Annotated in this window: 34 protein-coding genes (1 of these 34 running past the window's edge); 18 read left to right on the top strand and 16 right to left on the bottom strand. The window is 42.4% G+C overall.

From position 1 onward, the window contains the following. Both FEM55_RS17295 and FEM55_RS17290 read right to left on the bottom strand, forming a co-directional pair. Positions 1-32, bottom strand: the start of a protein-coding gene (locus FEM55_RS17295; protein WP_138282656.1) for a response regulator. Its footprint begins 394 nt before the window's first position; only the first 32 of its 426 coding nucleotides appear in the window; the start codon lies at positions 30-32; the stop codon falls past the left edge of the window. Positions 33-484: 452 nt separating this feature from the next. Continuing rightward, positions 485-1,348 (bottom strand): SDR family oxidoreductase, encoded by an 864-nt coding sequence (locus FEM55_RS17290; protein ID WP_138282655.1) that lies wholly within the window; start codon positions 1,346-1,348, stop codon positions 485-487. A gap of 94 nt (positions 1,349-1,442) precedes the next feature. On the opposite strand from FEM55_RS17290, the gene FEM55_RS17285 reads away from it, so the two are divergent. Then, a complete protein-coding gene (locus tag FEM55_RS17285) occupies positions 1,443-1,859 on the top strand; it encodes a winged helix-turn-helix transcriptional regulator (RefSeq protein ID WP_138282654.1) in 417 nt (138 codons plus the stop codon). 288 nt (positions 1,860-2,147) lie between these two features. Then, the gene (locus FEM55_RS17280; protein ID WP_138282653.1) at positions 2,148-3,731 is read left to right on the top strand and encodes a Na+/H+ antiporter; all 1,584 of its coding nucleotides are present in this window, start codon (positions 2,148-2,150) and stop codon (positions 3,729-3,731) included. 339 nt (positions 3,732-4,070) lie between these two features. Here the strand turns inward: FEM55_RS17280 and FEM55_RS17275 are convergent, their stop codons facing one another. Further along, complete coding sequence (locus FEM55_RS17275; RefSeq protein ID WP_138282652.1) at positions 4,071-4,886, bottom strand: 3-keto-disaccharide hydrolase; 816 nt, start codon at positions 4,884-4,886, stop codon at positions 4,071-4,073. An 818-nt stretch (positions 4,887-5,704) separates the two neighbouring features. On the opposite strand from FEM55_RS17275, the gene FEM55_RS17270 reads away from it, so the two are divergent. Next, positions 5,705-7,792, top strand: a complete 2,088-nt coding sequence (locus FEM55_RS17270) for an ATP-binding protein (protein ID WP_138282651.1) — start codon at positions 5,705-5,707, stop codon at positions 7,790-7,792. Between the two features lie 141 nt (positions 7,793-7,933). On the opposite strand, the gene FEM55_RS25220 is transcribed toward FEM55_RS17270, so the two are convergent. The 3 genes from FEM55_RS25220 to FEM55_RS17255 all read right to left on the bottom strand — a co-directional run bounded on the left by FEM55_RS25220 (position 7,934) and on the right by FEM55_RS17255 (position 11,033). Next, positions 7,934-8,302: a hypothetical protein gene (locus FEM55_RS25220; RefSeq protein WP_374756481.1), complete on the bottom strand. Its 369-nt coding sequence runs from the start codon at positions 8,300-8,302 to the stop codon at positions 7,934-7,936. A gap of 463 nt (positions 8,303-8,765) precedes the next feature. After that, entirely contained in the window at positions 8,766-9,938 is a 1,173-nt protein-coding gene (locus FEM55_RS17260; protein WP_138282650.1) for a PDDEXK family nuclease, read from the bottom strand. 69 nt (positions 9,939-10,007) lie between these two features. Beyond that, positions 10,008-11,033, bottom strand: a complete 1,026-nt coding sequence (locus FEM55_RS17255; RefSeq protein WP_138282649.1) for a PD-(D/E)XK nuclease family protein — start codon at positions 11,031-11,033, stop codon at positions 10,008-10,010. 111 nt (positions 11,034-11,144) lie between these two features. Here FEM55_RS17255 and FEM55_RS17250 point away from each other — a divergent pair, with 111 nt between their 5' ends. After that, on the top strand, positions 11,145-14,288 hold the full coding sequence (locus tag FEM55_RS17250; RefSeq protein WP_138282648.1) for a DUF3427 domain-containing protein: 3,144 nt from the start codon (positions 11,145-11,147) through the stop codon (positions 14,286-14,288). 655 nt (positions 14,289-14,943) lie between these two features. Here the strand turns inward: FEM55_RS17250 and FEM55_RS17245 are convergent. The 3 genes from FEM55_RS17245 to FEM55_RS17235 are packed head-to-tail and all read right to left on the bottom strand — an operon-like array spanning position 14,944 to position 16,564. Further along, a complete protein-coding gene (locus FEM55_RS17245; RefSeq protein ID WP_138282647.1) occupies positions 14,944-15,321 on the bottom strand; it encodes a hypothetical protein in 378 nt (125 codons plus the stop codon). Between the two features lie 26 nt (positions 15,322-15,347). After that, positions 15,348-16,187: a relaxase/mobilization nuclease domain-containing protein gene (locus tag FEM55_RS17240; protein WP_229209313.1), complete on the bottom strand. Its 840-nt coding sequence runs from the start codon at positions 16,185-16,187 to the stop codon at positions 15,348-15,350. Further along, the gene (locus FEM55_RS17235) at positions 16,175-16,564 is read right to left on the bottom strand and encodes a plasmid mobilization protein (RefSeq protein WP_138282646.1); all 390 of its coding nucleotides are present in this window, start codon (positions 16,562-16,564) and stop codon (positions 16,175-16,177) included. The genes FEM55_RS17240 and FEM55_RS17235 overlap by 13 nt, the downstream gene beginning before the upstream one ends. 756 nt (positions 16,565-17,320) lie before the next feature. Here FEM55_RS17235 and FEM55_RS17230 point away from each other — a divergent pair. Then, positions 17,321-17,737, top strand: coding sequence for a hypothetical protein (locus FEM55_RS17230; protein ID WP_138282645.1), 417 nt, complete (start codon positions 17,321-17,323; stop codon positions 17,735-17,737). Between the two features lie 218 nt (positions 17,738-17,955). Continuing rightward, on the top strand, positions 17,956-21,336 hold the full coding sequence (locus FEM55_RS17225) for a T9SS type A sorting domain-containing protein (protein WP_138282644.1): 3,381 nt from the start codon (positions 17,956-17,958) through the stop codon (positions 21,334-21,336). Positions 21,337-21,628: 292 nt separating this feature from the next. Here the strand turns inward: FEM55_RS17225 and FEM55_RS17220 are convergent, their stop codons facing one another. Then, positions 21,629-23,935: a CBM96 family carbohydrate-binding protein gene (locus tag FEM55_RS17220; RefSeq protein WP_171036597.1), complete on the bottom strand. Its 2,307-nt coding sequence runs from the start codon at positions 23,933-23,935 to the stop codon at positions 21,629-21,631. A gap of 741 nt (positions 23,936-24,676) precedes the next feature. Beyond that, positions 24,677-28,162 carry a T9SS type A sorting domain-containing protein gene (locus tag FEM55_RS17215; protein ID WP_138282642.1) on the bottom strand — a complete coding sequence of 1,162 codons (3,486 nt, stop codon included), beginning with the start codon at positions 28,160-28,162 and terminating at the stop codon, positions 24,677-24,679. Positions 28,163-28,856: 694 nt separating this feature from the next. On the opposite strand from FEM55_RS17215, the gene FEM55_RS17210 reads away from it, so the two are divergent. Next, complete coding sequence (locus tag FEM55_RS17210) at positions 28,857-31,871, top strand: CBM96 family carbohydrate-binding protein (protein ID WP_138282641.1); 3,015 nt, start codon at positions 28,857-28,859, stop codon at positions 31,869-31,871. A 497-nt stretch (positions 31,872-32,368) separates the two neighbouring features. Further along, complete coding sequence (locus FEM55_RS17205; protein ID WP_229209312.1) at positions 32,369-32,971, top strand: recombinase family protein; 603 nt, start codon at positions 32,369-32,371, stop codon at positions 32,969-32,971. 285 nt (positions 32,972-33,256) lie between these two features. Here the strand turns inward: FEM55_RS17205 and FEM55_RS17200 are convergent, their stop codons facing one another. Continuing rightward, a complete protein-coding gene (locus FEM55_RS17200) occupies positions 33,257-33,856 on the bottom strand; it encodes a hypothetical protein (RefSeq protein ID WP_138282640.1) in 600 nt (199 codons plus the stop codon). A 753-nt stretch (positions 33,857-34,609) separates the two neighbouring features. Between FEM55_RS17200 and FEM55_RS17195 the strand changes: the two genes are divergently transcribed. The 4 genes from FEM55_RS17195 to FEM55_RS17180 all read left to right on the top strand — a co-directional run bounded on the left by FEM55_RS17195 (position 34,610) and on the right by FEM55_RS17180 (position 48,188). Continuing rightward, positions 34,610-35,653 (top strand): right-handed parallel beta-helix repeat-containing protein, encoded by a 1,044-nt coding sequence (locus FEM55_RS17195; protein ID WP_138282639.1) that lies wholly within the window; start codon positions 34,610-34,612, stop codon positions 35,651-35,653. A gap of 189 nt (positions 35,654-35,842) precedes the next feature. After that, entirely contained in the window at positions 35,843-41,815 is a 5,973-nt protein-coding gene (locus FEM55_RS17190) for a CARDB domain-containing protein (protein WP_171036596.1), read from the top strand. A 23-nt stretch (positions 41,816-41,838) separates the two neighbouring features. After that, entirely contained in the window at positions 41,839-46,518 is a 4,680-nt protein-coding gene (locus FEM55_RS17185) for an RHS repeat-associated core domain-containing protein (protein WP_138282637.1), read from the top strand. A 65-nt stretch (positions 46,519-46,583) separates the two neighbouring features. Next, positions 46,584-48,188 (top strand): DUF7619 domain-containing protein, encoded by a 1,605-nt coding sequence (locus FEM55_RS17180; RefSeq protein ID WP_138282636.1) that lies wholly within the window; start codon positions 46,584-46,586, stop codon positions 48,186-48,188. 454 nt (positions 48,189-48,642) lie between these two features. On the opposite strand, the gene FEM55_RS17175 is transcribed toward FEM55_RS17180, so the two are convergent. Further along, on the bottom strand, positions 48,643-49,098 hold the full coding sequence (locus FEM55_RS17175; protein WP_138282635.1) for a hypothetical protein: 456 nt from the start codon (positions 49,096-49,098) through the stop codon (positions 48,643-48,645). Positions 49,099-49,151: 53 nt separating this feature from the next. Then, positions 49,152-49,721 (bottom strand): Riean_0653 family protein, encoded by a 570-nt coding sequence (locus FEM55_RS17170; protein WP_510185826.1) that lies wholly within the window; start codon positions 49,719-49,721, stop codon positions 49,152-49,154. 197 nt (positions 49,722-49,918) lie between these two features. Here FEM55_RS17170 and FEM55_RS17165 point away from each other — a divergent pair, with 197 nt between their 5' ends. Next, positions 49,919-50,512 (top strand): Crp/Fnr family transcriptional regulator, encoded by a 594-nt coding sequence (locus FEM55_RS17165; RefSeq protein WP_138282633.1) that lies wholly within the window; start codon positions 49,919-49,921, stop codon positions 50,510-50,512. A gap of 344 nt (positions 50,513-50,856) precedes the next feature. Continuing rightward, positions 50,857-51,693, top strand: coding sequence for an alpha/beta fold hydrolase (locus tag FEM55_RS17160; protein WP_138282632.1), 837 nt, complete (start codon positions 50,857-50,859; stop codon positions 51,691-51,693). A gap of 234 nt (positions 51,694-51,927) precedes the next feature. Here the strand turns inward: FEM55_RS17160 and FEM55_RS17155 are convergent, their stop codons facing one another. Both FEM55_RS17155 and FEM55_RS17150 read right to left on the bottom strand, forming a co-directional pair. After that, positions 51,928-52,527 carry a recombinase family protein gene (locus tag FEM55_RS17155; protein WP_138282631.1) on the bottom strand — a complete coding sequence of 200 codons (600 nt, stop codon included), beginning with the start codon at positions 52,525-52,527 and terminating at the stop codon, positions 51,928-51,930. Between the two features lie 556 nt (positions 52,528-53,083). Continuing rightward, positions 53,084-54,619 carry a hypothetical protein gene (locus tag FEM55_RS17150; RefSeq protein ID WP_138282630.1) on the bottom strand — a complete coding sequence of 512 codons (1,536 nt, stop codon included), beginning with the start codon at positions 54,617-54,619 and terminating at the stop codon, positions 53,084-53,086. A gap of 183 nt (positions 54,620-54,802) precedes the next feature. Between FEM55_RS17150 and FEM55_RS17145 the strand changes: the two genes are divergently transcribed. The 4 genes from FEM55_RS17145 (at position 54,803) to FEM55_RS17130 (ending at position 57,099) form a co-directional block, all read left to right on the top strand. Beyond that, the gene (locus tag FEM55_RS17145; RefSeq protein WP_138282629.1) at positions 54,803-55,576 is read left to right on the top strand and encodes a response regulator transcription factor; all 774 of its coding nucleotides are present in this window, start codon (positions 54,803-54,805) and stop codon (positions 55,574-55,576) included. 394 nt (positions 55,577-55,970) lie between these two features. After that, positions 55,971-56,159 carry a hypothetical protein gene (locus tag FEM55_RS17140; RefSeq protein ID WP_138282628.1) on the top strand — a complete coding sequence of 63 codons (189 nt, stop codon included), beginning with the start codon at positions 55,971-55,973 and terminating at the stop codon, positions 56,157-56,159. A gap of 5 nt (positions 56,160-56,164) precedes the next feature. Beyond that, positions 56,165-56,743, top strand: a complete 579-nt coding sequence (locus FEM55_RS17135) for a DDE-type integrase/transposase/recombinase (protein WP_138282627.1) — start codon at positions 56,165-56,167, stop codon at positions 56,741-56,743. A 53-nt stretch (positions 56,744-56,796) separates the two neighbouring features. Continuing rightward, the gene (locus FEM55_RS17130) at positions 56,797-57,099 is read left to right on the top strand and encodes an integrase core domain-containing protein (protein WP_171036595.1); all 303 of its coding nucleotides are present in this window, start codon (positions 56,797-56,799) and stop codon (positions 57,097-57,099) included. Positions 57,100-57,671 lie beyond the last annotated feature (572 nt).

Genomic DNA, 57,671 nt, shown 5'->3' with positions numbered 1-57,671 from the left:
TCTACTATTAATATGGGTCCTGAAACTGACATAAGTTAAGATTAAATTTTGCACGGACTCTTTACTCCTTTGAGACTTCGGTGTTTCAAGCTGCAAAGGATTGCTAGAGACAGCCAATATAAAATAATACTTACAGTTCATAACTATTATTTTGAAACTTATTTATCGGTAGATATCAGACACCGTATACATATGCAAAATGAGCAGCGAGCATGTTCCGGCAGGTAGTTCAGCGATTTCCCTATTGATCGGGAATTTTACATTTCTGACCTGATCCGATAGACAAAAATTCCGGTGTCTTTTGGCAGTGGCAACTGCGATGTTGCCGGGGTGAAGTTCCAAGTTTATAATAACTAAAAACTAACAGACTTATAGACCAGTCGCAGCAAATCACGAAATATGAAGTCAGATGCCTTGGCAACGGCGTAAGCTAAAAACTAGACTAGCTGTATTGATACACGCAGTGATGGGCCACTACAAGCGGTCAGATACCTGGAAAGTAAGTCGCTTTCAGGTACTCCCGCAGCGAAGTTGGCCTACGGCCCAACAAACGCTCGACAGTATCATGCGTTCCGGCCAGCATGCCGTGTTCGGCGGCCGCACCCCACTGGCCAAGGAAGTTGGCAACGATTTCGGGAAAGCCCGTAGCTACTTTTTGTTCAATGTAAGGTGCCAATTCGCTGTTTTTGTATACGATAGGCCGGCCTGCCAATGCAGTAAATTCCTTGGCAATGTCGTGAAACGAATAGGCTTCACTCCCGGATAGCGTATACTCTTGATTGTCATGCCCTTCACTGGTCAGTAAGGCAGCCGTGACAGCAGCCAGCTCTGCCCGCTTGACAAAAGCGATCCTGCCTTCTCCCGCCGGAAAAAGAATCTCCGCATTCGGCACCTCGCTTCCAATCAGGTATCCAAGGCCTTCAAAGTAAAAACCGTTTTTGAGAATGGTATATACCAGTCCGGACTCTTTGAGGTAGGCTTCAGTTGTCAGGTCGCTTTCCGTAACTTCCTGCATCACAAAATCGGTACTGCGCTGGATGCTGGTATAGAAAAGGTGCTTTACTCCGGCTTCCCTCGCAGCATCAATAACATTTTGGTGCTGGTGCACCCGGTCGGTAAATGCCACGGCGGAAACCAGCAGCACTTTCTCGATGCCCCGAAAAGCTTGTACCAGCGAAGGATAGTCCAAGTAGTCCGCTTGCCGGACGTCTACACCCTGACTTACAAGATCCGTGGCTTTGCTGACGTCGCGCACCAGGACGGCAATTTCGGCAGCCGGGACGGTAGTGAGCAAAGATTCAATGGTTTGGTGGCCTAATCCACCGGTGGCTCCAGTTACTAAGATCATGATAAAAGAAATAAAATCAGTATATTTACTTGCAATTTGCAAGTGTAAAGATAAATAATAATACTTGCGAAATGCAAGTAAAAATAAATTTTCCATGAAAGAGCTAAAACAGCGTTCTACCTGCCCGATCAGCACATCACTTGACGTGCTGGGAGATAAGTGGACCCTGCTCATTCTGCGGGATATGGTGTTCGCAGGGAAGTGTACTTACGGGCAATTTCTGCAGTCAGCAGAAAAAATGGCGACCAACATTCTGGCCGACCGGCTAGTGATTCTGGAATCGCAAGGCATCTTAACCAAGGCCGTGGCTGCAGATAAGAAATCGAAATTCACCTATCGCCTGACGGAAAAAGGAGTTGACACTGTCCCGATTATCATAGAGCTCATTCTGTGGGGAGCCAAGCATTGCCCGACCGTCATCGACCCGGGATTGCTGGAGGAACTCCAAAATGGCAAAGACGTGGCCGTTGAGAAGTACCAACGGCTTGCCCGCGAAAAGTCCCTTGCATAAGCAAGGGATCTCTCATAGTATTGCGGAAGTCACACTTTTTCAGACCTGCAATATATTTGATTGCTTTATGCAACACTCTATGCTTGATTGATCGTAGATTTTCGCTGGTGGTAACAATGCTGCCTTGATATTATGCATAGGGTTGATCACTGAGTATTCTGACAATAAGCTATTTTCGTAAAAAACATATCTTCACATTAAAAAGACTTCGGCTGCAAGGCAAAAAAATCTAAATTCCCGGGCCGTAAAGCTTACTTATGATCAGTATTTAGTTATATCATTCCTGTAATGCATACTTATTTACCCTTTTTGCTTGCAATGGTATTTGCCATTGTACTACTGAACATGCTGGCGAATAAGCTTAAAATTGCTTATCCGATACTGCTCGTCGTTGCAGGTCTGCTCATTGGTTTTCTTCCGGGATTGCCCATGGTAAGGATTGATCCCGACCTTATTTTTTTCATTTTCCTTCCGCCCTTGCTCTTTGAAGCTTCCTGGTCGATCTCTTTTAAGGAAATGAAAAAATGGTGGCGCATCATTGGCAGCTTTGCATTCCTTGTCGTCTTTTTTACAGCGATGTCAGTAGCGGTGGTTGCCTACCATTTTATACCCGGATTCACACTTGCCCTGGGATTTTTACTGGGAGGGATTGTATCGCCGCCAGACGCGGTGAGTACCGGAGCCATTACCAAATTCGTGAAAATACCAAAAACCACGTCAGCGATACTGGAAGGCGAAAGCCTGCTCAACGACGCCTCATCCTTGATTATTTTCCAGTTTGCATTAGTTGCTGTCGGCACCGGACACCTTGTTTGGCAGGATGCAGCCGTGAGTTTTTTATGGATGGTTGTGGGTGGTACAGGAATCGGCTTGCTGCTGGCATGGGGATTCGTTCAGTTGCATAAACGACTGCCGCTTGATGCGCAATCCAACATTTCCCTGACTATCATTGAACCCTATTTCATGTATTGGCTGGCCGAACAATTTCATTGTTCAGGCGTACTGGCCGTCGTAAGCGGAGGATTGTTTATGTCGGCAAGGCGACTTGTTTTCCTGAACAGTACCAGCCGTATCCAGAGTTTCAGTGTCTGGGGAAGTTTTGTCTTTATTTTAAACGGCACTGTATTCCTTCTCATCGGATTGGAACTTCCTGAAATCGTCGAGGGTATGCGGGAAAAAGGCATTCCTTTACATACCGCCATTGGTTCCGGCGTACTCATCACAGGTGTACTCGTTATAGCAAGGATCATCAGTTCTTATGCCGCATTGCTGGCCACTTACCTTTTCCGTCCCGGCGTGATGCCGCGCGCCTCATCCAATCGCAGACGATGGATGATGCCAATGCTGCTCGGCTGGACAGGTATGCGTGGTGTTGTATCGCTTGCTGCGGCCCTGGCTATCCCCATCACCCTTGGCAATGAAACGGATTTCCCGCAACGTAACCTTATTTTGTTTATTACTTTTATCGTCATACTTCTAACGCTTGTTGTGCAAGGGCTTACCCTTCCCTATCTGATCACCCGGTCGGGGCTTTTTGAAGGAATAATAGAAGAAAAATCGGATGAATTAATCAGAAAGGAAATGAAACAAGGCTTGAAACAGCATGTCTACCTCTTTCTAAAAAGCAAATACGACAACGAGCCCAATGAACACGAAGGCATGGAGCAATTTTTGAAACAGTGGGAAGAGCGTGCGAAAGCTACCGACGATAATTGGATGAATCAGAAGACCAAATTGATTTTTCTTCAACTACTTGAAAAACAAAGGGAATATCTCACCGAGTTGAACAAAGATCCAATGATTAACGAAGAAATCATTCGCCAGCAGTTGTTCCAGATTGATCTGGAGGAAGAGCGGCTGAAAATGATCTGAACCCTGCCAGGAATACAAGAAAGAATAGCTGTTCAGAAGAAGATTAATTCACAGAGTAATGGTCAGCATGATTGCATTTTGACGCATATCTTGCTGCAATGAGATTATTAGCTTTGTACCTGGAGAGTGTTCAGAATTCCTAGTTTGCGTATAAGATTACACGGGTATGTTATTTTAAACGCTGACAGAAGAAAATAGAAAGCGTTCATTAAGCAGCCAAGGGTTGAGTTATGGCAGGAGCATAAAAGTTTCTGATCCGGAACATGAAAACTTTATACTCAGGTTGCAGATAGGTGCCGGTTTACAGCCAGACATTTTTAAAAACTCGTGAAGTGCAATTCATTTTAGCAAATCCTTCGGCAATTCAGTGATGGGCTCAACCGTCAGGTCCCGGTAAAACACTTCCGCACCCTCAGACTGAAGTTGTATTTGCCCCTTTGTCAAAGGTTCTTCACGCCCGTCAATGATATGCCGGGTGTTCGTCAGTATCATATTCACCTTGCCATTGATCACGTGAATGGAAGTTCCGCCCAAACAATATAGATCAATGGTGTTCCAATCGCCCAATTTCAGCTCATTGTCAATACTTTTCAGACAGGACCTGCCAACGGGAGTCTTGTCTTTAAAAACCACCTTTGGCGCACCTTTACGGTAGATGTACTTCCCTTTTTCATTTTTCTCGGACTCGATGTCGGCCAATACATCCGATACGCCCCAATAATCTCCGCAATCCCCTTCCTGAACCTGAAATTCAAAAGATTCTTTCCAAAGAAAAGAGGAACCATAGTCACCAACGCTGTGAAAAAGCAAGCCGCTATCGCGTGGCGCACTGAGTTTGGGAGGCCACTTTTTCTTTCCCCACTTAAAATGCAGACGTAAATGATAATTCTGATAAGCATCCAAGGTTGTGATTGCTCCAAAAGTCTCACCCGAAATGCGTATCGCAGGCTTTCCGTCCTCGGTAACCACTGAAAAAACCTGGTTTGGATCTTTATTTAAACCGATTGGCAAACCTTTACCGTCCTGGTCTGCCCGGTCAAGATACGTTTCCCAGCCCGTCAGGTCCTTTCCATTAAAAAGAATCTTTGAAGATTTATTCTGCGCTTTGAGGCCACCGGCGAACAGCAGCATGAAGGAAATTGCGAATAACTTCATGCAAGGGCATTTTTGGATAAAATTGAAGAACAACATTATGGTTTTTATTAAACATGGTTGACAAACAAAGCCAAATAACTATGGATGCAAGAGCAGCAGCAAACGTAGCTGCATGTTGACTTGGCAACTGAATGCTGATAGCGGATTATCATCCCATGTACGGCAAAAAGAAAATTTCATTCAAGTATTTGGGCATGGTCTTAAAACAATATAAACAACCAGTTCTACTAGTGCAATGCAGGTATACTGGAAGACTCTGCTGCTTTTATTTAAGACAATGAGTTTCTTTTAAGAAAAGCGTATGCATGTTGAGAAAAAATGGCTGAAAACCATCTGTATGCTGACAATAATACAAGTGTCCGCTGAGTACAATCTGGCGGAAATCGCCAAGGAATGCAATGCTGACCAGTTTCTACTCAAACCATACATTTTCCTGGCCTGCTCAATGAGGTAAGCAACTATTCAAATTAACAGATCGATGCACAAGCAAGAGTGATTTCAAATTTGAAAGAGAGAAGCCGTAATATTACATTTCTCATTGCGGAATGCCAGGATCTCCGTTTAATGTAATCGTTTCCCTGCATCCTTTGTAGAAACCACGAAATATAATTACTGAAAAACGCCTGGTTATTAGACTGTACACACTCCACTGGCTTTGTCCGGGTCCACCGTAGATTTCGTACATTTAAAAAGATGTTACTAGTCTACAATTTTTTACTCTCACTTTGCGTCGGAACAAAGGCATTGATTAACTAACTTAGTGGAGTAAAATCACATTAGTAACTTAATGGTTTTTGCCAAAGAGCCTTTGCCGAATTATGAACAGCATACCACACGATTTCTGCCATATTACTGCCCAACAGCGTACCCTACTCCAAAACGAAGCCTTTCAGGCGGCCATCAACGGAGAATCTCTGGTCAACGTCTTGAACATCCTCGCTCAACTGGTCAAACTCGAATTGGGCAGCGACGTGCGTACAGCCTTTTACCTGGCCTATCCTGACGGCAAACGCTTGCATGCCATCGAGGGAGCGGGCGACATGGCCCCCTCCTACACAGCCCCCTTAAATGGCTTTCCCGTTAGTGACGACTCGTTTTGCAGCGGCTATGCCATCGCCACCGGCCGGACCGTTCACACGCCGGATGTGTTCAAAGACCCGCACTGGCAACCCTATTTGCCTATGGCTATCGCTCATGGATTTTGCGCTGCGAGCTCTTACCCCATCCTGACCCGGCAGGGCAAAGCCATCGGAAGTTTGGCCCTCTACTTTCCCCACTTTCATCAGGCCACGGCCCAAGAAGAGTCTCTGGCCAAGGCCATTACCCAGGCAGCGGTCATTATCCTTTCCCAAGATACCCAAACACTCGAACATACCCGCGCCCAGGAAGCATTAAGTAAAAGCGAAGCCGAGTTTCGGACCATAACGGAAGCCGCTCCAGCGCTGGTCTGGGTCTGTTCAGCATCAGGGGAAAACATTTATTTCAACCAACGCTGGTATGACTATACGGGCCAGACCTATGAGCAGGCCAGTGGGCATGGATGGATGTTGACGATGCATCCCGATGATGCAGCTCGTATTCTGCCCTACTGGCAACGCTGCCAGCAGACAGGTGAATCCTATGAAGGGGAGGTACGCTATGAACGGTACGATGGCGTGTATCGTTGGCACATCTTCCGCGCCCTGCCTCGCCGCAACTCAGCCGGACAAATTGAAGCTTGGTACGGCCTGAGTATTGATACTGATGATGCCAAACAAGCACAGGAAGGGCTCCTGAAAGCCGACCGGCGCAAGGATGAGTTTCTGGCCATGTTGGCTCACGAGCTACGTAACCCCATGTCCACCATCCGCTCAGGACTTCACATTCTGGATTTAACCATCACCGAAGATATGAACCGGTCGACCTTAGAGATGATGCGTCGCCAAACGGAGCATTTGGTCAGGATGGTAGATGATCTGCTGGATGTAAGCCGCATTGATCGGGGCAAGATTGACCTCAAGACCGGACGGGTCAACTTGGTTGAGATCGTCGGTCAGGCCGCCGAATCGGTGCATTCAGTTTATCAGCAACAGGGAAAGCGCTTGCACATTGACCTACCCCAGGCTGCCATCTATCTGGAAGGCGACGCCACCCGCTTGACCCAGGTGGTAACCAACCTGTTAACCAATGGAGCCCGCTATACGGGTGAGCGAGGACAGGTGTGGGTTAGTGTAAGATACCACAACAACGAAGCAATTCTTCAGGTAAGGGATAACGGTATTGGTTTGGCGACTGATCAACTATCGGCCATCTTTGAGCTGTTTGTACAAGTGGATAATTCACTGGCTCGCTCGAAAGGAGGCTTAGGCTTAGGCCTGACATTAGTCAAGCGGCTGGTGGAGATGCATGGGGGCCGCGTGGAAGCCCAGAGCGAAGGGATAGGCAAAGGTAGCAGCTTTACGGTTCATCTGCCGATGTTGGGAGTTACTGGGATGCAGCTAGTAAAACCTGCCCTGCAAATTGCGGAGTCAGCCATAGCCAAGCGAATTTTAGTAATCGATGATAATGCAGATGCAGGCTTAATGATGGCAATGCTGTTAAACATCAAAGGCTATGAAGCCCATACCCGAACGAGTGGTCGGGCAGGCATCGAAGCGGCCCAGGAGGTTCAACCGGCTGCTATTCTGCTGGACATTGGCATGCCGGGTTTAGATGGGTATGCCACGTGTGGTCTCATCCGTCAGCAAGCTTGGGGTCAGGCTGTGGTTGTGATTGCAGTAACAGGGTATGGTCAGGATGGAGACCGTCAACGAACCAAAGAAGCAGGTTTTGATGGACATCTGGTGAAGCCTGTGGATCTGGAATCAATGACATCATTGCTCACCGGTTTGCTCGACAAGCGTTATAAATCCTTGGAACAGCACTAGTCCTGACGACCTTTTTCAGATTGCTCATGTACTTGATTGCCGAGTTATAATTACAGCCTCTTGCACTCCGAAGCCAGAAATTGAATTCAGTTAATGAATTCATAATTCAAGTCCTAGATCGCCATGTCATCCTTCTTGTACTTACACTTGATAAAGGAGGCAGTATGCTCCTTCGCGGTCTTGTAGCGCTTCAAAGTTAGTGGTGCGAACTCTTGATCGACAAGTGCTTCCTATCTGCTCATTGTGATGCGCAAAAACTTTAAGGATCGTTCGGGTTTCGTTGCTCTTGCCGAGCAGAATGTTCTTCAGTCCTTCCGCAGAAATTTCTTTGTCATCCTCTGTAAAAATTTTCTTGGCCTGGTAAACTTTGGCAGTGAGCATATCCAAGCATGCATTAATCGTCTTGGCATCTTCCTTGTTTCCGGCTGGGCGTCCAACTGAGAAATTCCACCTTTCGGTATTCCATAGCTTTTTGGTAGATAGCTTGGCGACCTTGCCATCGACGGTAATTCGCAGATAAATGTAGCGAACTGTTCCTATTTTGGTTTCTGGCGGGCTTTAAATAGAAAAGCAGACCGAATGTTCTTTGATATAATCTAAAAAACAAAAATGCCAGCAAATCATTGATTTACAGGCATTTTGTTTGACTTTGAACTTATTTCAAGGGAGGGAGACGGGTCTCGAACTTTGCCTTTAATCGACTCGTAATCAAGGTCTTGCCTCCTGTATTTGAGGTAAACTACACGAAAGACTCACTATTTTTTATACATATAGTACAACAGTATATTTGTTATGTATAATTCTTTTAGCGAAAATTGAGTTGTTTGGGGTCGGGTTTCGCTGGTTTTCTAGTGCGTTTTCGGGTGGTTTTTTGTGTTCAAAGTTTGGAAATGCCTGTGGTTTTTGGTCGCGGTAACTGCGATTTTGCTAACGTAAAAATAAGAAAAATACGTTTGCCATTGAAACTATAAATCTAATCCGGCGTTGTTTGCGAATCAGATATTTCATTTAAGTATACTTCTAATCTTTCCATAAAAAGATCATACGAAGGAATTAGCTCTGAGATGGAAATTCTTCGGTTCCAGCTTCCCAGCTTAAGAGGATTAGGTGCAAGTCCGGTAAACATCACCGCCGTTTCTGCACAAAAACTGTAATTGATATTGGATGGAATGTTTAAGGCTTCAATCTGCTTTTCAGCATAGCCTAACATGATTTGACCCTTTTTATCAAAAGTCATAATACTAATTCTAAGCCCGCTTCCGGCCGGATCAGGGAATTGGAGTCCAAAACTGGATGCGTTCCATTCAACAGTTAGGCCAATTTGTTGACTATCTGTTATAACCTTTTTCACAAAATCGACAGTGTAGGAATTTGTGTTTTGCAGCAGCTGCTCAAAATAGTCCTGAGCTGAAAGTGTGGTTCGTCCTGATGATCTCCTGTGTAATGTTTCTGGTTCAGTCCCCAGGTCGCTGTCAATATCTAAGGTTAATCCAGTAGAATAGTCTCCTTCTACACGTACAACAGCCCTTGTAATTTCCCTTGTTCTGGTCACGACTTGCGGAATGATTAACAGGGAATCAATAGAATCGCCAAGCCTGTATACTTGCAGTTCGACCAGTGCCAGAGTAAAGTGTAGCTGGGGAGTTTGTGACAGATACTCGACCATTTCTTCAACGCTTTCACGAATTCCGTCTCCAACAATTAAAAGTAAGATACGTCCTCTTCTTAGGTTTTTGTTGATGTTGTCGATCAGCGTATGTTCCTCTATATCTTCGCAACCCGGATGTCTGCGAACCTTCGCGACAACTCCTTCAGAAGTTTGATCGTAACGTTTCAGGCTAATATCCAAATCAGAGAAAGTCCATTTACTTAATTCTTTGGCATAGTCCAGGATTTGTCCGACCACTTCTCTTCTTGCCTGTGGATTCCGCCAAAGTTTTGTTTCTACAATTGTTATATAGCCATCTGGTGAGATGAGCAGGTTATCAATATACCCAGACTTGGTTTTTATTTCCCTGCCCATAGAAATTGCATTAGCAAATCCGGATTCAATTTCACTGATTGGAAGAAGGGAAGCGTTTTCATGTATGAGTTTTTGCAGCCAGCTTTCAGAGAATTCATTGCTAAAGAGCGATACTCGTTCCATGCTTCGGGTTGCATTATTCAAGATCAACAGGGGCTGCCCAGTCTGTCTTTTCCAATTTGTTGTCATAATTTATAAATTACTGTTCGTCGGAAGGGATATCAAAGCATACTCATCCAGTACTTGTTGGAGGTTTTGAAGATTGGTCAAGATGCGCGACATATCAAGATCCTCATCCGTAGTCGATGGAAGAGCATTCACCGCAATAGCAAGCGTCGACGTATTTCCCAGCCTAAATTTTTTTGGTTTAGCAATCAGGAGTCCATATCTAGACGCCAATTCTCCTAGCTGGGAACATAGCTGGTTTAAATAATCGATGTTAGGTGCCCTGCCTTCAATTTTGATTTTGACCTGTAAATCAACCTTAATCTTATTTTCAATCTGGATATACAATTTAAAGTCATTAATCTGTACCCAGTGATACCAAAATCCCCAAAAACCGCCAGTAGGATTCGATACATAGTTCCAATCAGTCCATTCAGGGAGAAGCTTTTGTAAATTAAGGTAGAACCCTTGGGCGGCACTTTCGTCGGTTTTTACTGCCTCGAAGTTGGAACAAGAATCTGTTAGCTCCTGCAACCTTGCTAGATATGATCGAAAGTCATTAAAAATATCGTTGTTTACGGGTCGGGCATCGAGTATTGCGAGAACCGTCCTTCTATCAATGATCGTATATCCTTCTTGGCGCTTAATCAGATCCAACGATGAAAGACTTTCATTCCCTGTTTTGAGGTATACAAATGTGAGCTTGTGTGGCTTTCCACCGAACTCACTTTCAACGAGTTCTTTATAACGTGCTAGTTGATTCGAATGCCTGCCGGTATTGGTTTTATCTTCTATACTGATGAAATACTCACAATTAATCTCTGCCCAGACATCGATATTTTGCCGTTGCCTACCAACCTCTACTGTCGTTATGGCGTAAGTATCAGTTTGCCCAATGAGCTTCCTCACAAAATCCTGTGCAGTATGATTCAGATTTGTGTTTACGCCTCTATACTTTTGATCGGCCCATTGCAATAGCCAAGCAAAGAACGCATCCTGAGTTAATTCCTTTGTTGCTAGTTTAAAGATGTTCGGGGTTTGGGTTTCTTTCATATGTTTTTTGGAGGACTTTGAATACTTTGTAAAAGATCTATGTCAAACTGTTATTTTAGCAAGTAATAGTTTTTTGCAATTTTATCCGAATACTATTTTAAAACTCACCCCATGCAGCAAGGCCTTTACGAGAATTTGATCACTAAGCTTATCGACTCAAAGATAAGCTCCCTCGATAAACAGCAATTCTATGTAAAGGAAACTCCTGTCGAAAAGAGCGAGGTCGCTCGCGTGCTTAGCCAGCATGTAAGTGGGTGTTTGAACTACGCATTAAGCTTAATCACGGGAGATGACAGCATTGAACATCAAATTGATCTGTCAAACAAGATTATCAGGGTACTTCGAACCGAGTTGGATCACACAGATTTCGAGGATGACTTGGTTTCAATAAATGGAAAAATCCTGCATGCTGTATTCGCGAAAATGGATGCGCCTTTCTCCGATTTTGAAAAACATATCAAGGAAATAACTCCATTTACAGGATTGGGACAAAGCGAGTTATTCACAGGTTCTAATGTCGGTCTTTCGCTTGAAAGTGAGTTGAAAAAGGAAATATTGTCTTCTGATAAGATATACTTCCTGGTTTCCTTCATCAAATGGTCAGGAATCAGAATCTTTCAGAAAGAACTGGAAGAATTCACGCGTAAAGGTAATTCCCTTAGAATTATCACGACCTCCTACATGGGTGCGACTGATCTGAAAGCGGTAGAGTTTTTAGCCAGCCTGCCCAATTGTGAAGTAAAAATCTCATACAATACGGAAAACGAGCGACTACATGCTAAATCTTATCTGTTCTTCCGAAATACTGGCTTCAATACGGGCTACATTGGTTCATCCAATATTTCAAGGAGCGCACTAACCAGCGGATTGGAGTGGAACCTGAAAGTAACAACTCAAGAAGTTGGTCACATCATAGATAAATTCGCGAAGACTTTCGAAACATATTGGCAAGACGGAGAATTCGAATATTTCCGGTCAGGTGAACATTCGGAGAAACTAAAAGCGGCCCTCGGAAGAGAAAAGAACAAAGGCCAGGTCGAAGGGACTTCTTTCTTTGATATAAAGCCTTTACCGTTCCAGGAGGAAATTTCAGAAAAGCTCTTAGCAGAGAGACAAATTCATAATAGGAATAGAAATTTGATTGTCGCTGCAACCGGTACAGGCAAAACGGTAGTCTCGGCATTTGATTTCAAGAACTTTCTTAAAACGCAGCCTCACGCGAGACTGCTTTTCGTCGCACATAGAAAGGAGATATTGATGCAGGCAAGGGCTACTTTTGCGGGCATTCTACGTGACAACAACTTTGGCGATCTCTGGGTTGACGGCATTGAGCCAGACAATTACGATGTCGTGTTTGCGTCCGTGATGACTCTTGCAAATCGCATGGAGGAGCTACCGCTTTCGGAAAGCTATTATGACTTCATTATCATTGATGAAGTACACCACATCGCCGCGAATAGTTACCGCCCGATTCTAAATAAATTTAAGCCGAAGGTGCTTCTTGGCTTAACCGCGACTCCCGAGCGTACCGACGGGGCTGATATTCTGGCAGATTTTTGTGATACAATTGCAGCCGAAATCAGATTGCCTGAGGCCATGAACAGGAAACTGCTTTGTCCATTTCAATATTTTGGAATTAGCGACAGTACAGATTTATCTAACGCAACCTGGCAGAATGGACGCTATCTCCCAAGCGAGCTGACGAAAATTTATACGCACAATGATCTTCGGGTGGGAGAAATAATTAATCATTGCAGAAACTATCTCACAGACTATGAGGATGTCAGGGCATTGGGTTTTTGTGTCACTCGGGAACACGCCATTTACATGGCGGAAAAGTTTTCATTAGCTGGGCTAAAAGCGGATTACCTTATCAGCGGAGGCGACCGTGAAGAATTGAGATCCACCATCAAATCTAAATTGTTGCGAAAGGATATCAACTACCTCTTCGTGGTTGATATCTTCAATGAAGGTGTCGATATCCCAGAGATTGACACAGTGCTGTTTTTACGGCCTACCGAAAGTTTAACGGTGTTTCTTCAACAACTTGGTAGGGGTTTGCGACTTTCAGAAAGTAAGGAGTGCTTGACTGTTCTTGACTTTGTTGGCAATGCCCGGCCGGAATACGATTTTGAAGGCAAATTCAGAGCGCTTATAGGTAAAACCAATACTTCTACGCTGGAAGAACTCGAACGTGATTTTCCACATTTGCCATTGGGATGCTCCATTGTTTTAGAAAAGAAGGCAAAGGAAATCATTCTCAAAAATATCAGGTCGGCAACTCAGCTCAATACAAATCAGCTCGTTGCCAAAATCGCCAATTTCCGGCATCAAACCACAATGCCTTTATCGCTTAAAAACTTTGTCGCTTTCCATAACATTCCGCTGCAAGCGATTTACAAGCGAGCGACTTGGAGCAGACTTTGTCAGTTAGCGAATCGATTGGACGATCTATCGCCCATCAATGAGGAGGAGACGAAGCGCACGATACTGAAAAAGTGGCTCTGCTGTAATTCATTCAGCTATTTGTCATTCATTCTAAGGATGGCGAAGCAGAAGTTTCAGGTAGATGCAAATACGTTGCCGGATCATGAAAAATTAATGCTAACCATGCTTCACTACGACTTTTGGCAAAGCCCAGGCGGAGCAGAGGACCTATCGGCAAGTATTGCAAAAATTGGAAGAAATGAACAGCTAGTGAGTGAAATGGTCGAGCTGCTCGAACTGGTGATTGACAGAATTTCGCACATCGAAATGGACACTGATCTGCCTTTCGTTCAACCACTCAAAGTACATAGTCGATATTCGAGGGAACAGGTCCTGGCCGCTTTCGGAGAAAGCACATTTGAAAGAAAATCAAGCAACCGCGAAGGGGTTGTAAACCTGGAAGCAAAGAATGCCGAGCTGCTGCTCATAACGCTGGAAAAGACAGAAGCAAATTACTCTCCGACGACATTGTATAACGATTACGCAGTCAGTGAAAAGATATTTCACTGGCAATCTCAGAACAACGCCCGGCCTGAAACTGGCAAGGGGCTATCCTATGTAAAGCAAAAGCAAACGGGGAAATCGATTCTTCTTTTTGTGCGGGAGAAGAACAATGATGAATTCAATAATACGATTGCCTATGTCTTCCTGGGCTTGGCGGATTATATCGACCATTACGGAGCGAAGCCGATGAGTATCAATTGGGCATTGCGCGAGTCAGCTCCGCATTATATCTGGAAGGAGATGGCGAAGATGGCGGTTGGGTAAGCACTTATGTAATATTTGTAATTTTAACTACGCAATAGAGGCCTTAAATTGACAAATTCAGAATTGATAAATGTGAAAAAATTGCATTTAGGTTGCTTGCCGCACTCTTTGCTCTTTCCTTAATCGCTAACGTTGTCAATTACTTAATACGACTTAACACGCTAATATTTCAGGATAATTTTATTGAAGGATTCAAAACCGATTCAATGTTATCCGCAAAGTACAGAGCGTACTCAGATCATGAATTATCATACTCAACAAGCGAACTTGACTCAGATAATCTCCGTTTTGAGCTAATTATCTTTGGAGCCAAAGGTTATATTACATACTCCGGATATGCGAAAAGGGCAAGTAAGGGGGAATAGATATCAGTCAGGATCAAAATCGAGTAGAGAAATAAGGGAATGTTCACAGCCGTTTTTTCTTATTAATTATTTTTCGCCTCATCGCAATCGCCTGTTCTCACACAAAGCAAAAAGTGACGGGGTTTACCCTTGGCTGCAAATTCATTGGCGGTTTAAGGAGCGGCAACAGCCGTGGTAAATAGCCTTATGGATTTGCAGTCGTCACTTTTTGCTTTGTACCTTTCGTTGCGCTGTGGTGCAAGCGCATTCAAATCGCCTCTGCTTTTGAGTTTTGTGCCCAGTATACCAAGCTAAAAGCTTTGTTTGTTTTTCGGGTTACGTTTCCTCACAATCTTGATAAACTCCCACGTACTTCCTCCGATCAAAAAAAGGCCAAAGGCTGCCACAAGCAGGTAGAGACCAGTGTAATGTTTGACTTGCCCGGATGTGGGCAGAAATGCTCTGCCACTAGCTTGGTCAAAATAAACTGCAATGGTATCGACGCCTAACAGGCTTCGGTAGTATTTCCTGCCCATATCAAATTGATAGGTTTTCCCCAGGTACTCCGCGTAGACCTGATCAGGATATTTAACTGTTCCTGCTCCCCTGGTTCCGTATGTGATCTTCATGCAAACAACGGGTGCATGCGTTGACATGTCGTCCTGCCATTTCGCATCAATGTACATCATGTAGGTCATTGTAATAAAGCAAGCACCTAGAAGGAATAGCGTAAAGAAACCTTCGTACGGTCTGAATTCATCTCATTAAACAGAAAACGAACTTTCAGATTTCTATATGTTGGCTTGAAATGAAAGTCGCTTGCTTTAATCGGCACCCCAACCCGGTTACCGTCTTTGTCCAATACTCGGTATAAGATGCCATTGTTCTTTCTGATCCTGGAACCCGCTGAGCCAATGTCCGCCGCAACATTATATTGATTGAGCACCGCATTAAATTCGCCCATCGTGGTGAACTTGTATTCGTTGAGAACTTTGTCGAGCACATTGGCAATGGCTTTCTTGGTTTCTGATTTTCCATACTCTGCTTTGATGATGATAGGTTTTAAATTAAACTCCTGCGCTTTACGATCTTGTGCCTTCACCAAACCAAAGTCTATCTCTATCTCTTTCCTGGTTTTCTCCGATTGATTTTTGCCCAGGTTGTGTAGTGAGATCCGGCTTCCATCCGCTTTGATGTTGGTTGTCACTAGATGGACGTGGGGGTGACCGGCATCCCGATGCTCGTATACGAGGGCGGGTTGCTTTTCAAAACCGATTCCTTTTAAATAGGCTTTTGAAATCTCCGTGAGCTGTTCTTTGCTCAGCTTTTCCGACGGATCAAAGTTCAAGGACATGTGAACCATATTGACCTTTGTCCTTTTGTTCAAAGTCAGCTGCCTCTGAATTCGGTTCAGCTTTTGATCAAAACTCAGGGCATTCGCATCCTTAGGATAGTTGATGGCAGCAATACATTCCGCTTGTCCCTGTTTCAGCTTGTTTTCATTATAATGTAGCACTGACCGAAGTCGGCTGCTGGTGTGGATCACTGCAACCATTGATCTGCCAGTTTATCGGTTTGCGATTTGATCTTATCCAGAACTGAAAACAGGAATGTCTTCTCAGCTTCGTAGCTGGCAATCCAGTTTCTGAATTCTGAAATTTGGTTGACGGCATTGAGGCGTTTGGTTGCCTGATTGAAGTTGTTGCCGAGTCGATTAAGTTCTTCCCGCAACTCCGACAATTCATCGATCATTTGATCTTGCGAACCGTTTCTTTCGATCACGGTTACTGGTCGGTTGAAGATTAAGAGCCGCAAAAATTCACTTAATTTCCGGCAGGTGGTGCGGCCACGTTTGGCTTCCAGATTGGCGTATTCTTTGGGTGTTAACCGGAAGATTACAAGCTTTGTCTTGTTCGATTTTTCTTCTTTCATCACGATCCTATCTACACTTTCAAACATTAAAAAACTCCTTTAAAAACCTGGACCGACTTTGGAGGGGAAGGCCAGATCGGGTGCGCAGCAACCGGCGATTGTATTACAATCGTACATCTGGCCAGACGCGCAAAGCAGGCGGCTCATTTGGATCTTGAAGTCTTCAAAATTGGATGCTGAGCCGATATGTGAATCTAGTTTATTGAAATGAGATTTACCTATCCTATGTAAATTTGCCTTAGGATCAAGAGCGTTTCAGGCCGATAAAGTCAGTCTGATTGAAATATTTGTGTTGAGCCGAAATTGGTCGAAATAAGTCGAAAATGTTTGTGTTTGTTCGAGAATTTGTAAAGGCGCCATAGTTTGTTCGAAACCGTATGTTACTGAATCAGGTTTACAGTTAAAAATTCAATTGCATGTTCAAAGTTGAAAAAAAATATAAATTACTATTACCTTCGTAGTAAATAACTATATCTAAAATTCAATAATTATGGTAGTATATGAATAATTTACTTTAAATATTACTATTCTAAATTTGTTTTATAACTATCATTATGTTAAATAGAATTTCTAGTCAAGCTAGAATCTTCTTGTCCTATTAAATGTTAAACCAAGTACCTATGTATTTCCCTCGTTTGTGATTTAAAATCTTCATCCAAAATCATTCGTGTTCAGCAATGTATAATTATCAAAATAAATTATTAAAATTACAACTAAAGTTGGCTGATATCAATCTGATATGTTAAACAATCAGCCATGAATAGAATTGTACTTTTTGTCCTGCTATTATTTGCTTTTACAAACTGCAAAAAAGACGAACGCGATCCAATTTCCAGCTTTGCTAATATCGCAGGTACCTGGCGGCCAATAGAACACACTTCACCTGATTCTGTTACAGTACCTGTGACCAATGCCGAATCTAATATTGTTGTATTTAGATTTGATGGTGTTATGCTAAATAAGAATGGGTATCTGCCATGTTGCGCACCCACTTCCTATACAGTAAATGGTATTTCCATGCAAGTAAAGCCCTTGATCCCCGTGGAGCTTGATCCAATTTGTGCTTTGGTCAACTGTGCTTCATGTCCAAACTTTCGGATAGTGAAAAACAAACCGAATGAGCTGACAACCTATTGTGGTGAATATTCGACCAGATTTGTCAGAGAGAGATAATGTGAATCAAAGGTATATACAATACTTAAAAGGATTATAAAAGTCTGACTTCGTAAACAAACACCATCATAAAAATAGTGCTACAAAATAGTTGTAAATATTAAATATATCAGACATTAAGCATTCAATGTTTAATTGCTTTGAAAGATTATTGCTTTTCTATTTGTAACTATGTGCTTACAAATACTACCTAGTTACTGCATACTCAACCGGTTATTATGAAGATCTTTCTACTTCGCCTGCTGTTCACCACTTTCCTTATGTCCTTTTCTGCCATGCTGCTCGCGCAGCCTGCCATTAAGTGGGATAAATCCTTTACCGGATCCGCAGATGACCGAATTATAAAAACCATAAATACCTCAGATGGCGGCCATCTTCTGGGAGGTTATTCCAATACCCAAAAGGATGGGAATAAAAGCGCCAATGGAAAAGGCGGCTACGATATCTGGCTGGTAAAAATAGCTGCTGACGGCACAAAACTATGGGACAAAACATATGGAGGTGCTCTGGATGAAAACTTATCCGAGTTAAGGCAAACCTCGGATGGAGGCTACCTTCTGGGCGGCTACTCCAATTCAAATATTAGCGGTAATAAATCTGAAGATTCCCGTGGCTCGAGTGACTACTGGATTGTCAAAATTGATCAGAACGGCAACAAAGAATGGGACAAGACATTTGGCGGAAACAGCTGGGAAAGCTTGATAGCAGCTCGCCAGACCCCGGATGGAGGCTACATTCTGGCAGGCAACTCAAACTCGGATGCCAGTGGGGATAAATCGCAGGATAAACTGGACAAAGAGGAAACCTGGCGCGATATGTGGCTGGTAAAGATTTCTTCTCAGGGAAAACTGGAATGGGAAAAGACAGTGGGTAACCAGTACGCCGGTGAGCTAAGCTGCTTTGACCTGGCTGCGGATGGAGGTTACATAGCAGGTTTCGACCTGGGAGGCTTCGAGCAGGCATCCGGGCTTTATTACGTTGTCAAATACAATACTGCCGCAGAAGTAGAATGGCAATATCGCTATGGTAATCCAGAAACTTATAACCAACTCAGGACAATCAGCCAGACTTTGGATGGCGGCTATATGCTGGGCGGTTACATGTATAGTACAGACGGTGGAAGTCCTGTTGAGTACTTGCAATCCAATGATTCTTATCTTGTTAAAATAGATGCTGCGGGCAAGCTGGAATGGGAGAAAACATATGGCAGTGTGGATGTTTTTGATGAAGCCCCTTCCATGGAAACCATCACGTCCGTGGTGCAAACTGCTGATGGAGGCTTTCTGGTCGGAGGGGCTTCTTCCGGCCTGAAAGGAGCCGACAAAAGCGAGAATTCAAGAGGTGGCCAGGATTTCTGGGTATTCAAACTTCAGGCAGATGGAAACATGCTCTGGGATAAAACCATTGGAGGAAGTGGACAAGACCTGTTGCTGAGCATGGTACAAACCGAAGATTCCGGATTTTTGCTGGCCGGCATTTCCAAATCCCCGGCAAGCGGAGAAAAAACAGAAAGCCCGCAACAAACCCAGACCGGGTACGACGCCTGGATTGTCAAACTAAATGCCGAAAAACCTGTACTTGCCAGTGTAATCACCAGCTTCACAGCCTTAAAAGAAGGTACTGGTGTTGCACTGAACTGGAACACTGCTTCTGAAAACACAATTGACCGGTTTGAAGTGGAAAAAAGTTTGGACAGGCTTACATGGAAATCAATTGGCGAGGTCAAGGCAAGTCCGGAAGCAAAAAATTACAGCTACGTGGATGCCAGCACGGAAATTGGCATTGAGATGCTATACAGGCTGAAAATGGTGAAGCTTGACAAGAAGGTTATTTATTCCAAAGAGAGAAGTGTTGTATTTGCAGCAGAAACACCTGAAATCGTTTGGGATAAAGTCTTTGGCGGACCAAATATATACAATTATACTTCTATGATAAAAACCGCCGATGGAGGGTATCTGATCGGTGGCATGTCCAACGAGGCCATCGGAGGTGATAAAACACAACCTGGAAAAGGCGATGAAGACTACTGGATCATCAAAATAACAGCCGATGGCATCAAACAATGGGACAAGACTTTTGGTGGCTCCGGGGATGACCGTTTAACATCTATCATACAGACTAGCGATGGCGGATACCTGCTGGGTGGCACTTCAATATCACAGAAAGGCGGTGATAAATCAGAAGATAACAAAAGTGTAACCAGTTATAAATGGGAAGACTTCTGGCTGGTGAAAATTGATGTGCAGGGCAAAAAACAATGGGACAGGACTCTTGGAGATGAAGGAACAGAATCGTTCCCCATCGTTGTTCAGGCACAGGATGGAGGCTATATCGTTGCAGGTAACACAGATTCTTCTGGCCGGGTAATAAAAGTGGATGGAAATGGCAAACAGGTATGGGAAAAACATACAGGATCATTCACTCTGCCGTTTAGTTTTACGGCTACATCGGATGGTAATTTTTTAATAGGTGAAAGTTATGATAACAGCTATGACATCACTAAATTCTCGCAAGACTTTACGCGACAATGGACAAAGTTTGTTAAAGTTCATCAAACCACCATTGCTTCCCTTGTGCAAACCCGGGATGAAGGTTACATCCTGGGTGGTTACTCTCAGGACAATTACGGAGTCGTAACACGCAAAGATAACCGCGGGCAAAGCGACATGAAGGTGTTAAAGATAGACAAAGATGGTGCATTGCAGTGGGAAAAAACCATCGGAAGCAACCGAAGAGACAGGATCAGCTCGATCATTCAGACCTTAGACGGGGGCTACCTGCTTGCCGGCAACTCGGATTCTGATATGGAATGGGACAAGACAGACGGGACACGGGGCTACCCGGATTACTGGCTGGTCAAACTGCAAGAGGATGGAACAAAGATGTGGGACAAGACTATGGGCGGTAGTGGTATAGACGAATTGTCATCCATTTTTCAGACGCCGGATGGAGGGTACCTGATCGGTGGCCGATCATCCAGGGCCACTTTCAAGGGAGAAAAAACAGCGGAATCCAAAGGTGGTGATGATTACTGGGTATTAAAACTAGCTCCTAAAGAGCCCCTGCCAGTTACCCTAACAAGCTTCACTGCTCAAAAAGAAAACAAGACCGCACTGCTCAGCTGGCAAACCGCCACAGAAACCCGTAGCGACCGGTTCGAAGTACAGCACAGCCTGGATGGAAAATCATGGAAACTTCTTGGTACAATAACTGCCAAAGGAGAAAGCAACAGTTCAAATACTTATGAGTATGTTCATAACAATCCTGCTATGGATAAAGACAACCTGTACAGATTGAAAATGATTGATACGGATCAGACATTTACTTACAGTAAACTCGCCAGCCTGCATTTTGATGTTGATTTAGCTTTAAATGTCTTTCCTAATCCTTCACCAGACGTTCTTACCTTGCAAGTAGCCGATTGGTCGAAAGTCAGAGAAGTAAAGATGCTGAACAATCAGGGCAAAACCGTATACTTTTCTGATAAAAGTCCCTCCCGGCACATAGCTGTAACAAAGCTTTCTTCCGGCTTATACTTTATAAAAATCACCATGGATGACGGCAGCTCCTATTTGAAAAGGGTGTTAATCAACAGGTAAAACTTTTATATCATACTTATAAAACTGAAAGTATAACAGCTTGATGCCTTTAATACAAGAAACTTTAAACCACCAGGTTTATAATTTGGTGGTTTAAAGTTACAAGGATATATAATGAATTTAACATAACATATTGTTATACAACAAACGAAACTGCCTTAAAAGAGCTTTGTATATAAGCTTTTAGGAGTATGAAAATATCTTGACATACCTCAACAACATTTTGTAAACGAGAAAGCCGCTTATTCGTTGGGATAGGCGGCTTTCTCGTTTCTATGCTATTAATGCCTAACTACTCCTTTACGAGCACTTTAAAAACTTCTGAAAACTCATTGGACTGTACTTTCAAAAGATACATGCCTGCTTGCAATTTGTCGGGCAGGCCTACTTTCAGTCTGGATGAGCTGCCTTCGGCTCCGGTACGCTGCAATTGAAATTGACTACCTATCATGTTTGTCAATTTTAGATCAATATTGCTCTTGTGGCCGGAAGAGACTTCCAGCATGATGTGATCTTTGGCGGGGTTGGGATAAATGGTTGAGGCCGGGGCAACAACTATTTCAGGCGACTCGTTCTCCATCGCAATGCGCGCTGCGGCACTTGGCGCACTCGTGGTAATAATAAGCTGCGGAGCAAAACCGGATGTATTTTCCTTGCTGTGAATATTGATCAGGTTGTTGTTATATGCCGTTACGATAGCAAGACTGACCACTTTATCACCTGCAACCTGTGATCTGACAAAGTCGGTCACATCCATATCATAGTATTTTAACTCTCCTCGTACCGATGTACGTGATTCGAGAGCAGGATTTAAGTGAGATGGGGCGTTGGAAAAGGTGATTCCATTTTCTGTCCATGCGTCATTCAAAACACCGCCAGTCCCGATGGGTGCCCCGGATACAGACTCGTGATTATTGGCATAGATGCGAAGTGTAGCGCTTTTGACATTGGCAACAGCTGGCACACGGAACCGCAAATAGGTTTTACGGTTGAGATTTCCATTACCCCCTTTGACGCCGAGCAGCTGATCCGAGCCAAAGTTCTGGTCTTTATAGATCCCGCCACGAACAGTCGCATCAGCCTCAGGGGTGAATGTCCGTACCTGCTGCTGGGAAGGGAGTACTTCAATGGCAGAGACCCGGGGCAGGTCGGCCGCACCGGTCAGAAAGTCAATGTTCAACACACCATCTGTAACCGTAACCGGAAACGTTTGTTGATAAGCTCTCATCGCTCCGCCGGCTGCGGCAAAGATGTCAAAGTTGGTCAGCTTGCGGCTGCCTTCCATGTTGACATGGAATTGCCTGCTGCCTTTTCCGCCTTTTTTACCCGGTGCGCCGTAGTAGATTTCAGCAAAGTGCAGGATCACCTCTACATTGCCATTCTCAATCGGGATGTTGTAGCTGAACGAAGGTGAGCACCGGCCTGAACGGTAAAACACATCATTGCTTGTATTCAGGATATCGCCGCTGGCAATGGAGCTGGTGCGGTCAATACCAGCATAGTACTTGTCGGCTATAAAAAGCTTTTTCGTAGCGGTCGTGAAATCCGGCCCACCGGCGTTGATGCGGATCGGAGTTTTGGTTTGTGCGTTTTCTGGAGCAAGTTTTACTACCCAGTAATCACTTACCCCTCTTGAATTTTGAGTTTTATCGCCACTGGCATTGGAGTCCGAATGGCCACCCAAAAAGTAACCGCCATCCGTTGTTTGAATAAGGTCTAATAAAAAATCACTGCCGGCACTACCAATCGTTTTGTCCCACTGAGTGGTTCCATTGGCAGCAAGTTTAACAATCCACATATCGGGTTTTAAGCCATTGCCGTCCGATGTCTTATCATTGCCAGCTGGTGAGCTTGTATGTCCTCCGGCCAAATAGCCGCCATCAGCTGTTTGAATCAATGTCCTGAAATCATCATCAAAATATTCTTGCGTGTACCCTCCGGAAAGTGAGCGTTGCCATTGTATTTGTCCCACATCCGACAATTTGATAATCCAATAATCATTACCGTTTGAATCCTGTGTTTTCTCACCACTTGCTTTTGATGATGAACGTGCGCCCAGAATGTAGCCGCCATCGGTTGTAACACTGATGCGGGGCCCATATTCAGTCCCTGTTCCGCCAATGGTTTTCTCCCATTGCAGGTTGCCGGACGCGTCTAGCTTTATAATCCAGAGGTCACTATCTCCTCTTGACTCCTGCGTTTTGTTGCCACTAATACCAGAATAGGAATAGCCTGCGATCAGGTAACCTCCATCCGACGCGACCTGAATAGATTTTAGTCCATCATATTTAGTTCCTCCATATTGTTTATCCCAGAGAATGTTCCCATCCGCATCCAGTTTCACTACCCAGTAATCTAGTGATCCGATCGGCTCCTGGCTTTTTGCCCCTCCAGCTGCCTGGGCTGATGAAAATCCAACAATATAACCGCCATCCGGAGTTTTTTCCATCGCTCCAAAGAGCACGATGCCTTCTCCTCCATTAATTGATTTTTCCCACTCAACCTTTCCGGCATTGTCAAGCTTTACTAATAGCTCCGAACCTTCATTTTCTCCGCCTAATAAATACCCACCATCCTCAGTCAACAGAATGCTATGCAAATCTGCATAAACTGGAACAGTCCTATCCCACTGCTTTACCCCGTTAGCATCGACTTTCACGATCCAGGGACTAATGAATTGTTCTGTATTCTCTGATTTGTCGCCACTTTTGTTCGAGTTGGAGGTGCCGCCAACGAGGTATCCACCATCTGGTGTTTGAACGACAGCACTTAAATAGTCATTACTGCTGCCTCCGAATGTCCTTTCCCACTGGATTGTGGGTTGAGCAACAAGGCAGACTGATGAGCCAAGGCCGAACACTAAAAAGCTTAATTGAAGCAAAAGTTTTCTCATAGGTAGGTCAATGCTGAGTTGATAAAACGAATGTAATGTAGTTAATAGCCAACAAAGGATGCCAGATACAGCCTGCCACATGAGAATATTTTCACAACTTTTGAGAACCGGCTTTACAGGCTTGCACATAGAGCTATGCAAGGGTCAAGAATAGATGGCTATATAAAAGCAGCAATGACAATAATATTTAAAATAAGGATGTAAATATTCCTGATATTTGATCAGAATGAAAGTCAAACAAACCTTACTGGAACAGATTTTCAAGCTTGATGAAAATAACTAAAAGGGAATGAAAGAATAGCTTCATTAGACTCAGCTGCACTTCCAGAGGGCTATAAAAGATCCAATATCACAGATTTAAGATTGCTGTGCTATTATATCTTTAATTACTAATAGCATCTGACAAAGGCCAAGTTACAATTGGCTTTCCTTTATGTACGCCATCTTTTACCTTCCTATTACAATCTTCCGGATCAGTGAAGTGCCGTTGGTTTTAGTAAGCTTCACAAAGTAAAATCCAATCACCAGTTTTTTAATATTTATTGTTTGTACCGGAGTACTTTCAGAATCATAAACAGAGACTAAATCCATGTTGAGCAACTGAACATTGGATACTTCTTTCCAATTAACAATATTGATGTTAAGTATTTCTGAGACAGGATTCGGGTATATAGACAGTTCGATATTGCCTTCAAAAACAACGCTCGTAATTTTGCTGAACGAATAGGTTTCATCGGCATCAATCATTTTAAGACGGTATAGGTTTTCTGTCCCGGGTTCAGGGCTTTGATGCACGTATTGATAATTAACCACATCCATACTTTCTCCCTTTGCATTCACCATGGCCAGCGTACGCCATGATTTACCATCAAGGCTGTGCTGCACTTCAAACCGGTTACTTTTGCTTTCTGATGCCGTTTGCCAGCTCAGCAGCACAGTGGTCTTTTCTTTCACAGCTGAAAAAGTGGTTAGCGTGACGGGAAGTGGCGGCTGATCGCCACTAAGCTTAACAATCCAATAATCATTGCCAATCCGGGAAGCCTCAGACTTGTCTTCGCCGATTCCTGAGGCAGAAGTACCCCCTATCATATACCCGCCATCTGATGTTTGCAGCACGGTTGATATCACATCCCAAAACCCATTCGCAAGTATGTACTTGTCCCATTCTATAGAACCATCAGCCCTTAGCTTTACCGTCCAGTAGTCATACCCCTCTACGGTTGAACTGTCCCCTCTGTCGGCTGCCGCATTCATTCCGCCGAGTATATAGCCACCATCTGCTGTTTGCTGTAGTGATTTAAATTCATCACCCCTGGCAGTTCCTACAGTCTTATCCCACTCGACCAACCGATCGGCTGAAAGTTTTACAATCCAGAAATCATTTGCCCCTTTCGAGTCTTCTGTCTTTTCGTAACCCGCATTATAGTTTGAAGTTCCACCAATGATATAGCCTAGGTCAGCCGTTTGCTGTATAACCTTAAAACTGATCCCATTTCCAAGTACCTTGTCCCATTCTTTTGTACCGTCTGCTTTAATCTTGACAATCCAACAGTTAGATGTGGCTCCGTTATAATCCGTTTTATCCCAATCAGGATAAGAACCTGAAGTACCGCCCAATACAAACCCATCGTCTGCCGTTGGAGCCATGGAGAATAAAAAATCTTCACTACTGCTCCCAATGGTTTTGTCCCATTGTTTCTTGCCGTCAGTTGCAAGCTTTACAATCCAGTAATCCCGGGAGCCATACAGACTATCTCCTCTCGGATCAGAAGTTTTGTCACCGGAAATAAATGAAGATGAAGTTCCGCCAAGAATATAGCTTCCATCACTTGTCTGCAAAACCTCGGCAAGTACATCAGCACTATTACCTCCTATCGTTCTGTCCCACTGCTTTGTGCCGTTTGCATCAATTTTCACCACCCAGAAGTCGTCTGGCAGATAGCCAGGAATACTATCACTTTTACTCTTTTCTGTTTTATCGCCTCCTGCCTGTGATTGCGAGCTGCCACCCAGGATATATCCTCCGTCCAAAGTCTGCTGAATGCAAACCAGGTTATCATCACCGTTACCTCCAAAGGTCTTGTCCCACTCTTTGGTACCGTCTGCTTTTGTTTTGACTATCCAGTAATCCATTCGTCCCCTGGTTTCACTGCTCTTGTCACCACTTCTGGGAGAATAAGAGCTACCACCCATAATGTATCCACCGTCTGTTGTCTGTTTTATGATTGTCATCCGGTCATCCGCAGTGCCTCCGAAGGTCTTATCCCACTCAATCTCAGCTGTTGAACTACCCGGGAAAAACAAATCTCTTGCCGGGCTATAAACCGGTTCAAGCTGCTTGCTTATGATTTTTAAACGGTACCAGTTCCGGTCCCCGGACAGGGGATCATTGTGTGTGAATTGATAAGAAATAGAATCCTGATTCTCGCTTTTTGCATTAACGGCACCCACTTTAATCCAGTTTCTGAGATCCATGCTATGCTCGATTTCAAAACCCATGATTTCAGTACCTAGTGCAGTAGACCAGTTTAGCCGGGCAGTTTTCCCTTCATTTGCTGCTGCAAAGCCTGTCAGTGCCGTCAGCAATGCATCTGATCCCAGTCTGACAATCCAGGTGGCCCTTTCATATTGATGTGGCTGGGTCTTATCGCCGCTCTTTTCTGAAAAGGAGCTACCAGTAAGCGTATAGCTGCCATCGTTTTCCTGATGGACAGAACTAAGGTTATCGTCACGGTTGCCCCCAATGGTTTTGTCCCAGAGCTTTGTTCTGTCCGCCCGTAGCTTCACAACCCAGTAATCCAGAAGGCCTCTGCCCGGCTCGGTTTTGTCCCTGCTAACTGCCGTGGCAGAAACACCACCTAGAATGTAGCCACCGTCCGAAGTTTGCTCTGCTGACGCAAGCGACTCATCACCAAAGCTCCCCACAGGCTTGTCCCACTCCTTTTTACCACTGGCTGACAGTTTAACGATCCAGTAATCCGCATTTTTGTTGAAACCCGGACTACTTTCCGTTTTATCACTGGAATTGCTTGAATTGGACGTGCCTCCCACCAGATAACCGCCATCCGCCGTTAAGGCCAGGCAGCTGAGCTTATCTTCACGGTCGCCTCCCAAGGTTTTGTCCCATAACTTGGTCCCGTTTGGGCTGACCTTTATGACCCAATAATCAAGAGAACCCCTTGATTTCTGGGTCTTGTCCCCGGAGACTTCTGCATCCGATGTACAAGCTATTACATAGTTGCCATCGTTGTCCTGCACTAATGCACTAAAGATGTCCTCTCCACTACTGCCAAAACTCTTATCCCATTCTTTCTTTCCATCTTGCGACAACTTGATCAGCCAGGCATCATAACTGCCTTTGCCGTCCTGAGACTTGTCTCCACCTTTTAAAGAACCGGAATTTACCAGCATGACATATCCCCCATCACTAGTTTGATTTATATCTACAATACCGGAGTCATCATCGAGTGAACCGATTGTTTTATCCCATTCTATAGTACCGTTTGCTGATAACTTGACAATCCAGTAATCTGAACCATTAACTATTGCACCAGTTTTATCCCCACTGATGCCGGAATGAGACTCACCTGCCAGTAAATAGCCGCCATCGGCTGTCTGAATAAATGCTCCCAGGAAATCTGCCTGGCCTCCCCCGATGGTTTTGTCCCACTGCTTTTTGCCACTGGCAGAATACTTGATAACCCAGTAATCTAAACTGCCTTTCGAATTTTCTGATTTAAGACCACCGGCATTTTCCTCTTCGCTTCTGCCTGTTATGTAGCCACCATCACTAGTTTGTTGAGTGAAAAAGTAATAAAGGCTCCTGGGAGGGCTGATGACCTTATCTGAAAGGATGGCAGGTTGTGCAAACAGGCTTAGTGATAGGCCAAGACAAGGAATTATTAAATAAAATGAAAGCAAAAATTTCTTCATCAGCTGAAAAGTTGAACAGGTAGAATAGGTAGCATGTAACTAACACACATTAGATCATGCCAGATACTCACTACTGATACACAAATATGATTAAACACTTATTTAACGGCTGTTGATGTATACTTAAACATTAATTTATGCTACTGAATTAGGTTTACAGAATTTTATTCCCAAAAGTTACATTAACATTTAATTACTATTATGGTGAATGTAAATCCCTAATCTGCACTTTATCGGAAGCCTTATTCAACATAATAAGTGTTATAGAACAATTTAAGTAATTGATAATCAATCCTTCAAACGATTTTTGATTTATAAAAAAAGGTTTGTTAGCCTGTTGATTTGATCCAAATTCCCCATTAATATGGCAGTATGCCAACTGTTTTATAATCCTGTATAAGAAATCTAATCCAACCTTCTTGTTATCCTTGATGATCAGAATAATTATTCATTGCCATCTTTGAGAACATTCCCCTTTTTACAGCTCTATATGTATGAGCCCGGCTGCCTGAGCAAAGCAGGTTTTTAACTGGCATCGTTTTTCAACTAAGTAATGTAGCTGGCTTGTAAATACTTATAGTAAGTTTGGCTATCGTGTAACTTACATGTATACCAGGGTTAATTTTAGTATACCCGGTTTCAGAATAGTACTCATAATCAATTAACTACTCACTTTAGAAAACAGATCTACTTTATGCGTGTTTCTTTACCTGCCTGGTGTACGTACCTGAAAGTCGCCTGCTTTTATTTTACAACACTTACCAACAGGGCAAAGGCAATCCCTGGTTTAAACAAAAACAGTCTGGCAATGCATGGACTGGTTTGTGCCCTTCTTTTTTTACCCGGCAGCATACTCGCGCAGCCAGCCATCCAGTGGGATAAAATAGTGAGTTCCGAAGATTTGCAGTACTATGAATTCAATACAGTAAAGCAGACCCTGGATGATGGTTATATTGCAGGTGCATCTTTAAACGATCAGGATGGTCACAGTATCATGGTATTTAAATTATCAGCTACCGGGACCAAGCAATGGGAGAAGTCGTTTGTGGCTCAGTACACTGAAGAACTTGCCGAAATTATCCCAACCCCGGATGGCGGCTACCTGCTGGCCGGTACTTCCCGCTCCAATGCGGCTGGTGACAAAAGCGAGAACGACAGGGCAATCAATGGAGGTTACTATGGTGACTACTGGATTATCAAAATTGCGGCAGATGGTTCAAAACTCTGGGACAGGACCATAGGCGGCACCGGAAGTGACATGCTTCGTGAGGCAAAGTCCACAGCTGATGGAGGATTTATCCTTGTTGGTTTGTCTGACTCCGGGGTCGGAGCGGATAAATCAGAAAGTAACCTGAATGGCAGGGTCTGGCTGGTCAAGGTGAATGCCGAAGGGATCATCGAATGGGATAAAACCACGGGATCACAAAATCCAAAAGAAGGCGAGGGTGATTTTACCATGGATGTCACACAAGATGGCGGCTACGTTATAGCCAGTAGCTATTGGCGCTCTATTCCAGGGGATACAGAACATCTAACGGAAGTCATTAAAGTAGCCACAGACGGAACAACGGAATGGAGCAAAGTACTGGAGTACACACTTGATCAAATTCCGACTGCCATCCGGCAGACGCCCGAAGGGGATTATGTGCTGACACTCAGAACTTATGCTTCTAGAAAGTCATTTATCCTTTTGAAGCTTGACCATACAGGAAACCCGATCTGGTACAAAACTTATCGAGGCAGAGGGTTCGCTATCACAGACGCTTACGCACTTAGCTTAACCAGCGATAATGGCTATCTAATCGCAGGGCGGTCCAGCGCCAACAAGGGTAAGGAAAAGAGCGAAGATGCCCGCAACTCAGAGGATTACTGGATTGTAAAAGTAGACCGGGATGGCATCAGGCATTGGGACAAAACCATAGGCGGTACCGGAAAGGATGCACTTGCTTCCATGCAGCAGACCCGTGATGGCGGCTATATACTCGGCGGCGTTTCTCTTTCACCGGTTGGTGTGGACAAATCCGAACCGGTTGATTTCTATGAGGGAGATATCTGGCTGGTAAAGCTGGCACCCGAGCCGGCCAGAAAGCGGTTGAGCTTTACACCGGGTACAATCCGGTTTTCAGCTGTGGCAGGATCCGTAGGGGCAACACAACCGGCTACCCTGATAGCAGGCAGCGGGTCCCCTGAGCCGACACTTACAAAATCCTTAAACAGCTCCTGGCTCACGCTTCCCGAACCTGGGTTGGGGGCATTGCATTTCGGTGTGGATGCAACAGGTCTCACGCCGGGCAGCTACACGGACACGGTGACAGCAGCTGCGGCCGGGTACCGCAGTGCCACCCTTGTAGTGGAGCTTACAGTAACAGATGCCAATCAACTTACCACGGTCCGGATCAATGCGGGCGGAGAACGTTCCATTACCTCGGATGGCCGCGTATTTACCGCAGATCAATACTATACCGGTACCGACCGGGTCAATGCTATTGCTTCTCAAAACATTAAATATACCAGTGAGGATGTGCTTTACCGCTCCGAGCGGAGTGCAGCATCTTTCGGCTACAACATACCCGTTGTCAATGGCGAGTACGTGGTGGTGCTGCATTTTGCCGAGATCTGGTTTGGCATTCCGGGCGGAAGGCATGCAGGGCCCGGGCAAAGGCTTTTTCATGTGGATATCGAAGCAAGCCGCAAGCTGACCGACTATGATATTTTCACCAAAGCACAAGGTGCATTGACTGCGGTGGAAGAAGAGTTTAGGGTGACTGTCTCAGACGGGCAGCTGAACATTGATTTTTCAAGTGGCGCGGCCAACCTGCCCACGGTTGCAGCCATCGAGGTAATTCCCCGTTCCGAGTACACCCGCAGAACGGTGGTGATATCCCCGGTAGAGGATGCCTATATACAGGAATACTCATATGAAAATTTTGGCACATCCCCCTTGCTGATCGTCAAAGATACAGAGGACAACCCTAACATACTTGGCCGCCGGTCTTATCTGAAGTTTCCATCCATGGAAGCCAGCCAGGTTACTTCTGCAAAGCTGCGGGTTTATGGATACAATGCTGAAAATACATCCGGGGTCAAACTGTACGCTTATGGAGTTGACCAGGATAACTGGAGTGAAACACAGATCAACGGCAACACTGCTCCTGCTTTCCGATATGTGCAGATTTCGGGCGTAAGTGTTAACAATGAAGCAAAGTATTATGAGCTGGATGTAACCAGTTTTGTGCAAGAACTAGTCGCCAATGATCCCTTTGTAAGTTTTGGCCTTAGTAGCTGGTACATTGGCTCAACTGTAAGAAACATCAGACTGGACTTCCATAGCAGGGAAAACCCCTCCGGCAATGCCCCGCAGCTGGTGATCACAACCAATGCCGCAGCCAGGCCAAGTCTGCAGACAACCCGGATTGCCAGTGAAGAAATCACCTCTGAGGATAGGCAGGCCGCCAAATCTGCTGTGTACCCTAATCCGGTCAGAAAGCAGTTTACACTGAGCCTTTCACCAAAGCATGAAGGGCCCGTTTCGATGCAGATGATCAGCCAGTCCGGAAGATCTTACCCCGTGAAGGCCTTGGGGCAAAGTACCGCATCTGCTCAGAAGCATATAGACCTGTCGGGACTAACGCTGGAAAAGGGTATTTATCTGCTGAAAATAAGCTCGAAATTTGAAACCGAAGTGCTGAAAGTACTCATAGCGGAATAAATGAAGATACGCTTTTGTTCAGGTATTAAGTTATAAAGAATAAAGCAGCGAGGCCGTTTCATCCAGGTATGGGACGGCCTCGCTGCTTTGCATTACCATACTGTTTATACTGCTTGCACTTTTAAGTATATTCCTATGTCTTTCTAAGCAGCGCTTTTAGGGTCAGTAAAAACGGTGGTATTCCTAAGACTCAAAATTCGATGGACAAAAATGGTTTAATGACTAATAACAATTAGTTCATTCAGGAAGTTGAAAAAAAATACCCTTTTTGTTCGGCCAGTAATTGCAGTAGCTTTCAAAGTGGGCGGTTGGCTAAAGTAGTTCGTCCTCAAGAAATCAGGTACTATTTCCCTGTCATCGCCATATCGTCTATGTATTTAAACAAACGTTTTTGTAAATAAATGGTTTTCGTAGTTTTTATGGTTAATTCATTATTTATATTGTTATGTAAAATAACAAAATGTATTATATTTGATTTTGTTAAGTATTGTAAACAAATGATCAAAATTGGCTACGCAAGGGTTTCAACTCAAGAGCAGAATCTAGACCTGCAACTTGATGCTTTGAAAAAGGAAGGTTGCAAGCAGGTCTTTACGGATAAGATCTCCGGAGTAAAAGCAAGTAAGCCCAGCTTCGAGAAGTTACTAGAATACGCCCGGCCTGGTGACACCATCGTAGTCTGGAAACTGGACCGTCTTGGCAGAAGCACAATTAAGCTCATCGAGCTGATTGAAGAATTGAAGCAGAGGGGAGTTAATCTGAAATCACTTTCAGAAGCTATTGATACCAGCACGGCGACAGGAAATCTTTTTTTTCAATTCATGTGTGTGTTGGCTGAACATGAACGTAACATTATTAGAGAGCGGACAAAGGCTGGACTGGAATCGGCACGTGCGCGGGGAAGGGCTGGAGGTCGGCCGGCAGGTTTGAGTGAGCGCTATCGCAGCATCGCTCCTGAGGTCAAGGAGATTTATGATAAGAAAAGCAGGAGTACGGATGAGATCAGAGAAATGTTCAAAATAAAAAGCCAGCCTACCCTCTATAAGATTTTGAAATATGCAGGTGTAGATGTGAATGGATTTCTCAAAAAAAGAAGATGATAAAATAAGGTTATAGATTTTAAACGAAGGCAAAAGATGTTACTATCTATAGAAGAACAGATTCTTGCGACGTTGTCGCAACATTTGAATTGAAGCCAATAATTTCACCGGGCCAGTGTAGGGAGAAAAGTAAAACAATAAAGCCGGTGGCTTACATTAAAGATAGGAATCCATCTCCGGTAAACTGCCAAGTGTAATTGTGCCATCGGCAATGACACATTTTGAAAATTAAAACTCTGAGGGCTGGATACGCTATCTAACAAAAACAGCTATACCTGCTCATGGTCAAGCAAGGAATATGTCTCCTTTTTCCAACCTTGAGATTTGCTTAACCAGACCAGACCTTTTTTCGATATTGTCTTCCTTGTCCAAAGCCTTGCGAAGCTCAACAAACTGACTTGCTGCCCGGGTAAAGTCATCTGTTAAAAGAAATGATTGTAGCCATACAGCAAAATCTTTCAGTTCGGGTTGCTGGTGATTATATTGAAAGTATTCCAAAAATGACTCGTTTTCTAAATTCCAACCTTCCCACATGTCAATGGGCACAATAGGCCGCTCCAGGAATTTGTCGATCACATACATATTAGAGCAGAAGGTTTGAAAAGCTTTTTGGCCTGCCTGCTTGATTTGACCGGCTTTATATAATAGGATGGCCCACTCAAACAAAAAGTCTGGAAAACCTACATCGTCGGGAAAACTTTTTGAAAACCATTTCGTGTATTTTAATCCGCCAGCATAATCCGCCAATTGCACATAATACGTGGTCGGCAAATACCGCAGGCCACGGCTGTCATCATAACCTCCAAATTTCCTTTTCTCACTGGCCAAAGTTTTCTTGATGTTTTCAATCTTTAATCGAAGCCTTTCAATCTGTTTCAGTGTCATTAGATAATTGTTTTTTGATGATAACGTTGATTGTCCCGAATTTGAGAAACCCACATAAAAGCCTAATTTCCCAGTTATTATTGTCCAAAAATTGGTAAGGCCTTCAATTTAAAAACATATAGTTAATGTAATTGTAACTTAGTACGACCTTATTAATTTTAAAAATTTCTGATTTATACACGAAAACTAATTTAAATACTTATTTTTCATTATGTAAAATAGATTTGATTATTTGTAACATACATATAATTAATTCTTTTATTTATCGTATCGAACTTATTTTAAGTACTTTAAAATAAATAAAAGGATAAATTAACAGTATATATTAAGTGCATTATCGTTAAATTTCATTGATTAAAGTATAAGTTTAGATAATAAGCTATATCGGAAAATATGTAACTTTTAAGCTACTTACATTAGCTACTTTATTTCTTATAAAACAAAAATTTTTTTATAGTAAAATTTTGAAGTAAAATATTTTTATTTATACATTTGATACAATCCTTAAATATAGAATTACTGATTTATAGCTGAGTATTTTATCAGCTAATCAAGCCACACTTAATAATCAAATATTTATCCGAGCAATTATTTGATTGGCTCATAAACCTGTTTGGGTAGCCCTTTTTTTAGATTACATTCTTGCTTCTTTCTTGCCGCTTTATTTTGCTTTAAGCATAATAATATACGTTTTATTGATTGTACCTACTTTAAAAATTTAGTTTAGCTATTTATCCTAAATGAAACAGGCTCATGAAACATTTCTTTACCCTATGTTTTATTTTTATTTACATTAGTTCTTTCGCCCAGAAAATATACAGGGTTAGTAACATCCCGAATATTGCCGATGGAGTGAATAGTTTTAGTACTATTGATTCTGCAATTTCAGCAGCTTCCAGCGGTGACATCATATATATTGAACCCTCACCTACAACGTATCCCGGGTTTACTGTTGATAAAACACTTCATTTTATTGGCAATGGTAATTTTCTTGACCAAATAACAAATGGCCCATTCAATAAATCTGAAAGCCATACAGGTGCTGTTACTTTCAATGAAGGAAGTGACAGTAGTACAGTAGTTGGATTACGTATAGATCAAATCTATTTAACTAATGTAAAAGGTATTAGTATAAGAATGAACAGGACGGGTGGAATTTCTCTATATAATAGCACATTCGGTATTTTAATCTCAGAAAACGTAACTGGAAGCATTAGAGCATACAATACAAACGGTTCAGGTGAAAGAACAACAATAAAAAACAACGTTATTATTAGTTATGGACATTGCATTTACGGATTAAGAAATTCTGATATCAGAAACAATACGTTACATGACACCTATTCAACTAATGAAATATTCTCCTTAAATGAAGGGTGTGTTATAATCAATAACATTCTTGACAGAAGAGGTCAAACAACAATTGAAGATATTACTGCTAATAACAACTCGACAGTTGCTACAAATAACCTGACTGTTTTATCAACAGAAGCCAACCTGAAAGACATTCCCGATGATGGCAGTAAAAGTGTAATTACCAACAAACCGGAAAGTGTCTTTAGTGTTGCTAATCCATGGGACGCTAATCCTTTTAAAGATGCTGACTTCAAATTAAAACCTGATTCACCTGCATTAAAAATTGCAACAGATGGCAAAGAAGCGGGTGCTTTTGGAGGAATAACGCCATACAAACCATCAGGTATACCTAATATTCCAATTATAACTTCTGCCTGGGGTACCGGGGCGGGGACAAGTGCCTTACCTCTGACGATTAAAATATCTGTACAAAGCAATTAGCTGTAATTCTTTCCTGAATCTTCAATTTGTTTACAAATGAAAGCTGTTCGTTTGTTGCTGCTTATTATGCTTGGGGGAAATGGAATTATAGCCCAAAAGGTTAATAAGATTGAATACTTTATTGATCGTGATCCAGGTTTTGGTAAAGCAACAAATGTTAGTGTTAACCCAGCATCTGCAATCAGCGACTTGACTTTTACTGTTACATTAAATGAATCGGTAAAAAAAGGAATGCACCGTGTGTTTGTGCGTGCAAGGGACACCGACGGAAATTGGTCATTGGTGCACAGTCACATTTTTTTTAAAGAAGTGCTGGAACCTGGCAGCGAAGAGCAAGAACTGTCAAACATTTCCAAAGTAGAATATTTTATTGATCATGATCCGGGTTATGGAAAGGGAACCAATGTCGCACTGACCGCCTCAAAAACGATTAAAGATCTTACTTTTTCAGTTCCATTAAGCGAGTCACTGGTCAAAGGACTGCACCGCCTGTTTGTCCGTGCAAGAGATGCCAAAGGCAACTGGTCTTTTGTAAGCAACCAGCTTTTTTATAAAGAGATATTACAGACAGAAGATGAAGAACAAAAGCTGCCAAATATTACAAAATTAGAATACTTTATTGACAAAGATCCGGGTTATGGTAAAGCTATAAACGTAGCAGTGACGGGCTCAAAGATCATCAAAGATCTTGATTTTATGGTTCCGTTAAGCGGATCTCTGTCGAAAGGGCTTCACCGTCTGTTTGTGCGCGCCATGGATGCAAATGGTAAATGGTCGTTTGTAAGCAATCAGTTATTTCACAAAGAAGTGCTGGAATCCGGCGAAGGGCAATCATTGCCGAATATCGTAAAGGCTGAGTATTTTATTGATCAGGATCCAGGCTATGACAAAGCGAAGAACGTGCCTGTTACAGCTGGAAAAGCAATCAAGGATCTGACTTTTTCTGTTCCTTTAATCGAATCATTGGCAAAAGGTCTGCACCGCCTGTTTATACGTACAAAAGATTCCAGGGGTAAATGGTCATTAGTTACCAATCAACTGTTCTACAAGGAAATACTTGTAGTCAGCGAGGATCGCAAGCTTCCGGATGTTAACAGGCTAGAATACTTTATTGACAAAGATTTGGGCTATGGAAAAGGTACGAACGTGCCTGTCACCCCTGGAAAAGAGCTGAATGATATCAGTTTTGATGTACCCGTTGACAAGATAGAATTAGGCGATCATATCCTTTATGTCAGAGCCCGGGATGCCAATGGAAAATGGAGCATTGTACAAAATAGTAAATTCAGAGTTGAACCGCCAACTGGTATTTTTGTTACGGTTGGTACAATTGATCCGATTCTATGTACCGGAAGCCCGTTAAATATTCCATTTACTGTCAACAGCCCCTTTTCTGAGGGAAACACATTTACAGCGCAACTTTCTGATATGGAAGGTAGCTTCGAATCGCCACGAACCATCGGTACATTAAAAGCAACGGGTTCAGGTACCATTGAGGCTACAGTCCCGTATGTTCGGGACGGAAGCAATTACCGGATACGGATTGTCAGTGACAACCCGGAAAGAACCAGCGTTTCCAACAACCTGCCATTGCGTATCAACCATATTCCTTCGGTATTTTCCATTGCAGGAGATACTGTTTCATGTTTAGGTGAAAAGGCGTATAGCCTGAACAATTACGAGCGTGGAAGCGGAAATTACATCTGGAGCCTTTCTGGCGGAGGGGATCTTGATCCAAGTGAAAACCTGGCCGACATAACATGGAAAAAAATAGGCCTGCACACCGTAACAGTTAAATATACCGGAGTCTGCGCGGGAGATGATTCTGTAAAGGTCTTGGACGTTCGTGTAATTGATCAGCCTTTAACAGGCACTTTTAAAAACCTTCTGCCAAAGAATGAAGAAATTGATCTGCCGATGCCGGTTACCTTTTCGTGGTCACCCATTTCCAATGCAGAAAGCTATGACGTATATATATGGCCGGAAGGCAAGGAAAAGCCGGAAGTACCGGCTATCGCAAATGTAAAAGGGATCAATCATACAGTAAGCAATAGTAACATTATCCAGTATGAACAGCTTTATAAATGGCAGGTTGTTGCAAAACGTGCATGCTATGCACTGAATGGCCCGGTTCAGACATTCCGTACACGAAAACTTCCCGATTTGATTGTTCAAAGTATGACAGTTCCGGCTACTGCAATTACGGAAACGGAAATGACTGTAAGCTGGACAATCAAGAACCAGGGCGATGGCGGAACAAACGATACTCCCTGGAATGACCATGTTTATTTAAGCGACCAGCCCACACTCAGCACAGCAACTGAAAAGTTTAATATGGGTACGGTTGAAAATTTCAGTGCACTTGCAGCCGGCCAGTCATACCAGTCTGTTCCATTTAAATTCAAGGTTCCGCAAGGTATTCAAGGAAATTACTATGTCGTAGTCACAACGAACGAATCGAATTCATTTAAAGAAACGGACAATACCAACAACCAGAAAGTAAGCGCAGCAGTGAAGGTGTCACTGGCACCACCGCCCGATCTGCAGGTAACCGCATTGACCGTATCTCCCTTGTCTGCATTCTCGGAAGGAGAAATAACCATTAATTACACAGTAACCAATAAAGGTCCCGGACCAACGACCGCAAGCAACTGGACGGATCTGGTGTTGATAGGCACATCCGAAACAGTAAACATGAATACGGATCTTACCCTGTCCAGCTATGGAAGAAACAAGGCTTTACCAGCAGACAGCTCTTATACCATATCTCAAAAAGTAAACCTTCCACAGCGCATTGAGGGTACTTATTACGTTCATGTTGTCACGGATCGGTATAGCCAGGTTTTTGAATACAATCAGGAAGATAACAACAGCAGGGCAAGTCTTCCAATGACTATTATTCAGAAACCTACACCTAATTTGCAGATCAACGATTTGTCTCTTTCTTCCGCTTCGGCTTCCAGCGGGCAGAACATTACAGTAAGTTGGACAACATCCAATCAGGGGTCACTGGAAGCTTTGCCTGGATGGAATGAAGCAGTTTATATTTCTGCTGAGAAAAACTTTGATCCGGATAAAACACTGCTTATTACTAGTTTTTGGCGTACCGATACGCTTCAGTCACTGGCCAGCAGCCGTGTGCAGCATGTTGTGCAGGTTCCGGCCACACTTCCGGAAGGAAGTTATTATTTTTATATTGTAACAGATGCCAATGATCGTATTTATGAAAATCCGGGTGAAGACGATAATGTATCGCCGGCTTCCGAAAAAGTAATGATTGGCAATCCGGATTTAAAGCCCGTTTCTCTGATCAACCCTGCCACTGCTTTATCCGAACAAAGCATTACCATGCAGTGGAAAGTGAAGAATGAAAGCGGGGCTGCGATTTACACAAACAGTTGGACAGATAGAATTTATCTTTCTGTAAACGAGACACTGGAAGTTAATGATGTACTGCTTACTTCCAGTAAATGGGACCAGTTTCTTGTTTCCGGAGGAGAATACACCCGAAATGAATCCGTTACATTACCTGCCAATCTCTCGGGCAAATTCTTCCTGATACTGGCTGTGGACGAAAGCAACACTATTTTTGAAAAGGAAGAGAACAACAATATTGTTTCTGCTCCGATTACTTTATCTCTTGCACCTTGGGCAGATCTGGAAGTAGTAACCGTGCCGGTTCCTGCTGCGGATACTCTCGGAACCGTTATTAACTTACAGTATGTTGTCAAAAACAGTGGATCAGGAAATGTTACTAACAAAACCTGGACAGATGGTATTTACCTTTCTGCTACGGCTGATGTTGATGAAAAGGCTTTGATATCACTGGGGAGCGTTGTTCAGAACCGCAGACTTGCCAGCGGACAGTCTTATACGCAACAGACTTCATTTACTTTAACAGGTAACCTTCCTGCGGGTAATTACTTTACAGTAATCAAGGCAGACATGGCAGACAATGTATTTGAGAACGGCGCAGAAAACAACAATATAAATCGTTCGGTTTCATCAACAGCATTGGTTGCATTGCCGGAAACAGATCTTTTTGTTACAAGCGGGCAGATCCTGAGCACAACTGTTACTGCCGGCAGGCCTGTAAGTCTGAAATGGACTGTGAAAAACAATAGTAAACAACTTACCGCAGTTCCTTTCTGGACAGATGCCGTTTATCTCAGTAATAATCCTGTGCTAGATGCTTCAGATGTGCAGCTTGGCAGCCTGACAATTACTTCTCCGCTTGGAGGAGAAGCCAGCTATACCAGAAATCTGAGTGTGAATGTTCCTGAAGAGGCAGGCGGAAAGATGTTTTTTATTATTCATTCCGACCGGTTCGGCCAGCTCAATGACAAGAACAGGTCCAACAATGTGCTGGCCATGACGCTGGATGGCGGAGGCAATGCGGTTGAAGTAGTTACTCCTCCACCCGCCGATCTTGTACCTTTAAGCTTTACAGCCCCAAATCAAGGCATAGCGTCGCAGCCAGTAACCATAACATTCAAGGTTAAAAATACCGGGACCGGTACAACACCATCCGAATACTGGACAGACCAGGTATTTCTTTCTGCTGATGATGAAGTGGGCAATGATATTTCCATTGTCTCCACATCGAGAACTATTGCGTTAGCGCCCGGTGAGGAATATAGTCATACCGTACAGGCATTTTTGCCGGCAAACCAGTCAGGAAATTTTTACCTGCTTTTTAAAACAGACAGCTATAACAATGTTTTTGAAAGAGGAAAAGAGAACAACAACGTTGCGGCCGCTAATATTTTTATTAGCCCGCAACAGCCCACGGATTTGATCGTAAAGGAAGTTACCGTTCCGGCTGCTGAGCAGTATGCGGGTGAAAACGTCCGTATTGGCTGGACGGTTGCCAATGCCGGTACAAACAAGGCGTCTGGATTTTTGAGAGATGCGGTTTATATTTCCAAAGATGATTCACTGGATATTGCAGATGTACTTCTGGGTACATTGGAAAGCAATATTGATCTTTCGGTTCAGGACACCGCTAAAATGAACCTTCAGAAACAGCTGACCAACCTTGCCGCAGGAGAGTACTTCGTAATTGTTAAAACCGATATCCTTGACAACCTTCTTGAACAAAATGAAAACAATAACCAGGCTGTTTCGGCGGGCAAAATCAAGATTGCTGTCAGACAGCTTGAAATCAATAAACTGACTTCGGCCAAGCTGGGCAACAACAATCAGCTTTATTACCAATTGGTTATTCCTGCAAATCTGTCAGGGGAAACTTTAGCGATCACTTTAAAGGGCGATTCATTGAATAAAGCGGTTAACCGGCTTTTTGTTCAGAGAGACAGCGTGCCAACTGCCAATAAGTACGAGTTTGTAGCCGCGGCTGCGTTTCAGGCTAATCAGGAACTGATCATTCCTGCTCTAAAAACAGGAACTTATTACATCATGGCAAATGGCTCTGCAGATGCTTTCAGTACACAAGACATTACGTTGCTGGCCACCATCATTCCATTTGGTATTAAGACCGTCGATGCGGCTTCGGGCGGCAATACCGGCCTGGCAACTTTAAAGATAACGGGTGCACGTTTTGAAGCAGGTATGACTTTCAGATTAAAAAAATCCTCTGAGTATATTCAGCCGTACAAAGTGCAATTCGTTAATCAGACACTGGTTTATGCAACCTTCAATTTGCTAAATAAACCGCTTGGTTTGTACGATATGGAAGCCGTCAGGCCGGGTGGTACCGTTACTGTTTTACCCAAAGCCTTTACAATCAAACAAGGTCCCGGAAACATCTTTGCAGCCGGAAATAATGGAAGTACAGGAGCTAGTTCCGGATTTGTATGCACGATTTCCAATGTCGGTTTTGAAGACCAGCTGGGAACGGATATCATCACGCCTGCCAACGCCAGGTTGTCCGTAGTTACTTCTTTCATTGTGAGCTTTCAGAACAACGGTTCCGTAGACATTCCCGCACCGACCAAATACCTGCTTTCCCTTAACGAAGATGTGCCCATTGCTTTTACTATAGATCAGCTGAAAGAAAACAAAAACGACCTGGTTCTGGAATGCAAGGAAGCCGATGGTCCTTTCGGAATCCTCCGGCCGGGCGCAAGCGGGTTCTTTAAAATATACACGGTGTCCCATAATCGGACTGTTCCATCTATTGACCTGGTGATAACTGAATAAAAGTGCATTAACTGTGCCTGCCTATGCAAAGGATTTTTACCATATTGATACTGACGCTGGCCGCTATATCCGGTCATTTTGCCAAGGCTCAGAACAATACGCGCCCCACAGTGCCCGTACCCAACGGGTTTGAAGTCAACAGCTATACAGGTAATCTTTATCACAGCAGGACAGATTTGAAAATTCCCGGTCGGGGACTTACCATCGATATTACTTTTTCTTACAATGCAAGCAGGCGCAACAAAGACTGGGGCATGGGAAAAGGCTGGACCTTCACCTATAACATGGCTTACAGGACCGACACTGCCGGATTTTGGATAGAACGTGCAGATGGGCGCAGAGACCTGTTCAGAAAATCGGGTGCAAATTATATCGCTCCCAAAGGGATTTATGATGCTTTGAAAGAATATGAAAGCGGCAAATTTTATGTACAGACCAAAGAAGGTCTGCGCTACTATTTCGAGAATGCCACACACAGGAAACTTACAAAAATGCAGGATGCCAATGGCAATCAGCTGAACTTTGCCTATACCGATACGTTGCTCCGTCAACTCAGTAACAGCTCGGGGCATGCGGTGAAATTTGCTTGGCAGGAAGGCCGACTTGCTGAAATATCAGATAACACCTGCGAGCCCGGAAGAAAAATAACCTACGCTTATGACTCTTTGGGCAATACGAATAAGGTGGTCAATCCCATCGGAGATTTTGTTCAGTATTATTCAGATTCCACGGCCAGAATCACAGGGTTTACAGATGAAGGCGGCAATAATATGAGCATTTTTTACAATGCCAACGGTGCAGTTTCAAAAGTCGTTTCCTGTGCAACCAGCCATAGCTTCAATTATGCAACCCGGCAGCTTAAAACCTTTGTCGCTGAACAGCTGAATGGCCAGAATGTAGTAACTACGTATCAGTTCGATGATCAGGGAAGGGTCATTTCAAAAAAGGGCAATTGCTGCGGCTTCAATCTGGATTATGGATATGACGAAAATAACAATGTTGCCAAACTGGCTGACGGTAATAAAAAACAAACGGCATACGAGTACGATAGTAACGGGAACGTAATAAAGGAAACAGATGCGGCCGGGCAGGTTGCTACTTATACCTACAACTTAACATACAACAAGGTAACAAGCTTTACGGACAAAAACGGAAATAAAACAACTTTCCAATATGATTCCAAAGGCAATATTACCCAGATCGGCAAGCCGCTGGATTTTACTGAAAAGTCGACCTATGATACCAATGGCAACAGACTGACGTATGTGAATGCCAATAATAATACAACCAGGTACGAATACGACGAAAATGGCAACCTGATCAAAGTAACCGATCCGGAAGGTGGTATTACTTCTTATACCTATGATTGTTACGGAAATAAACTGACTGAAACAGATCCTGAAAATAACACAACCTCATTTAGCTATAATGCTTTAAACCAGCTGATCAAAACCACGAATGTATTGGGACACGTGACAACATACACGTATAACAAGCTCGGGCTACAATCTGCTGTGACGAATGCGCTGGGAAAAACCACGAAGTACACCTACGATGGCCTGGGCCGCAGGATTGGCACTATCATGCCGATGGGTAATTCGACGCAGACCGAATACGACGGACAAGGCAATGTAATCAGCGAGACGGATGGGAACGGCAATGTTACTGCTTACACTTATAATAATCGCAGGCAGCCGCTTTCCATTACCGATGCACTGGGCAATTCTATATTTTACGAATATGACGAAGCGGGAAACAAGCTGAGTGAAACGGATAAAAATGGCAATATTACCCGGTTTGAATACAACGATCTCTACCAATTAACCAAAGTTACTGATGCACTGGGTGGTGTTACTTCCTATAGTTACGATGCCATGGGAAATCGGACTGCCGAGCTGGATGCAAATGGAAATACTACTGCTTTCGCCTACGACGCATTGCAAAGGCTGGTCAAAGTTACCGATGCACTGGGCTACTCCGAAGAATACACATACGATAAGGTGGGCAACCGGCTTACCGTCAGAGATAAGAACGGCCATATTACGGCTACTACCTATGACAAGCTTAATCGTAAAAAAACAATAACCGATGCATTGAAAGGCATTGTTACACTGAGCTATGATAAAAATGGCAATGTGTTGTCTGAAAAAGATGCTTTAAGCCGCACAACCAAATACACGTATGATGCCCTCAATCAGCAAGCTACCATTACCAACCCGTTAAATGAAGTAACAACTTATACGTATGACGCAGCAGGAAATGAAAAAACGGCAACTTCGCCGAATGGCAATGTAGTCACCAGTACCTATGATGATAACGGACAGCTGATCAGTACCAGCGATAAGGCCGGGGCTATTGCGGCATTTACATATGATAAAAACGGGAATGTAATTTCAGAAAATGATGGCAACGGCAATGCCACTCTCTCGCAATATGATGCAGCTGGCCAGCTTGTCAAAACCACATTTCCCAACGAAACTGCATTTCAGTTTTTTTATGACGCAAACGGGAATAAGATAAAGGAAATCGATCAAAAAGGAAATGCGACATGGTTCGCTTTTGATAAACTGAACAGGACAACAGAAATCACTGACCCGCTATCCAATACCAGCCGCTTTGTTTATGATGCCAAGGGAAACCTGATCCAGATTATGGATGCAAAAGGCAATACGACGTCCTACACTTACGACGTCAGGAACAAACCTGTAAAACAGGTTTATGCAGATGGATCTTCCCGAAATTTCACCTATGATGCCAATGGCCAGCTTACTGAAAAAACAAATGGCTCAGGAATTAAAATCCAGTATAAATATGATGCATTGAACAGGCTTACTGAAAGAATTTATCCTGAAAACATCACCGATAAACTGGATTATGACGCAGCCGGATTTTTGGTAAAAGCTGCCAATTCAAATGCGGTAATTTCTTTCCAATACGATGCAGCGGGAAAACTGCTGAAAGAAGATAACGATGGTAAAGCGACCGTTTACAGCTACAATAGTACAAATCGTACAAAGTCGGTCGATTATCCGGGTGGTATAAAGCTTTTGAGGCAAATGGACAGCCGGGACAGGCTAACCGAAATCAAGGAAAGCGGAACCACACTCGTTAGTTTTCAGTATGATGGCGCCGACAGGCTGAAAAAGAAAAGTTTCAGGAACGGAGTCAATACGGATTACAGCTATGACAAAATGGATAACCTGAAGTCGATTTCGGCTACACCGGCAAGTGTACTGGATATCCGCTATGATTACGATAAGTCGGATAAAAGAATACTGACCGAACGGCTGCATAAACCGGCCCGTTCAGAAAAATATACATATGATAATAATTACCAGCTGAATCAGTTTTTCCAGGGCAAAGTCACAGATGGTGAACTGACTCCTTCTATTACAAACCAGTATACTTATGATGCGCTGGGCAACAGGGCAACATCCAAGGAAGGCGCTGTTGAAAAAACCTACAGTGTGAATCATGTCAATCAGTATACCGCAATTACTACGAATAACATCAATGCACCGCCAGCCTATGATAAAAACGGTAATCTAATAAGCGACGGCACAAATACTTACGCGTACGATTTCGAGAACCGCTTGATTAGTATCCAGGCAGGCCGCGCAAAAGTAACTTACAAGTATGACGCTTTGGGCCGCCGGGTCAGCAGAACGCAGTCAGGAACAGAAACGCGTTATTATTATGATCTGGACAACCTGATACAGGAAGTCACCGGCAATAATGTCAAAAGCTATGTTTATGGCGAAGAAATTGATCACATACTGTATGCCAAAGCCGGAGACAGCGAATACTTCTATGAAACTGATGATCTGAATTCGGTTCAGTCCGTTACAGATGCTTCCGGTGCATTGCTGGAATATTACACGTACGATCCGTTCGGCACACCGCACGTTTTCAATGCTTCCGACAAGGAGTTAGCAGCTTCAACCTTTAACAACTTTCTGTTTACTGGCCGTCAGTACGAATTCCAGTTCAAAACGTATCATTACCGCAACCGCGAGATGAACCCGAATCTGGGCCGCTTCGCCCAGCGCGATCCCTTGGAGTTTACGGATGGACTGAACAATTATGCTTATGTAGGGAATAATGTTGTTAATGCAACTGATCCCTTGGGATTGGTTAATTGGGGAGGTGTAAGTAATGCTATGCCAGGAATTATTTTAAGTAGTGGAGGAGCAACTTACGGTATAATCATAAGCACAACAGGGCTAGGTGCAACAATTGGCTTGCCCTTAGCTGCAATTTCCGGATACAATCTATTCAAAAACGCAGGCGATTTAATAACTGCAATAAATAGTCCAGAAGAAACCACTTGTAGCCTTCCACCTTCTCCAAGTGGTGAAGCAAGTAGCTGTAAAGCATTTTATAATCACTCCAGTATTGTACCAAAAATGGGCTGGGTTTTTAGATATAATGCAATAGAAGCTTGTTCAACTACTGGTAATTCTGAAAAGATAAAAAAGATAAGGGAATCACTTCAGAAACAGTATAGCAACGATTTCCCAAATGATGGTAAGAAATTTTCATCAGAAGAACATTATCAGAAGCACAAACAAGCTTATGAAGAAGCGGGATGTAAAAATAAACCAGCCCCTCCTATTGCTTGGTATATGGTTGATTTACTACCAGGATCTTTTATTCCAGGATTCATTCCAAATGTTATTGAAATTTTTGGGCCATGTGATTAATGAAATAAAATTAAGTATAGCAGTACTAGTGATTTGCATAATTGAACATTAAAATATATGATTACATGATATATAACATCTTTCTTGTATTTATATCTTTTATATTGTTACCAACGGCAGCAATATCACAGAATATTAGTTCTACATGCAACCCCGGCGACCCAGACGGCACTCCCGGTTGCCCGGCAGGCAATTGTCCAGATGGAAACCCTGATCCTATTTCCATTCCCGTTCTTCGTGCTTCCGATCCTAACGAAATCATTGGTCAGGCGGGATACGACAGCCTGCACTGGGTATCTTACAAACAAACGCAAGAATATAAAGTGCTCTTTGAGAACGATCCGGAATTTGCGACCGCACCGGCGCAGAATGTAACAGTCTACGTACCAATTCATGCAAAGCTGAATCCGGCTTCGCTGCGGATCAGCGACTTCGGCTTCGGAAGCTTCAATTTTTCAGTGCCGGCCAATACCAGCATTTATACCAACCGCCTGGATGTAAGGGATAGCCTGGGGATTTTTGTGGATGTTACCGCCGGGCTAGATGCTGCCAACCGGAGAGCTTTCTGGATATTTCAGAGCATTGATCCCGTTACAGGCCTGGCGGCTACGCTTCCTGCCAACAGCGGCTTTCTGCCGGTTAATGACAGTCTGATACACAACGGGGAAGGATATGTAACTTTTACCATTATTCCATCCCCGCAAAGCCAGACGCAGGACACCATTACTGCAAAAGCCAGCATTATCTTTGATACGGAAGAAACCATTGAAACCAATCTCTGGCGCAACACCATTGATGCCGGGCTTCCCGTCAGCAAAGTAAACCCACTCACTGCTTCAACTTCTTCCACATCCATAAAAATTGAATGGGACGGAAAGGACGATCTGAATGGGTCTGGGATAAAAAGCTACAGCCTGTATGTTTCTGAAGATGAAAGTCCGTTTTCACTTTATGAACAGGGAATTACAGGTACGTCGACTGTTTTCAAAGGTAAAAAGAACAGCACCTACTGCTTTTTTACCATCGCAAACGATCACGTCGGTAATGTTGAAGCATTGAAGAGCAGCTGCGAAGCTACCATAACCATCAACGGCAATCCGCTTCCGGTTACATGGCTTTTCGTAAAAGGCCGGCAAACCAGTGAAGGTGTCAGGCTGGACTGGGCAACTGTAATGGAATATGAAGCTGAAAAGTTTGTTATACAGCGTTCCTTCGATGGCTTACAGTTTCAGGAAATAGGAGAAGTTGCTGCAGTAGGCAATAGCAATCAAACCAACAATTATGACTTTACCGACAGTGAAGTGATGTCCTTAGGTTTGAAAACAGTTTATTACCGGTTAATGCAGCTGGATCTGAGCGGAAAGCAAAATGCTTCCAGGATTCTGGCCATCCAATTGAAACAAAACTTTGCCGAAGCACAAATCGCAGCATATCCGAATCCATTCAGCAATCATATTACACTTGAAATCCTGAATGTGGTCAGTACCAGTGAAAGAGATCAGGTCGAAATGTTTGCCATAAACGGCAAGCGGGTTTATAAAAGAAAACTCAAAAACATTAGCAGCTCAACCGTTTTATTAAATGACCTTCCGATACTGCCGCAAGGGATATATCTGCTCAGAACTTCTATTGACGGCAAGCTCTATACGATGAAGATGATTAAAGAATAGTTTATTAGAGTAAATGTTATTTTTTTTAACCTAGTGATTATTACAAGTCCATTTTCATTAGGTAATTCGTAAAAGATGGTTTGTTAGTATTTCTAAATTACATACCGTATGCTACTTAAATCGGTTGACAGTTTAGACGATCCTACTCTGATATTGAAGGACTCCCTACTTTTCGAATCATCAGCGTCAGCGAATACGGAGGTATTTTGATACTGAGACAGGTTTATCAATTTTCTTCTTATTGACCTGAAATGGTATCTCAAAAACTTGTATCACGAATCAAAACTCAATAGGTTTGATAAACATGAGTTTATGAGACAATTTTATAATTTTTGGATACGCCAGAGTGTCAACTGTCTTGAACCTTGATCTGTTAGACACTTCTTCATGAATGGTTTTGTCAAAAATTAGAATAGTTAATTTCAGTTAAAAGGGGCTAAGACAGTTGTATGTACTACTTATTAGGCTTCAATTGAAAGTTATATTCTGTCTTTTCTCCAATGGATGCTATGCAACAATTATAGGTTTGTTTACCATTTTTCCAGACTATATCATGACTGTAATTATTCTGAAATTTTGAATTTGCAATCATATCATAAGGAATCCCTATATCGAGTGAGTTATATTTTCTAGGGACCTCAATAACCATCTCGTAATTTCCATTCTCGTCGGTATAAGTTTGCTTGATATTTTGTAGATTGTACAATGCCCATAAGCCACTTGCTTCTACTAAAATACTGTCAACTGCTTCTTTATTTTGATCAGTTACTTTGCCATAGATGACCGTTGTGCGGTCTCCAAAATAAATACTGCAAGAAATGAGAATAAATAGGAAGCAAATCAGAGAAAATGCAATTGATAGAACTTGAATAATTCTTTTCAAATTATAGAGTTTGACATTTTGCTTCATAAAGTTTACTGTTTCCAAGATGGTAAGGGAAAAAATATTTTATAAATATGCTCTTAGCGGCTTAGCAAATCAAACCTGCCTTCGGTAATTTTCACAACTGAATTGCAATTTGTCAACGGATTACTTCTTGTCAAAGTAAACTCGAAAGTGCCAGCAAGTATGCCTTTGTTCCTATCCAGCTTGGTGATGTTCAATATGCCGGAACGAGTATCACTAATATCAAAATAGCAATGCCGTATTGTTTTTATTGCCTCTTTCTCATTCTGAGTCCTTATGGTATAATCAGCAAGTGCCAGCGAGTCTGCATTATTAAAGAAATATCTTCCTGGCTTGGATACTCTGCCAAGCGATATGGATACGTTTTCTATTGTAGCAATATTAATGTCTTTGCTGTCACGAAACCAGTATTTGGCTTTGATACTCAGCGTTCCTCCGTTCCAGGTAGGATCATATGAAAATCGTATTCCGGGCATTGTTAAACTGGACCGCGGCACAAATACCCTGCCATCAACTTTGCAGCCAAATGTTCCTTTTCCTTCCTGTGTTGCATCCGGTAATTCAGACCTAACATCTTTCCAACTGCAGCCATTACATAATATTGCAACGGAAATCAGACATGCCATACCGTTTCTAGTTAGTTTCATGGTCATGGTGTTCAATATTTTTAAAGAGGAAGAATTTTGTCATCCTTTTAGGTAACAAGAGCTTATTTTTCAGTTACAAATTTAAATGGACCCCAAACATTTTTATCTTGCGATTAAACATCACTTTTACTTGTCGCAGGACAACAAAATGGCCGACCTCAATCAAAGAATTAACCATGTATGCCTTCAAACCTTTACAGCTGCTCACAGAAACATTAAGCTCCTCTGAATTCATCCGGTTAAAGGAGCTGTTCCCTTCCATGGCCACTCCTTACAAGGTGCGTAAAGGGCGAATACTGGTCAACATCGGACAGGTAAACGATAGCATCTATTTTCTTCATTCAGGCGTAATGCGTTCTTATTATGTAATGAATGAAGAGGATATCACGTCCAGGCTCATTGCAGAAGGTGAAATTGCCTGTATTGCAGAGAGCTTTTTCACACGTCAAAAATCCGGTGAAGCCCTTGAAGTACTGGAAGATTCCCTACTGTATTCTGTGTCTTACGAAGAATACCGGAACCTGGCAAAAGAAGATGTACTGATAGCCAATCTGATCATGCAAATGCTCGAACAGCGGCTGGTAAGTTTTAGTGAAAAGGTCAAGTTGTTTAAATACCTTTCTGTTGAGCAGCGCATAGAAGCGTATATCAGTCACCCGTCATCACTCTTTCGAAGAATTCCGGATCATTATATTGCCACTTACCTGGGAACAACTCCTGCAACATTTAGCCGGTGTTTAAAGACCGTACTACGGAGTAAAAATTTATAGGTTTTTCTCTTATGGAAATCCTGCAAAACAAGGTTCACAGATTTTTATTTCCCAATCTTAAATTTATATTCAACTCCTACTAGGGTGAACCGTTTGCCTTTATTCAACCCATACGCTTAACATGTTGGTCTAAGTCCTAACATTTGGTGTATAAATTGATTGTGTCAATCTTAAAAAGCGATACTCCTAAGAAAATTGCTGTTTCAAACATGCTTGAAAAACAAGCGTTTTCCCATATCCTCAACGAACTTTAAAGTTATAAAGTCAGTAAGTTTGTACTTTAAGAAATATGATTATTCAATCTATTTGTAGTAAAATTGTAACAGCTTAAATAGTTGAGATCTATGCGCTTCCAAATAATCACCCTGCTGTTTTTTACTTGCACGTTTCAAGCATTTTGCCAGGATGGCTTTGTAAAAGGTATTCCCCAACTGGCATATTGGAAGCTGGGTGACAAGTCACAGGTTGTAATTGTATTACACGGTGGGCCAGGTGTCCAACATGAATACCTGCGTCCGGAGTTAGACTCTCTCAACAAATATTGTTCTGTCGTATACTATGATCAGCGTGGTTGTGGCCGGAGCCAGCAAGACACCACCTATGTTTGGCAGGAACATGTAAAGGATTTAAAAAGAGTTATAAAGACTTTCTCACCAAAAAGAAAGGTATTTCTAATTGGTTCATCCTGGGGAAGTACATTAGCTATGATTTATACCTACAAACATCCACAGGATGTCAAAGGTGTTATTCTTACCGGTACCTATCACTGGGAGGGAAGGAATGAAGTCTACCACAAAAAAGCTTACCGCCCCACGGTCAAATCTCATAAACAAGTTCAAACCGAATTTGGAACTTTGATCCGGCATCATACTGACGGATCAACCAAAGAGGAAACTATTATGATATTTAAAGAAATTGAAATGTACATAGAAGCTCCGGCTTTTGAAACAAGGGATAGTTTTCACTCAGCACCAATCGTAGATAGTCTTCGCAACATTGTCGTTCCTACTCTCCTTTTTAACGGTAGCAGAACCTGTCAAATAGATTGTGCCGACGAATACATGAACATTTTCCCAAAAGCCGAATTATACACGATTAAGGGAGCGTGTCATGATCCCTGGATGAGTGATCCAGCACTTTTTGTTTCGATCTGCAATCGCTTTATTCTAAAAAATAAATAGCTGGATTGTATTCTAAATAAGCTAATTGCATATCATATTTAGCATATTAATAACCAGAGACAAGACAGAATGTATTAAGAGGCAAATCCGATTTAACTTTGCATTATGCAGAAAAATCGTCCTTTTGCATAACTTTAAAAACTGAATTATGAAGATGGATTTGTACGTTATTTAATTGTGATCCCATATAAACATCATTTCGGCCAACCATTACCTACATGGTTATAGTAGCAATCATAGCTTTTGTAGATCAATATGTTCTCCAAGGTCCATCCTACCCTTTAAAATTTTATAAACAGTTGCCGAAGATGGAATGGAAAATGCCTGCATGATGTCGCGGATTGTACTTCCGTCTTTATACGCCTTTAACACCAGTGGTGCAATCTTTTCATAACGGGGACTTAGCCCTTTCTTCCGACCACCTACCCGGCCCCGAGCCCTGGCAGCTTCGAGTCCGGCATTAGTACGACGAATCAATCTTTTCCGCTCATGTTGAGAAAGAATGGCAAACAATTGAAAGATGAATTCTCCGTGGGGCGTGGTCGTATCAATTAATGGTTGACTTATACTTTTGAAAAGGATGCCTTTTTGGTTCCAGGTATCGATCAGGACAATGAGCTCCAATGTGGTTCGTCCAAGCCGGTCAATGTCCCAGACATTTACTTCATCGCCCGGCCTTAACTGTTCAAGCATCTTCTCATACTCGGGCCGATGTTTACTGGCCCCGGAAATTTTTTCTGTAAAGATTTTCTCACAGCCCTCCCTTTTCAAGGCATCAACTTGTAATTCATGATTCTGTTCGTCCTTGGAGACGCGGATGTAGCCAAACTTCATATTTGTTTCACAAAACTCGTTGAGTTTGCAAATAAATGAAATTTGATTTCGCAAACAACAACATGAAACAAAATACCTATTGCTTAAAGATTGTAAAATTACGGCAAGGATAATTTTATTTAATCGATCGTTTTTGCAAACAAGCAAGTAATTTAAATTGGTATCAAGAAATTAGTTTATCTTCTTCTAACACAAGATTTAACTAATCTTTGGGAAAAATATTAATACAATGTAACCGTACGTTATATAGGTGGCGCAGGCATTGCTTATCCTACAATACCCCTTAAGATTTTGGGAGAAGCACGTTACCATCTTGGACTTCGACCATTGGTTGAAGAATTGAAAATGTACAATCGTGGCACATCGGTTCACCTTGGCGTGCTGGTTCCGATGGGGAAATAAGAATCAGCAGTAATTTTTTCTAGTTTAAGCTATTCGGTTTTGCGGGGGAAGGTCACTGTATTACATTTTGAGGTGAGGTCACTTGGACTGAAAGAAAAATACAAAGGTAATTCTAAAAGTGGCTTTTATATAAACTCACAAAGAGGAAATCTTTTTACTTCTTTGTGAATTTTGCGATTGTTGTTGGAACACCTATAGAGATATTTAAATATTCATCTCGGCTCAGGAAATCCCGATGATCAATCGCTAAACTTATAAGTTCTTTATAGCGTATTGCAAACTTATAGCCTAAGGTTAGTTTTACTTCCTTTTTCGGCAATCCTGGCACATATTGTCCTACAAACTGAGCTCTTATGCCAGACATTGGCTGAAAGAATATATAGGCATCCTTTAAGCTGATTTCTGTAATCCAGCCTACTGAGAGAAAAAGTTGATCTCTTGTATATCTTCTAAGTACGTTCAAACTGGTATCAGGTCTTGAAAGATTTACGTACTTTGGATCTTTGATAAGATCCGTGTTATAGAAAAGAGTATCTGTCCTACTACTTGAAAATACAGATGTTGGCGTTATTATCCTTTTTACAATTTCAACATGAATAAATGGAGAAATCCTCACACCTTTTTCTAATGTTGATTTTGGATCTGTAAAAATCAAATCTGTGTAAAATCCAATACTTTGTATTTTACTAGCATAGCTCTGGGAGGTGGAATACCTACCTATCGTTGTTTTATTATTCACCAATTCTTCATTCTTTAAGCGATAGTAATAATTTCGAGTAAAAGAATTTGAGGAATCTCGCGTGAAATTTGGATGAATAAATACTCCGAATCTCAACCATACGTATTTACTTGCCTGAGTGGTAAACATTGGCTCAATTGAAAGACCAGAGATTTTATTTCCGGGATTATAATGATCATAGGTAGTACCCGCAAATAAAATCAACTCATTCTTATGGAATGGGATCGGGGTCACAGCTTCTTGGGCCAAAACTTTGATAGTAAATAATTTATCTTTCTTGAAATCGGAATCGTCTTTCAACTTGTAATAAAGTTGGACTTTGTATGTCATCGTTTCCTTGATGGTCGTGTCAGGTAAAATATTTACCTCGATCATTTTGGAATCAGGTAATTTACCGTTGTATATATTTCCATGGTAATCTTTGAATTTCGCTTTAACTGGGTTATTTTCAAATTCAAAATAGTATTTAATTTCATTACTTTTTTTACCGGTAAATGACACAGTAGATCTTGTAGTTACAACCTCTGTTTTTGATCGTACAATGGTTAACAAAGTGTCGCTAAACACTGCACGGAAAGTATTAGAATCCTCCTTTGCAATTGCTTTCTTGATTATACCGTCCAATTCAAGTTCTGCTAACAGTACATATGATTTCTTTTTGTTATATGCATAAACCGTTTTGGTTTGCCCTACAACTACATCCTTATTATCAAGAATAGAAATAAAGACAAGGTTTCTCCGTAAAGATGATCTTTTAATTTCCATGCATGAAATTGTGTAATCAGCGGTACTCTTGTTTCTTGATACTTTATAGCCTTTGTTGCTAACCCATAGTTCTATTTCAGCGATGGTACCAGCATCAGAGCATTCGACATAAAAATTCTTTGAATCCTGAGAAAATAATTGGGTTGAGCATAATAAGCCCAATAACGAAAGAAGTAATTTCATCATAAGAGATAAGTAGATTTACAGTACCATTTATAATATCACTTCCCCGTTATTCTTTAGTTATAAATTGTCCAGTTTTCTTGGGGAGGTCAGGTGATCGACTTGTAAATTTCATAACGCGTAAGCTTTGTTACAATACTGGCAATTCAGTATTTTGTAGAGAGTTTCACCTTATTGAGCAAAACAGTGACAAAATTTTTTGATTTATGTTCTTTTCGCAAAGTTTGGAAGTCAGATATTCTTAGCTCAGAGATTAACTTTTTTGATGATCTAATTAGGACAAGCCCTTTATTGGAGGAAACTCTGCGTCTTCGTAAGGCATCAGTTGCAGTCATTGATCTTCACTCCATGCGTTATCTCTGCACAATTGGGGATTTAAAACTCATTATTGGTTGGGACCACGACATATTTCTTAAGGAAGGAGTGGCCTTCTTTTTGTCAAAACTTGAATCATCTGATTATCGGGGGTTAGAGAAAATGTCTAAAGTTATGACCGATTATGTAGTCACTCTTTCGCACGATAAGATCGCTAATTTTAAATCGTATTTTGATTTTAGAATGATTCGCCCTGATGGGCAAATGGTGCGAATTCTACAAGAGGGAGTAATATTAAAACGAGATCCAACTGGCAATATATCTCTTCTCCTCGCAATGATCTCGAATATTTCTTATTTGAAACGAAATAATCGCCAACACTTACGATTAACTGATGGAAATGATAATCTAATATACGAAGTCGATAATGAGTCTGGCCTCTTGAGGAAACTTGATAACCTCACCAAAAGAGAGCTCGAGATAGCAAGGATGATTGGTGAAAAGTTAACTAGCGAAGAGATTGGTGAACGATTGTTTTTAAGTATTCATACAATTAATACACATCGGCAAAACATAGTGCGAAAATTGAACATGGCAGACATGATGGAGATAAATAATTTTCTTTTAGCATATCAAATAATTTAATATATTGGATTAAACTTTATCTCTGTAATACTTCCCAAAATTGAGATCATAGGCTATACACAAATGCTCATTTTAAATACTTTCCCATAAGATAATAAGATGCTACCAGTATTCAGTTTTGTACCTTGAAAATTGCTTCCGTAGGTTACGTGTATTGTCCTGATATAGCTTTACACTAAAGCAGAAAAGGATGAAAACAAATGGGAAGAAAGTTACAGTCAAAAATTGAAAACCATAAGAGCGTTTAAGCGAAAGGAAAAAAAGGAAGATTGTCCATGAAGTAAATTCGGGATTAATTGGTCAGCGAGCATGTGCAAAAAAATACGGTCTAAGTCGAAACACTCTTAGTGCATGGATAACTGATTTTTCTTCGTTTGCTATAAAGCCACACGAGGTGGCCGAAGAAGCAATCAGTGATATGACTGAAAGTTCAAAGACACGGATTCTTGCCAAACAGGTGCAAGATTTAACAAAGCAACTTGAAAAAGCTAATCTGAAAATTAGCGGATTGCAGACCATGATTGAAGTCAGTGAACAAGAACTTCACATTAAGATCCGAAAAAAGCCTGGTACCAGACAGTAAAGAAAATGAGGCAGAAACATCCGCAGGAAAGTCTGGGAAGTCTCTGTGAACTGTTTGGTGTAACACGTCAGGCTTATTACGATGCAGCAGAGCATGAAAAGAAAACGCCCATAGCACACATGTTGGTTTTGTCCTATGTTAGAGAATATCGTAACAACATTCCACTGATAGGAACCAGAAAGCTTCTTTTCCTATTGATGCCTGACCTAGAGCAACACGGTATTAAAATCGGAAGAGATCAGTTGTTTGAACTGCTGCGATTTCATGGCCTCTTAATTCGAAGAAGAAGAAGGCGGACTGTAAAGACTACAGATTCTCACCACTGGCTAAAAAAGTATCCTAATTTAATTAAAGGGCTGGAAGTAACCGGAGCCAATCAATTATGGGTGAGTGATATAACATATATCAGAACCTTGGAGGGATTTAGCTATCTAAGTCTAATTACAGATGCATTCTCAAGAAAGATTGTAGGGTATGACCTTTATCATACCTTAGAGGCAGTGGGGTGTGTCAACGCTTTGAAGATGGCAATTGCAGGGCTAAAGCGTGATTCACCATATTTTCTGATTCACCATATTTTCTGATTCACCATTCCGACAGAGGAATCCAGTATTGCTCGGCAGAATATGTAAGTATCTTGGAAGACGAAAATATTGCGATCAGTATGACACAAAGTGGCAGTCCCTATGACAATGCACTTGCAGAACGGGTAAATGGAATTATAAAGAATGAATTTTATCCGAAACGGATTTACCAAAATCACAAAGAAGCATTGAAGGCTATTACAAAAATCATTCAGATTTATAATAGCAAACGGCCCCACGCCAGTATTGATTACCTAACACCTGACCAGGCGCATGCTCATGAAGGGGTATTATCAAAGCGCTGGAAAAGTTACCAGCGAAAAAAGAAAAGACAAGCAGAGCCGATCGAAGTATAATAAGGCAGTTCGATGTCCACATTATTTCTTATAACCCCCATTTTAATGGGGGGATTACAAGAAACAATGTTCAAAGCCAGTAGCAAATTATAACCGCAAAGTTTAGATCAGAAAAAGGCTTATACTATACTTGTAAAGTAATTCCAGTATTAAAAAATTTAGGTGTAAGCCAATTGCAGTACTAACAAAAAAGAAGCGTAAAGTTTAATCAGGATTATCACAAAAAACTGTAAGGTAAAAACAGGACGATACACTTTTTCCATAATAATTAGTTAACATAAAAGGCTTATTAGAACAAAGTGGCAAATTTCTAGTTTTGTTATGTAATAAATTGTTTGATAGGATTTATCAAGATTTTGCATTTTTTAGATATTTAAAGAATAGCAAATATCACTAAGACAATAAAGCCTACTAATACCCAAATCCAATTACTGTATTTTTGGTCGACACTATCTCAAAATCTGTGTAAAGTTTAAATCGGGGTTTGTAACTCCGATTTTTTACTTTTAACAAAACACAGTTTATGAGACCAGAAGATTTGTTGACTGATGAGTTTTTAAAGCAGTTCAAGA

Origin of the sequence: Dyadobacter sediminis (assembly GCF_005860765.1) — a bacterium.
GTDB lineage: Bacteria > Bacteroidota > Bacteroidia > Cytophagales > Spirosomataceae > Dyadobacter > Dyadobacter sediminis.
This window is presented reverse-complemented; position numbering and strand designations above follow the sequence as displayed.

Excerpts from the sequence above, each read along its gene's own strand:
- FEM55_RS17185 (WP_138282637.1), top strand. The coding sequence starts at position 41,839 with ATGCAAAGGATTTTTACCATATTGATACTGACGCTGGCCGCTATATCC.
- FEM55_RS17280 (WP_138282653.1), top strand. The coding sequence starts at position 2,148 with ATGCATACTTATTTACCCTTTTTGCTTGCAATGGTATTTGCCATTGTA.
- FEM55_RS17200 (WP_138282640.1), bottom strand. The coding sequence starts at position 33,856 with ATGACACTGAAACAGATTGAAAGGCTTCGATTAAAGATTGAAAACATC.
- FEM55_RS17270 (WP_138282651.1), top strand. The coding sequence starts at position 5,705 with ATGAACAGCATACCACACGATTTCTGCCATATTACTGCCCAACAGCGT.
- FEM55_RS17205 (WP_229209312.1), top strand. The coding sequence starts at position 32,369 with ATGATCAAAATTGGCTACGCAAGGGTTTCAACTCAAGAGCAGAATCTA.
- FEM55_RS17210 (WP_138282641.1), top strand. The coding sequence starts at position 28,857 with ATGCGTGTTTCTTTACCTGCCTGGTGTACGTACCTGAAAGTCGCCTGC.
- FEM55_RS17160 (WP_138282632.1), top strand. The coding sequence starts at position 50,857 with ATGCGCTTCCAAATAATCACCCTGCTGTTTTTTACTTGCACGTTTCAA.
- FEM55_RS17150 (WP_138282630.1), bottom strand. The coding sequence starts at position 54,619 with ATGATGAAATTACTTCTTTCGTTATTGGGCTTATTATGCTCAACCCAA.
- FEM55_RS17165 (WP_138282633.1), top strand. The coding sequence starts at position 49,919 with ATGTATGCCTTCAAACCTTTACAGCTGCTCACAGAAACATTAAGCTCC.
- FEM55_RS17285 (WP_138282654.1), top strand. The coding sequence starts at position 1,443 with ATGAAAGAGCTAAAACAGCGTTCTACCTGCCCGATCAGCACATCACTT.
- FEM55_RS17290 (WP_138282655.1), bottom strand. The coding sequence starts at position 1,348 with ATGATCTTAGTAACTGGAGCCACCGGTGGATTAGGCCACCAAACCATT.
- FEM55_RS17235 (WP_138282646.1), bottom strand. The coding sequence starts at position 16,564 with ATGAAAGAAGAAAAATCGAACAAGACAAAGCTTGTAATCTTCCGGTTA.
- FEM55_RS17275 (WP_138282652.1), bottom strand. The coding sequence starts at position 4,886 with ATGAAGTTATTCGCAATTTCCTTCATGCTGCTGTTCGCCGGTGGCCTC.
- FEM55_RS17255 (WP_138282649.1), bottom strand. The coding sequence starts at position 11,033 with ATGAAAGAAACCCAAACCCCGAACATCTTTAAACTAGCAACAAAGGAA.
- FEM55_RS17175 (WP_138282635.1), bottom strand. The coding sequence starts at position 49,098 with ATGAAGCAAAATGTCAAACTCTATAATTTGAAAAGAATTATTCAAGTT.
- FEM55_RS17135 (WP_138282627.1), top strand. The coding sequence starts at position 56,165 with ATGAGGCAGAAACATCCGCAGGAAAGTCTGGGAAGTCTCTGTGAACTG.
- FEM55_RS17180 (WP_138282636.1), top strand. The coding sequence starts at position 46,584 with ATGATATATAACATCTTTCTTGTATTTATATCTTTTATATTGTTACCA.
- FEM55_RS17240 (WP_229209313.1), bottom strand. The coding sequence starts at position 16,187 with ATGGTTGCAGTGATCCACACCAGCAGCCGACTTCGGTCAGTGCTACAT.
- FEM55_RS17215 (WP_138282642.1), bottom strand. The coding sequence starts at position 28,162 with ATGAAGAAATTTTTGCTTTCATTTTATTTAATAATTCCTTGTCTTGGC.
- FEM55_RS17170 (WP_510185826.1), bottom strand. The coding sequence starts at position 49,721 with ATGGCATGTCTGATTTCCGTTGCAATATTATGTAATGGCTGCAGTTGG.
- FEM55_RS17155 (WP_138282631.1), bottom strand. The coding sequence starts at position 52,527 with ATGAAGTTTGGCTACATCCGCGTCTCCAAGGACGAACAGAATCATGAA.
- FEM55_RS17230 (WP_138282645.1), top strand. The coding sequence starts at position 17,321 with ATGAATAGAATTGTACTTTTTGTCCTGCTATTATTTGCTTTTACAAAC.
- FEM55_RS17250 (WP_138282648.1), top strand. The coding sequence starts at position 11,145 with ATGCAGCAAGGCCTTTACGAGAATTTGATCACTAAGCTTATCGACTCA.
- FEM55_RS17245 (WP_138282647.1), bottom strand. The coding sequence starts at position 15,321 with ATGATGTACATTGATGCGAAATGGCAGGACGACATGTCAACGCATGCA.
- FEM55_RS17260 (WP_138282650.1), bottom strand. The coding sequence starts at position 9,938 with ATGGAACGAGTATCGCTCTTTAGCAATGAATTCTCTGAAAGCTGGCTG.
- FEM55_RS17225 (WP_138282644.1), top strand. The coding sequence starts at position 17,956 with ATGAAGATCTTTCTACTTCGCCTGCTGTTCACCACTTTCCTTATGTCC.
- FEM55_RS17195 (WP_138282639.1), top strand. The coding sequence starts at position 34,610 with ATGAAACATTTCTTTACCCTATGTTTTATTTTTATTTACATTAGTTCT.